The 51,620-nt window shown below is 53.6% G+C and carries 78 protein-coding genes, 5 pseudogenes and 1 riboswitch (1 of these 84 only partly in view); of the genes and pseudogenes, 38 read left to right on the top strand and 45 right to left on the bottom strand.

The window, feature by feature from the left end; translation table 11 throughout:
- Positions 1-111 precede the first annotated feature (111 nt).
- The 27 genes and pseudogenes from HA41_RS00625 to HA41_RS00505 form a co-directional block, all read right to left on the bottom strand.
- Entirely contained in the window at positions 112-690 is a 579-nt protein-coding gene (locus HA41_RS00625) for an HNH endonuclease signature motif containing protein (RefSeq protein ID WP_094119120.1), read from the bottom strand.
- 93 nt (positions 691-783) lie between these two features.
- Positions 784-1,212, bottom strand: a complete 429-nt coding sequence (locus HA41_RS00620) for a hypothetical protein (protein ID WP_094119119.1) — start codon at positions 1,210-1,212, stop codon at positions 784-786.
- Positions 1,213-1,351: 139 nt separating this feature from the next.
- A complete protein-coding gene (locus HA41_RS00615; RefSeq protein WP_094119118.1) occupies positions 1,352-1,873 on the bottom strand; it encodes a KilA-N domain-containing protein in 522 nt (173 codons plus the stop codon).
- Positions 1,874-2,083: 210 nt separating this feature from the next.
- Positions 2,084-2,281, bottom strand: a complete 198-nt coding sequence (locus HA41_RS00610) for a hypothetical protein (RefSeq protein ID WP_094119117.1) — start codon at positions 2,279-2,281, stop codon at positions 2,084-2,086.
- A gap of 144 nt (positions 2,282-2,425) precedes the next feature.
- Positions 2,426-2,530: pseudogene (locus HA41_RS20620) on the bottom strand (lysis system i-spanin subunit Rz); the annotation flags it as partial.
- A gap of 3 nt (positions 2,531-2,533) precedes the next feature.
- Positions 2,534-3,031 (bottom strand): HNH endonuclease signature motif containing protein, encoded by a 498-nt coding sequence (locus HA41_RS00600; protein ID WP_094119116.1) that lies wholly within the window; start codon positions 3,029-3,031, stop codon positions 2,534-2,536.
- Positions 3,006-3,476 (bottom strand): lysis protein, encoded by a 471-nt coding sequence (locus HA41_RS00595; RefSeq protein WP_094119115.1) that lies wholly within the window; start codon positions 3,474-3,476, stop codon positions 3,006-3,008. The genes HA41_RS00600 and HA41_RS00595 overlap by 26 nt, the downstream gene beginning before the upstream one ends.
- The gene (locus HA41_RS00590; RefSeq protein ID WP_094119114.1) at positions 3,457-3,969 is read right to left on the bottom strand and encodes a lysozyme; all 513 of its coding nucleotides are present in this window, start codon (positions 3,967-3,969) and stop codon (positions 3,457-3,459) included. Before HA41_RS00590 ends, HA41_RS00595 begins: the two co-directional genes overlap by 20 nt.
- Positions 3,970-3,972: 3 nt before the next feature.
- Positions 3,973-4,215 (bottom strand): phage holin, encoded by a 243-nt coding sequence (locus tag HA41_RS00585; RefSeq protein WP_094119113.1) that lies wholly within the window; start codon positions 4,213-4,215, stop codon positions 3,973-3,975.
- A 709-nt stretch (positions 4,216-4,924) separates the two neighbouring features.
- Positions 4,925-5,548, bottom strand: coding sequence for a hypothetical protein (locus HA41_RS00580; RefSeq protein ID WP_094119112.1), 624 nt, complete (start codon positions 5,546-5,548; stop codon positions 4,925-4,927).
- Entirely contained in the window at positions 5,538-5,663 is a 126-nt protein-coding gene (locus HA41_RS20615) for a YlcG family protein (RefSeq protein WP_122983614.1), read from the bottom strand. The genes HA41_RS00580 and HA41_RS20615 overlap by 11 nt, the downstream gene beginning before the upstream one ends.
- Positions 5,660-6,022 (bottom strand): RusA family crossover junction endodeoxyribonuclease, encoded by a 363-nt coding sequence (locus HA41_RS00575; protein ID WP_094119111.1) that lies wholly within the window; start codon positions 6,020-6,022, stop codon positions 5,660-5,662. The genes HA41_RS20615 and HA41_RS00575 overlap by 4 nt, the downstream gene beginning before the upstream one ends.
- Entirely contained in the window at positions 6,019-6,309 is a 291-nt protein-coding gene (locus tag HA41_RS00570) for a DUF1364 domain-containing protein (RefSeq protein WP_094119110.1), read from the bottom strand. The genes HA41_RS00575 and HA41_RS00570 overlap by 4 nt, the downstream gene beginning before the upstream one ends.
- A complete protein-coding gene (locus HA41_RS20610; RefSeq protein ID WP_143807215.1) occupies positions 6,302-6,478 on the bottom strand; it encodes a protein NinF in 177 nt (58 codons plus the stop codon). Before HA41_RS20610 ends, HA41_RS00570 begins: the two co-directional genes overlap by 8 nt.
- A 98-nt stretch (positions 6,479-6,576) precedes the next feature.
- On the bottom strand, positions 6,577-6,888 hold the full coding sequence (locus tag HA41_RS00565) for a phage protein NinX family protein (RefSeq protein ID WP_094119109.1): 312 nt from the start codon (positions 6,886-6,888) through the stop codon (positions 6,577-6,579).
- 2 nt (positions 6,889-6,890) lie between these two features.
- Positions 6,891-7,094 (bottom strand): hypothetical protein, encoded by a 204-nt coding sequence (locus tag HA41_RS00560; RefSeq protein ID WP_094119108.1) that lies wholly within the window; start codon positions 7,092-7,094, stop codon positions 6,891-6,893.
- Entirely contained in the window at positions 7,087-7,293 is a 207-nt protein-coding gene (locus HA41_RS00555; RefSeq protein WP_094119107.1) for a hypothetical protein, read from the bottom strand. The genes HA41_RS00560 and HA41_RS00555 overlap by 8 nt, the downstream gene beginning before the upstream one ends.
- Before the next feature lie 192 nt (positions 7,294-7,485).
- Positions 7,486-7,917, bottom strand: coding sequence for a recombination protein NinB (locus HA41_RS00545; protein WP_094119105.1), 432 nt, complete (start codon positions 7,915-7,917; stop codon positions 7,486-7,488).
- Positions 7,918-8,368: 451 nt separating this feature from the next.
- Entirely contained in the window at positions 8,369-8,713 is a 345-nt protein-coding gene (locus HA41_RS00540) for a hypothetical protein (protein ID WP_094119104.1), read from the bottom strand.
- Entirely contained in the window at positions 8,694-8,903 is a 210-nt protein-coding gene (locus tag HA41_RS00535) for a hypothetical protein (RefSeq protein WP_094119103.1), read from the bottom strand. Before HA41_RS00535 ends, HA41_RS00540 begins: the two co-directional genes overlap by 20 nt.
- A gap of 1 nt (position 8,904) precedes the next feature.
- On the bottom strand, positions 8,905-9,135 hold the full coding sequence (locus tag HA41_RS00530) for a CHC2 zinc finger domain-containing protein (protein WP_094119102.1): 231 nt from the start codon (positions 9,133-9,135) through the stop codon (positions 8,905-8,907).
- Entirely contained in the window at positions 9,136-9,390 is a 255-nt protein-coding gene (locus HA41_RS00525; RefSeq protein WP_094119101.1) for a hypothetical protein, read from the bottom strand.
- Positions 9,390-10,817: a replicative DNA helicase gene (locus HA41_RS00520; RefSeq protein ID WP_094119100.1), complete on the bottom strand. Its 1,428-nt coding sequence runs from the start codon at positions 10,815-10,817 to the stop codon at positions 9,390-9,392. The genes HA41_RS00525 and HA41_RS00520 overlap by 1 nt, the downstream gene beginning before the upstream one ends.
- Positions 10,804-11,754 carry a hypothetical protein gene (locus tag HA41_RS00515; RefSeq protein ID WP_094119099.1) on the bottom strand — a complete coding sequence of 317 codons (951 nt, stop codon included), beginning with the start codon at positions 11,752-11,754 and terminating at the stop codon, positions 10,804-10,806. Before HA41_RS00515 ends, HA41_RS00520 begins: the two co-directional genes overlap by 14 nt.
- On the bottom strand, positions 11,751-11,894 hold the full coding sequence (locus tag HA41_RS21055) for a hypothetical protein (RefSeq protein ID WP_167373367.1): 144 nt from the start codon (positions 11,892-11,894) through the stop codon (positions 11,751-11,753). Before HA41_RS21055 ends, HA41_RS00515 begins: the two co-directional genes overlap by 4 nt.
- Positions 11,895-11,928: 34 nt before the next feature.
- On the bottom strand, positions 11,929-12,207 hold the full coding sequence (locus HA41_RS00510; protein ID WP_094119098.1) for a CII family transcriptional regulator: 279 nt from the start codon (positions 12,205-12,207) through the stop codon (positions 11,929-11,931).
- Positions 12,208-12,351: 144 nt separating this feature from the next.
- A complete protein-coding gene (locus tag HA41_RS00505; RefSeq protein ID WP_094119097.1) occupies positions 12,352-12,570 on the bottom strand; it encodes a helix-turn-helix transcriptional regulator in 219 nt (72 codons plus the stop codon).
- Between the two features lie 107 nt (positions 12,571-12,677).
- On the opposite strand from HA41_RS00505, the gene HA41_RS00500 reads away from it, so the two are divergent.
- From HA41_RS00500 to HA41_RS00390, 25 genes and pseudogenes are all read left to right on the top strand, one after another.
- The gene (locus HA41_RS00500; protein ID WP_094119096.1) at positions 12,678-13,325 is read left to right on the top strand and encodes a LexA family protein; all 648 of its coding nucleotides are present in this window, start codon (positions 12,678-12,680) and stop codon (positions 13,323-13,325) included.
- Between the two features lie 94 nt (positions 13,326-13,419).
- Complete coding sequence (locus HA41_RS00495) at positions 13,420-14,442, top strand: hypothetical protein (protein ID WP_094119095.1); 1,023 nt, start codon at positions 13,420-13,422, stop codon at positions 14,440-14,442.
- A 502-nt stretch (positions 14,443-14,944) separates the two neighbouring features.
- Positions 14,945-15,271 carry a transcriptional antitermination N peptide gene (locus tag HA41_RS00490; RefSeq protein ID WP_094119094.1) on the top strand — a complete coding sequence of 109 codons (327 nt, stop codon included), beginning with the start codon at positions 14,945-14,947 and terminating at the stop codon, positions 15,269-15,271.
- A 132-nt stretch (positions 15,272-15,403) separates the two neighbouring features.
- A complete protein-coding gene (locus HA41_RS00485; RefSeq protein WP_094119093.1) occupies positions 15,404-16,165 on the top strand; it encodes a methyltransferase in 762 nt (253 codons plus the stop codon).
- A gap of 110 nt (positions 16,166-16,275) precedes the next feature.
- Complete coding sequence (locus HA41_RS00480) at positions 16,276-16,473, top strand: hypothetical protein (RefSeq protein WP_094119092.1); 198 nt, start codon at positions 16,276-16,278, stop codon at positions 16,471-16,473.
- Between the two features lie 19 nt (positions 16,474-16,492).
- Positions 16,493-16,672: a DUF551 domain-containing protein gene (locus HA41_RS00475; RefSeq protein ID WP_094119091.1), complete on the top strand. Its 180-nt coding sequence runs from the start codon at positions 16,493-16,495 to the stop codon at positions 16,670-16,672.
- Positions 16,673-16,740: 68 nt separating this feature from the next.
- Positions 16,741-16,911 carry a hypothetical protein gene (locus tag HA41_RS20930; protein WP_158086608.1) on the top strand — a complete coding sequence of 57 codons (171 nt, stop codon included), beginning with the start codon at positions 16,741-16,743 and terminating at the stop codon, positions 16,909-16,911.
- 141 nt (positions 16,912-17,052) lie between these two features.
- The gene (locus HA41_RS00470; RefSeq protein ID WP_143807216.1) at positions 17,053-17,193 is read left to right on the top strand and encodes a protease FtsH-inhibitory lysogeny factor CIII; all 141 of its coding nucleotides are present in this window, start codon (positions 17,053-17,055) and stop codon (positions 17,191-17,193) included.
- Positions 17,190-17,387, top strand: a complete 198-nt coding sequence (locus HA41_RS00465) for a DUF5444 family protein (RefSeq protein ID WP_094119090.1) — start codon at positions 17,190-17,192, stop codon at positions 17,385-17,387. The genes HA41_RS00470 and HA41_RS00465 overlap by 4 nt, the downstream gene beginning before the upstream one ends.
- The gene (locus tag HA41_RS20925; RefSeq protein WP_158086607.1) at positions 17,377-17,523 is read left to right on the top strand and encodes a hypothetical protein; all 147 of its coding nucleotides are present in this window, start codon (positions 17,377-17,379) and stop codon (positions 17,521-17,523) included. The genes HA41_RS00465 and HA41_RS20925 overlap by 11 nt, the downstream gene beginning before the upstream one ends.
- On the top strand, positions 17,523-18,203 hold the full coding sequence (locus HA41_RS00460; protein WP_094119089.1) for a DEAD/DEAH box helicase family protein: 681 nt from the start codon (positions 17,523-17,525) through the stop codon (positions 18,201-18,203). The genes HA41_RS20925 and HA41_RS00460 overlap by 1 nt, the downstream gene beginning before the upstream one ends.
- Complete coding sequence (locus HA41_RS00455) at positions 18,200-18,793, top strand: DUF669 domain-containing protein (RefSeq protein ID WP_094119088.1); 594 nt, start codon at positions 18,200-18,202, stop codon at positions 18,791-18,793. The genes HA41_RS00460 and HA41_RS00455 overlap by 4 nt, the downstream gene beginning before the upstream one ends.
- Before the next feature lie 8 nt (positions 18,794-18,801).
- Positions 18,802-19,349 (top strand): annotated as a pseudogene (locus HA41_RS00450) (3'-5' exonuclease).
- Positions 19,350-19,372: 23 nt separating this feature from the next.
- Entirely contained in the window at positions 19,373-19,684 is a 312-nt protein-coding gene (locus HA41_RS00445) for a hypothetical protein (RefSeq protein WP_094119086.1), read from the top strand.
- A 49-nt stretch (positions 19,685-19,733) separates the two neighbouring features.
- Entirely contained in the window at positions 19,734-20,081 is a 348-nt protein-coding gene (locus HA41_RS00440; protein ID WP_094119085.1) for a hypothetical protein, read from the top strand.
- Positions 20,081-20,314: a hypothetical protein gene (locus tag HA41_RS00435; RefSeq protein ID WP_094119084.1), complete on the top strand. Its 234-nt coding sequence runs from the start codon at positions 20,081-20,083 to the stop codon at positions 20,312-20,314. The genes HA41_RS00440 and HA41_RS00435 overlap by 1 nt, the downstream gene beginning before the upstream one ends.
- Positions 20,311-20,772, top strand: coding sequence for a hypothetical protein (locus tag HA41_RS00430; protein ID WP_094119083.1), 462 nt, complete (start codon positions 20,311-20,313; stop codon positions 20,770-20,772). The genes HA41_RS00435 and HA41_RS00430 overlap by 4 nt, the downstream gene beginning before the upstream one ends.
- Positions 20,773-20,803: 31 nt before the next feature.
- Positions 20,804-21,046 (top strand): DNA polymerase III subunit theta, encoded by a 243-nt coding sequence (locus tag HA41_RS00425; protein ID WP_094119082.1) that lies wholly within the window; start codon positions 20,804-20,806, stop codon positions 21,044-21,046.
- 217 nt (positions 21,047-21,263) lie between these two features.
- The gene (locus HA41_RS00420; protein WP_143807214.1) at positions 21,264-21,581 is read left to right on the top strand and encodes a hypothetical protein; all 318 of its coding nucleotides are present in this window, start codon (positions 21,264-21,266) and stop codon (positions 21,579-21,581) included.
- A 9-nt stretch (positions 21,582-21,590) separates the two neighbouring features.
- Positions 21,591-21,809, top strand: coding sequence for a hypothetical protein (locus HA41_RS00415; protein WP_094119080.1), 219 nt, complete (start codon positions 21,591-21,593; stop codon positions 21,807-21,809).
- Complete coding sequence (locus tag HA41_RS00410) at positions 21,806-22,159, top strand: hypothetical protein (protein WP_094119079.1); 354 nt, start codon at positions 21,806-21,808, stop codon at positions 22,157-22,159. Before HA41_RS00415 ends, HA41_RS00410 begins: the two co-directional genes overlap by 4 nt.
- Positions 22,160-22,205: 46 nt before the next feature.
- Complete coding sequence (locus tag HA41_RS00405; protein ID WP_094119078.1) at positions 22,206-22,517, top strand: hypothetical protein; 312 nt, start codon at positions 22,206-22,208, stop codon at positions 22,515-22,517.
- A 106-nt stretch (positions 22,518-22,623) separates the two neighbouring features.
- Positions 22,624-22,872 carry an excisionase family protein gene (xisR, locus tag HA41_RS00400; protein ID WP_094119077.1) on the top strand — a complete coding sequence of 83 codons (249 nt, stop codon included), beginning with the start codon at positions 22,624-22,626 and terminating at the stop codon, positions 22,870-22,872.
- A gap of 31 nt (positions 22,873-22,903) precedes the next feature.
- Entirely contained in the window at positions 22,904-24,184 is a 1,281-nt protein-coding gene (locus HA41_RS00395) for a site-specific integrase (RefSeq protein ID WP_094119076.1), read from the top strand.
- 38 nt (positions 24,185-24,222) lie between these two features.
- A pseudogene (locus tag HA41_RS00390) lies at positions 24,223-24,564 on the top strand (glutaminase); the annotation flags it as partial.
- A gap of 1 nt (position 24,565) precedes the next feature.
- Here HA41_RS00390 and HA41_RS00385 read toward each other — a convergent pair.
- Entirely contained in the window at positions 24,566-25,507 is a 942-nt protein-coding gene (locus tag HA41_RS00385) for a D-2-hydroxyacid dehydrogenase (RefSeq protein WP_094119075.1), read from the bottom strand.
- Between the two features lie 232 nt (positions 25,508-25,739).
- Here HA41_RS00385 and HA41_RS00380 point away from each other — a divergent pair, with 232 nt between their 5' ends.
- From HA41_RS00380 to HA41_RS00370, 3 genes are all read left to right on the top strand, one after another.
- Positions 25,740-26,174, top strand: coding sequence for a DUF2946 domain-containing protein (locus HA41_RS00380; RefSeq protein WP_094119074.1), 435 nt, complete (start codon positions 25,740-25,742; stop codon positions 26,172-26,174).
- 64 nt (positions 26,175-26,238) lie between these two features.
- A complete protein-coding gene (locus tag HA41_RS00375) occupies positions 26,239-27,969 on the top strand; it encodes a DUF2534 family protein (RefSeq protein ID WP_094119073.1) in 1,731 nt (576 codons plus the stop codon).
- A 134-nt stretch (positions 27,970-28,103) separates the two neighbouring features.
- A complete protein-coding gene (locus HA41_RS00370; RefSeq protein ID WP_094119072.1) occupies positions 28,104-28,781 on the top strand; it encodes a pirin family protein in 678 nt (225 codons plus the stop codon).
- Positions 28,782-28,833: 52 nt separating this feature from the next.
- Here HA41_RS00370 and HA41_RS00365 read toward each other — a convergent pair whose 3' ends face one another.
- A complete protein-coding gene (locus HA41_RS00365) occupies positions 28,834-29,061 on the bottom strand; it encodes a hypothetical protein (RefSeq protein WP_094119071.1) in 228 nt (75 codons plus the stop codon).
- A gap of 167 nt (positions 29,062-29,228) precedes the next feature.
- Between HA41_RS00365 and HA41_RS00360 the strand changes: the two genes are divergently transcribed.
- From HA41_RS00360 to crtB, 6 genes and pseudogenes are all read left to right on the top strand, one after another.
- Complete coding sequence (locus HA41_RS00360; protein ID WP_094119183.1) at positions 29,229-29,762, top strand: YtfJ family protein; 534 nt, start codon at positions 29,229-29,231, stop codon at positions 29,760-29,762.
- 219 nt (positions 29,763-29,981) lie between these two features.
- Positions 29,982-30,890, top strand: coding sequence for a polyprenyl synthetase family protein (locus HA41_RS00355; protein WP_094119070.1), 909 nt, complete (start codon positions 29,982-29,984; stop codon positions 30,888-30,890).
- A 9-nt stretch (positions 30,891-30,899) separates the two neighbouring features.
- A complete protein-coding gene (locus tag HA41_RS00350; protein ID WP_094119069.1) occupies positions 30,900-32,192 on the top strand; it encodes a glycosyltransferase in 1,293 nt (430 codons plus the stop codon).
- Positions 32,179-33,339 carry a lycopene beta-cyclase CrtY gene (crtY, locus tag HA41_RS00345; protein ID WP_094119068.1) on the top strand — a complete coding sequence of 387 codons (1,161 nt, stop codon included), beginning with the start codon at positions 32,179-32,181 and terminating at the stop codon, positions 33,337-33,339. The genes HA41_RS00350 and crtY overlap by 14 nt, the downstream gene beginning before the upstream one ends.
- Positions 33,336-34,813 (top strand): annotated as a pseudogene (locus tag HA41_RS00340) (phytoene desaturase). Before crtY ends, HA41_RS00340 begins: the two are co-directional and overlap by 4 nt.
- A complete protein-coding gene (gene crtB, locus HA41_RS00335; RefSeq protein WP_094119067.1) occupies positions 34,810-35,739 on the top strand; it encodes a 15-cis-phytoene synthase CrtB in 930 nt (309 codons plus the stop codon). Before HA41_RS00340 ends, crtB begins: the two are co-directional and overlap by 4 nt.
- On the opposite strand, the gene HA41_RS00330 is transcribed toward crtB, so the two are convergent.
- The 3 genes from HA41_RS00330 to HA41_RS00320 all read right to left on the bottom strand — a co-directional run bounded on the left by HA41_RS00330 (position 35,678) and on the right by HA41_RS00320 (position 37,765).
- A complete protein-coding gene (locus tag HA41_RS00330) occupies positions 35,678-36,205 on the bottom strand; it encodes a sterol desaturase family protein (protein WP_094119066.1) in 528 nt (175 codons plus the stop codon). The genes crtB and HA41_RS00330 overlap by 62 nt on opposite strands.
- 109 nt (positions 36,206-36,314) lie before the next feature.
- Complete coding sequence (gene ahr, locus HA41_RS00325; protein WP_094119065.1) at positions 36,315-37,331, bottom strand: NADPH-dependent aldehyde reductase Ahr; 1,017 nt, start codon at positions 37,329-37,331, stop codon at positions 36,315-36,317.
- Between the two features lie 164 nt (positions 37,332-37,495).
- Complete coding sequence (locus HA41_RS00320) at positions 37,496-37,765, bottom strand: hypothetical protein (RefSeq protein WP_094119064.1); 270 nt, start codon at positions 37,763-37,765, stop codon at positions 37,496-37,498.
- 575 nt (positions 37,766-38,340) lie between these two features.
- Between HA41_RS00320 and HA41_RS00315 the strand changes: the two genes are divergently transcribed.
- From HA41_RS00315 to HA41_RS20600, 3 genes are read left to right on the top strand one after another with little or no spacing between them, the layout of a single operon-like run.
- The gene (locus HA41_RS00315; RefSeq protein WP_425270634.1) at positions 38,341-39,222 is read left to right on the top strand and encodes an extracellular solute-binding protein; all 882 of its coding nucleotides are present in this window, start codon (positions 38,341-38,343) and stop codon (positions 39,220-39,222) included.
- Complete coding sequence (locus HA41_RS20605) at positions 39,219-40,001, top strand: molybdate ABC transporter permease subunit (RefSeq protein ID WP_143807212.1); 783 nt, start codon at positions 39,219-39,221, stop codon at positions 39,999-40,001. The genes HA41_RS00315 and HA41_RS20605 overlap by 4 nt, the downstream gene beginning before the upstream one ends.
- Before the next feature lie 15 nt (positions 40,002-40,016).
- Complete coding sequence (locus HA41_RS20600) at positions 40,017-40,430, top strand: ASCH domain-containing protein (RefSeq protein ID WP_143807210.1); 414 nt, start codon at positions 40,017-40,019, stop codon at positions 40,428-40,430.
- Positions 40,431-40,450: 20 nt separating this feature from the next.
- Here the strand turns inward: HA41_RS20600 and HA41_RS00305 are convergent, their stop codons facing one another.
- The 13 genes and pseudogenes from HA41_RS00305 to HA41_RS00245 form a co-directional block, all read right to left on the bottom strand.
- Positions 40,451-41,419, bottom strand: coding sequence for a HesA/MoeB/ThiF family protein (locus HA41_RS00305; protein WP_094119062.1), 969 nt, complete (start codon positions 41,417-41,419; stop codon positions 40,451-40,453).
- A 9-nt stretch (positions 41,420-41,428) separates the two neighbouring features.
- Positions 41,429-42,187: a thiazole synthase gene (locus HA41_RS00300; protein ID WP_094119061.1), complete on the bottom strand. Its 759-nt coding sequence runs from the start codon at positions 42,185-42,187 to the stop codon at positions 41,429-41,431.
- 2 nt (positions 42,188-42,189) lie between these two features.
- Entirely contained in the window at positions 42,190-42,387 is a 198-nt protein-coding gene (gene thiS, locus HA41_RS00295) for a sulfur carrier protein ThiS (RefSeq protein WP_094119060.1), read from the bottom strand.
- Complete coding sequence (locus HA41_RS00290) at positions 42,377-43,315, bottom strand: FAD-dependent oxidoreductase (RefSeq protein WP_094119059.1); 939 nt, start codon at positions 43,313-43,315, stop codon at positions 42,377-42,379. Before HA41_RS00290 ends, thiS begins: the two co-directional genes overlap by 11 nt.
- Before the next feature lie 138 nt (positions 43,316-43,453).
- A riboswitch (TPP riboswitch) is annotated at positions 43,454-43,573 on the bottom strand.
- Between the two features lie 154 nt (positions 43,574-43,727).
- On the bottom strand, positions 43,728-44,030 hold the full coding sequence (locus HA41_RS00285) for a HigA family addiction module antitoxin (protein ID WP_094119058.1): 303 nt from the start codon (positions 44,028-44,030) through the stop codon (positions 43,728-43,730).
- A complete protein-coding gene (locus HA41_RS00280) occupies positions 44,030-44,305 on the bottom strand; it encodes a type II toxin-antitoxin system RelE/ParE family toxin (RefSeq protein ID WP_094119057.1) in 276 nt (91 codons plus the stop codon). The genes HA41_RS00285 and HA41_RS00280 overlap by 1 nt, the downstream gene beginning before the upstream one ends.
- Before the next feature lie 224 nt (positions 44,306-44,529).
- Positions 44,530-45,308, bottom strand: a pseudogene (locus HA41_RS00275) (ATP-binding cassette domain-containing protein).
- The gene (locus tag HA41_RS00270; RefSeq protein ID WP_094119056.1) at positions 45,305-45,991 is read right to left on the bottom strand and encodes an ABC transporter permease; all 687 of its coding nucleotides are present in this window, start codon (positions 45,989-45,991) and stop codon (positions 45,305-45,307) included. Before HA41_RS00270 ends, HA41_RS00275 begins: the two are co-directional and overlap by 4 nt.
- Positions 45,992-46,000: 9 nt before the next feature.
- Positions 46,001-46,726 carry an ABC transporter permease gene (locus HA41_RS00265; protein ID WP_208612727.1) on the bottom strand — a complete coding sequence of 242 codons (726 nt, stop codon included), beginning with the start codon at positions 46,724-46,726 and terminating at the stop codon, positions 46,001-46,003.
- A gap of 6 nt (positions 46,727-46,732) precedes the next feature.
- Positions 46,733-47,581, bottom strand: coding sequence for a transporter substrate-binding domain-containing protein (locus HA41_RS00260; RefSeq protein WP_208612726.1), 849 nt, complete (start codon positions 47,579-47,581; stop codon positions 46,733-46,735).
- Positions 47,582-47,599: 18 nt separating this feature from the next.
- Complete coding sequence (locus HA41_RS00255; protein ID WP_094119055.1) at positions 47,600-48,787, bottom strand: M20 metallopeptidase family protein; 1,188 nt, start codon at positions 48,785-48,787, stop codon at positions 47,600-47,602.
- 240 nt (positions 48,788-49,027) lie between these two features.
- Complete coding sequence (locus HA41_RS00250; RefSeq protein WP_094119054.1) at positions 49,028-49,927, bottom strand: alpha/beta fold hydrolase; 900 nt, start codon at positions 49,925-49,927, stop codon at positions 49,028-49,030.
- Positions 49,928-49,978: 51 nt separating this feature from the next.
- Positions 49,979-50,584, bottom strand: coding sequence for a TetR/AcrR family transcriptional regulator (locus HA41_RS00245; protein WP_094119053.1), 606 nt, complete (start codon positions 50,582-50,584; stop codon positions 49,979-49,981).
- Between the two features lie 202 nt (positions 50,585-50,786).
- On the opposite strand from HA41_RS00245, the gene HA41_RS00240 reads away from it, so the two are divergent.
- A protein-coding gene (locus HA41_RS00240) for an AI-2E family transporter (protein WP_094119052.1) crosses the window boundary here: on the top strand, positions 50,787-51,620 show its 5' portion. The gene runs 201 nt beyond the window's last position; only the first 834 of its 1,035 coding nucleotides appear in the window; it begins with the start codon at positions 50,787-50,789; its stop codon lies off the right edge, out of view.

The raw sequence follows: 51,620 nt of genomic DNA, 5'->3' as shown, positions 1-51,620 counted from the left end.
TCTCAGGCTGCGAGCGGTTCATCAGCCTTCGTGGGTTTCACCTGACTTTGTGGTTACTGTGATGCGGTAAGTGTCAGGCATATTCACTCCAATAAAAAACCTCCCGGATCATCACTGTCCGTGGTTTTGGTGATATCCAAGTTTTTGCTCAGCAGCCCTTCTCATAGCGACTGCCTCCTGAAATGTTTCAGCGACACCTAAAACAACGCGCTTACCACAGTGGTTAATTCTTGCCCGCCATTTTTTTAATGGTTGATAGAAATCTACTCCTACCACTCCACTATTATTGTTTCGCTGCTTCGTACGGTTTTTCTGATTTTCTTCGTTCGCCACAAGCCGTAGGTTTTCAATCCTATTGTCCGCTCGATTGTGATTTAAATGGTCAATTTGCAGCGCGGGGTCGATATCGCCGTGCATGTAAATCCAAGCAAGTCGGTGAGCCCTGCACTGCACCCCATCAATATGAATAAGCCAGTAGCCATGCCCCTTATCTACCCTACCAGCCAATTTTCCCGCATAACGATTATTACAGGCTGATGCAGCTGCTTTGGTTGCAAAGTGCGACTCTGGCCTTAATTTCCAGTGAAAGAGTCCGTCATTCGGGTTGTAGCTAAGCGCCTCATGCAAATATTGCTGAGTTGGAATTTTAATTTTGCGTTTACCTTTCTTTGAGATGAACCTTTGCCGCATAGGAAATCAGCCCATCGAAGGCTCGCCAGCGCTAACTGACTTCCTCAAAGGCTCATTTCAAAGGGCTTTGTTCTCAGTTCAGTTTTGACAGGTTTACTCGTCCCTTACCCACTCGCCTTGAACAGTGCGATAAAATGAGCAAACAGATTTTTCTTGCTGTATATCGTAAATCTCTATGGTGTCGTTGTTGTTTCTAGCTTCAACACTGGATGCCGCCTTTTCTGCTTCCTCGAGCGTCGAGGTCACGCAGTGAATGCCATTACAACAACCACCGAGCTCATAATCATCGTAAGCAAAAACGATAAAGCGTTTAGTTTCTGCCATTTTTGTTCGCTTCACAAATTCACCCCAAGCCTCCCCGTTTACACAAAGACTTTCGGGAATTGCTTCTAAACGCTCAGGGCAAATAGTATCTGTAATTCGCACCTCTTCAATGCTCTTAAGGCGATCACGGTCGCCGATTCGCATTGCCTGATCCGCTGTCGTACAGCCAGATAATTGGTAATTTTCAGGCTTTTTCATAAACCCTCCAGGTAATTTCAAATTACTATACCAGATTCGCAACGCTTCACAGCGTGGCTTACCGTTATCCCTTGTCGGAGAGATTCTTTAAGAGCCGTTGTGAAAGAGGCTCTCGGGCGACGCAAGTTTGCGTTGGCTATCACACTGCGATATCCAGCGTGAGTTGTAATTGTTCGCGCCAGTATTCGACATTTGCCTCAATAGCTGGCTTGTCCCATCTCCAGCGAGCCAGCTCACTTGCCCCTGCACTCACTTTTTCCTTTCTCGCATCACGGATGCGGCATGCTTGCTCAAACTTCTGCTGCTCAGTCAACTCACCGCGAAGCAAGCTATCAATGTGCAAGTCACACCACACAGCAAAGCGGGCGTCACACCAACGTGCAAACGCAACTGAAAGCTTTGGATGGAGCCAAGTACCACCGCCTCTATCCTTACGGGCTCGACTGGTCTTTACATACCTCGATTGTGAGGGATGTAAAATCTGCGAATCTTCACCGGTTAGCGCCTCATCTAAGGCGCGAATGTATTCGAGCGTTTCTGCCAGACGCATCCAGTTATCGATACGTTTGCCAAATCTCTCTGCTACGCCAGTAACGTTGATCCAGCCTTCGGTATTGAAACGAACCGCCTCACCTTTGTAGTTCAGTGGAACAATATTCATTGCGTTTCTACCTTTTAGAAAGTGAGCCTGTTCGCACAGAAAAGCCGCCCGAGAGAGGTCGCCACCTATAACGGCAGTTCTCAGGCTCGCTTACTGAAAGGCTCTCGTTGATATGCGCATGCGACTGCGCTGAGATTTATTGCAGGTACAAAAAAGCCCGACCGAAGCCAGGCTCTATGGTGCTCGTTGTAACGTAGGTTCTGGTAACAGCTACTGGAAGGTAGCGACAGTTACGCCTTTCTCATTGCAGACGTAAGCAACCTCTCCGTCATCCAGAATCATTTCATCATCACCGCCTGACCAGCCACGGAAGAAAATCATTCTTGATTCACGAACGAAACTCACGTCGCCGGTTGCCTGTAAAACTGAAATGTCGTTGTCTTTGTTGATGGTCTTGATGGTTAGCATTTTGTTTCTCTTGGTTGTGGTAATAAAAAAGCCCCGGCAGAACATCTCTGTCAGGGCTGGCTTTCGGGCACAAAAAAAGCCGCACCCTTTCGGACGCAGCTCTTCATCTTTGGGAAATTTAGCGCACTTTCCTGTGCGCCTCAATCATTTCAGGCACTGCTCCCTGATGTACTGCTGCAATCCTGCTATTTGCTTTCCGGCTGTTTCGATTCGCTCTCTGAGGGTGAAATAATCCCGTTGAGCGGAGTTGACTCATTGATAACATCGTGTAGGAGCTGATGGGTGAAGCTTTCTTTTGGCTGACTTGTATGCCTGAGATGCTTCACTCTCACTCCTGAAGGACCCAAGCTCGATGCACTTACCAGAAACAGTTATCCTTGCGCTATACATATCGCGCCTAGGGTCATGCTTAACGCCTTTGCAGATTCGGTTATGTTGATTTTCTGAAAGGGTCACGGAGCGCAAGTTTTCTGGAGAGTTATTAGCTTGGTTGCCATCTATATGGTCAATGCACAAAGGCCAGCACCCGTTGACCAGAAACCAGATCACTCTATGGGTGCAAAGCTTCTGTCTTTTTACGGCAACCCGATAGTAACCATCTTCTGTTTCAGCGCCGGCCTGCTTGCCGAGCATATGACCATTGAATTTTGGTGCTTTCTTCCATCTCAAGCCCGAAGTCATGCTGCTATCTACTTCAAGATGCTCGTTGATGTAAGCCTCAATTTCACTGGTTACTTTCGCCCTTCTCATCAAATACCACCTTTCGGATATAATCTTGAAGACCGCGAATTTGTTTTTCAGAGGTAGCTAATTGCTCTCTGAGACGGAAATAATTTTGTCGAGCGTCTGGAGTGAGTTCGGCGCTGGCTGCATCATCCAGGCCGGAGGAGGCGGTGGGTTGCTTCGTGCAGGTTGCGTTGAGCTGCAACCGACGCTTGCCAGCAGCAACATCGTCATGCAGCTGATCGATAGTGGCTTTAGCATCCGCTAACTCCTTCGTGTACTTCTGGTCGAGGGCCGCAACGCTTTTCTGACGGCGCTGCATGTCGTTGATGGTTTCCTGCCGCTTTTCCGCCAGGCTGGCTGCTTCGGTGTATTTGCTGTGATAATGCCCGGCCACCGAACCAAAGAAGATGATGCAGGCACAGAGCAGGAACCACAAAACCGATCGCCAGTTATTTGCCAGCCAGTTCATCAGCGTTCTCCGCCAGGCACATTGACCGCTCCATATCGCGGCGATTCATCAGGCCGCGCCACTTCTGCCCGCCAGCATAAATCCAGCGGCGCAGTTCTTCGCAGGCACCGTTTACGTCACCGGCATTCAGACGTTTAAGCAGTGTCGATTTTGAGAACGCGTTTGTGCCAACGTTATAGGTGAAGCTGTAGAGCGCGGCACGCTGATATTCACCCAGTGGAACTTTGACCATCCCATCAACAGCTTCCTTTACTGGCTTCAGGTCGTTCCACATCAGGCGATCACATTCGCGGTCTGTGTACTTTTTGCCCTTGATGATGTCGGTTCCGGTATGGCCATCGCAGACAGTCCAGACGCCTGCCACATCTTTGTAAGGCTCATATACCCTTCCCTCAACACCATCCTTTCCACCGAGGAATACAGTGGCGATAAGCATGGCTCCGCCGCCCGCAGCAGCAATCAGCTTATTGCGCAGGCCGTTTGACATAGCCATGGATTAACCCTCTGTGATGTCTGGTGCGGTGGGCCAGCGTTGAAGCGCTTTGATCTGCGCCAGTGTGGCCTTGCGTTTGTAGTACCAGTTGATGCCAAGCGTGAACAGCGCCACCAGAATACCGGCCAACACGCCTACAGCACTCCACTCGTCGGGACTTAACCGGGTCAGGAGACCGTTGGCAATCGTCCCGGCAGATGCGCCATAAGCAGCGCCTGATGCCAGTTTGCTCATATCAATACTCATGTGCCCCCCGGTTACGGGGACGTGCTCAATTAGGAATTGTCTACTTTCTGAACTGAGCAAGTCCGGCTAGTCTTTTCCTTGTCGAGAGAAAAAGAACCGTACTGCCGTTGGGTAGTCAACGCTGAAGAATCCGCCATTGAGCGGATTTTTTTATGGGTAAAAAATACGCCACCCCATAACACACAGGAGGAAATCCAGAAACCCGGAGTGACGTGAAAACGACAAGGGTCTGTAGCAGCACACCCTTACAGAGACAGAACTATCTTAAAGGCAACCAAATAACATTTATTGCACAAACGTATGATCAAGAATTGTTAGGATTTTATGGTCAGTTTATGAAAGATGGCTGACATATTGTGGAACTTGAATTTTTTTGGCGCCTTTCTGGATATGGATGGCGCTTTTTTTTCGTGCCGGTTTTTCGTGCCGGGTTCACGGCAATGATAAAAAAGGCCGCTCTGATGGCGACCTTTTGAAATAGTTTAGTGGTGTTACTTATCCGCTACAGGGTATGCAGTAGGGTTTATCCCTCTCAGGGGATAGAAATAAAAAAGCCCCGCCGACTGGTGAGGTCGCGAGGCTCTTTGGCATCCACATTTATGCAACTGACCGGTAAAGCCGCGATCTGTTCGCTTCACTTCCCGATCATGCCGCTAATGTGCCAGGTTACATGCCCTTTGTCTTTGGCATTTCGTGCTATATAACATTATCACGCTGCAATTTTAAGAATCTCCTTCTCCATTTCTCGCTTAATTGCGTAAAACATTTCTCCTTCGATGATATCCATCGCCCATTCCATTCTGTTGCGGGCCTCTTTCGGTGAGATGCTGCAGTAATAAATCAGGGATGAGCCGATATTTTGCACGCTCTTGCGCTTGCAGTATCGTAATCTGGCTACGTTCCGAAGCGGGTTATCTCTTCCGAATGTCTTTACCATGACTGATTCAACAAAGGCGGCATCATCTGATTCTTTGGCGAGAGCGATGATGTTTGCCGTTGATGACTGAGGGATAAGCAGGTCGCGAGCCTTGCGGAACAGCTCTTCACCACGCAGCCCTTCACAATGCAGCTGTGACACGATTTTCTCTATCTGCTTACCCTTCTGCTCACTCCATTCACATCGCATCATCAGGCGCCCGATAATATTAACCTCTGCACGGTCGTAGTCTTCGCCACCGAGGTGATCGCCCCATACGCCCAGCAGATGCCTGACCCATGCCTGCTGCGATTTGTTGATGGTCTTCCAGCCATTGCCGAATAACCGGCGCATGTCCGCTGCTGTTCTGACGCATGACAGTCTGACGATTTGCTGATAGTCACGCTCAATGCGCATGCTTCACCCCCATCATCTTCGCCGTGTTCCGGATTATCCGGTAGTTGATCTCGTACATGCCGCGCATCTTGAGAATGCGAAGGCGGAGCCACTTCTCTCTGAGGTATTCGGTCATGATGCCTCCATCTCTGTGATGATGATTTCCAGCCTGCCGCCCTTCACCACCTCACAGCGAACCATGCGCACGTCATCAATCAGGCTGTCGTCAGCTATGACGCCTGCTTGGGTGAGTGAGTCGAGGGGTGCTTTGAATAGGTTGTCCAGGTCACGCCGGGCGCGTGTAGGTGGATATGCGAGGATTTTTACTTTGAGCCTGCCGGCCAGTTGGTATTGCTGATTTGCTTCGGTGATTTGTCTGGTTACTGCGGTGGTATATTCCCTGCCTTTCTTGCTTTTGATTTTCCTGCCGCGAAATACTGAGAAGAGGTGATTATTTCCGGGCGGCCACGGCAGCTCTATTCGGTATTCGTTCATCGTTTCACCTTACCTTCCCTAAGCAGAGCGTCCTGTGTGCGTATGACACCCTCAAGGTGGGCTATGCGCGCCTCAGTGACGTCACAACGGCGTGTGCGCCGGTCTATTTCATCATGGCAACCTGAGCAGGCCCATGCGCCAAACAGGTCATCAGGCTTCATTCCGGTTCCACAGATACCAACCATGCGGTAATGCGCGAGTACGACTGTTTCAGAATTGCCGTTACATATGCCCGGCAGCCTGACCTGGCATTCCCTGCCCCGCGCCTCTTTGCGTAAGTTAGCCATCACTTTCTCCTGTCATGGCGAAGTTCGGATCGGCCAGAAGCCACAGGTCGAGGCATGAGCCACAGGCGTAGACTTCGGTATCCAGCAATAGAGCACCACAGCCAGCGCAGGCAGAAACACACTGCTCTCCATCGCCAGTAGGCTGACTTGATTGGGTTATCTCGCTCATGGTTCTCCCATTCGATATCGCATTCGCACTGCTCGCAGCTTATGGAGTAGTGATACTTGTCTTCTGAGGTGAGTGTTATGTGACAGCGGCAGCAGCGTTCACGCGGCATTTTCTCGCTCCTTTTTCATCAGGAAGCATTCCATTGCAGCACGAAGGGGATTCTGATTTGCAGACATACAATGCCTGTTAAATATTGCGGCCCACTCATCACGACTTTGGTGGCAGGTCAGGCTAACGTTTTCTTTCTCGATAATCGGACCGGCATCAGACCATGAGTTGCATGGATTGAAAATACTGCGGTCATCGTCATCGCATTTAACTATGCATGTCCCGTTGTCATACCACTCACCCAGGCATGTCGCCGCAACTGCTTTGTTGATTTCAAAATCAGTCATTTCTGCGTAATTCATCTTCAGCTCCACATTGGGTTTTTATACTGCCTGCTCGGTATTGGCTCGTTCCGGAACTCAGGCAGCAGCGCGCTGACCAGCCAGAGGCGTGGGTCAAATGCAAGGCACTTTTTGGCCTGGATATTTCGTGATTTGTAACTGGCTATCAGCTCATCTGCTGTTTTTGTGTCTATCGGGTCGGGGTGAGTGAACCAGGTTTCACGCATGATTACGCCACCTTATCGCACCAGTTGCTGCACGAACTACTTCCAGGAATTCCGGTGATTTCTTCAGTCCAAGTTCACGTGCTTTGTTGGTTACCTGCTGACGTGGCTTGTCGAACATGATTGCCAGCAGTTCTGTTGATGCGTTTGCGTAATCGCGAGTCAGAATGTCGAGATGGTCGCGGCTCCATGTATTTCTCATGCTGCACTCCTGTATTCGGTAGTCACGACACCGGGCGCGCCGGTTGTGTACATCGGGTTTCGGTCGGGGTTCTCTGGCGTCACTTCCATCAGCCCGTCAAAGCGCTGGTATACGCAGTGAGGTTTGTTATGGACGTGAGCAAGCCACGCAGCCTCTTCGATAGCTGCGCCAATTTCAGTAAAGGGGGTCATGTTATTTTCCGAAGCGGTTAGCCCATTCAGCCGCACGCGCTGACTCGTCGCTAAATCTGACGTCGTGCTCAATGCCGAAGCTGTGGATTAGAGTGATGAGGTCACGCATCTCACTGACGCGCATTTTGCTTGTTGATTTACCGAGGACTACAAAGCCATTCCCCGCCAGATTCGGCACCGCCTCCTGTCCGTTCAGGCTCGCGCTAAACAGGTGCTTCCAGCTCTCCGGAGCCAGCTTCCGCCCATGCCAGATAACCTGCTCTGATACGTCATGCAGGCAAGCCCATAAGAGAGCGTTTTGTTCGAGGGTTCTGGTTCGTTCAGAGATGGTTACTACGAGAGGGGTCTGGTTATTCGCTGATATCTGCTGGATGGCTTCTACACAGTTTTGCCGTATTCGGTTATCCCGCAGGATGTAGGTTTGTTTCTCCATCGCGTTTATCTCGCTTTAATGCGTCGCTAAGTAATTTCCTGACACCATGACTCAGGCTAAGTGTTCCTGCGTGCTTCTGGGCGAAGCGACTGATGTCGATTGCCAGCTTATCCAGTTCAGCGTCTGATATGACGTGCTCAGAGCGCTTTAAGGGGATTACGTTGTTCATCAGCGCACCTTGTGGCTATTTGGAATACAGAAAGTGGAAGATGCCGGAGTTCCGTTTGGCGATGTGTAGAAATAAAGTGGCCACCATCGGCCAAAGCAACGCACGGGCAACCGGAAGCAAATATATCCCCATCTTTTGGTTCGGATATTTACCGCCCAATGCATAGCGTTTTCGCCATAGATGGTCAGAGGACCAATACTAATATGACCCGCCATAAAGCTTTCCCACCATGTGAATGACTGGTATTCCTTTTGATTCAATATCGCTCGCTTTAACCACATATCACTGCTCTCCGTTCTGATTGGTGGGCTGATCCGGGATGATGCGGTAGGCGCAAACAAGCTTACCGCTGCCATTTCCCCAGTTGAGGAATCCGCTATATTCAGTTTCTATCTCGCCAGTTGCATAACGAACCTGGACGACTCGGCCTTTTACGGCTCCAGGAATTTCTCTTCCTTCCCACTCAATCCACTCACCCTCCCCCCGCTCCTGCTGCTCCAGTATGGGGAGTGCAATCTCAAGGGCGTCCAGATAGTCATACATCTGATTGCTCATGCCTTGGTTGTCACGCTTAAACTGCAAATCAATGATGCGTTGTTTGCAGCGTTCAGCTGTTAGCTTTTTCATTGCCCTGCTCCTGAAATAATGACTCTGCTTCAAGGCTGCTGAGGTCTATACCCAGCCATTCACAAGCCCGCTTCATGTCTTCCTCGGGTATGATTCGCTGCCCGTTACTAAGCACAACAACTTTGATCGTTAGTTCTGGAGCGATGGTCATGAAATTCTCGGCCACAACTGTCGGTAATTCTTTGCTCATATCAAAATCCCCCACCCTTTTTGCCGCCTTTGTCGGAACGCGAATCGCGCTCGAATTGTGCCAGTTCGATTTCACCGCCTGACTTGCCGCATCCAAAGCAGATAAAGTCGTTGTTCTGTGGGCGCACCACGAAAGACGGGGTGCTTTCGTCATGGAATGGGCATAACCCGCGATAATTCGCGCCTTGCTTCGTGAGTTCGGTCAGCTTCATTGCGCTATCGATGATGGACATTTACACGCCCTCCAGTGGAAGGTTTGCAGCCACGCTGGCCACGCGCAAAAACTCGCGCATCATGTCCATATCCATCCATGTCTTTTCGGTCAGGTGAAATGCCCAGTTAGCAAGGCTTTCATGGCTGTGCAGCCTGTTTACTGCGATTTCATAGGTGGTGTTGCCTGTGTTGAGCACAACGAATCCGTCTTCCAGATAAACCTTTTTGGCCAGCTCCGCGCGGTGCGCCATGTACTGCTCGAGATGTGTTTTCATCAGAAACCCTCTACCTGTTTTAGTTGCTTGGTCACTTTGCGGGATTTGCGCTCTGCTCGCTCTTCCACTGCCTGTTTTTGGTCGCATGGGAAAAGAGCTACGTCTTTTTGGTCAACGTAAACCGTTCCGGTTTTGCCGTGGCGGTTCAGCCGGAGGATAAGCTCAGTTAGCGTCGGATCCGCGTTCTCGTCGTAAACGTTTTCCTTGTAGATGGCCATCCAGTAATCACAGTCCTGTTCAATCTGACCGGTATCGCGCGAATCGCTGGCCATAGGGCGCTTATTGGCTCGCTCTTCCAGATTACGGTTTAACTGGGTCAGGAGGATGATTACCGTGTCCAGCTCCTTGGCCAGGTTCTTCAGTGCCTTGGTAATCTTGCCGAATGCCAGAGCGTTGGTTTCTGAAGCTTCAGTGCTCATCAGTGTCAGGTAGTCGATGCCAATCATGCCGATACGCTTGTTATTTCGCTTCAGCTTGCGGCACTCTGCCTGAATGTGGGCCAGCGTCATGCCGGGGTTATCGTCAATCCAGATGTTTGGCCGGTCGCTCATTCTGGCCATCGCTGCGTAAACCCTATTCCAGTCTTCATCCTCGCTCGGGCCCGATTTTTCTTGTGCATAGAACATATCGGTATTGACGTGTGATGACTGGCCAAGCATGCGCTCGAAGATTTGCTCTTCAGGCATCTCAAGGCTGAACATGGCCACAGGCAGGTTTTCAACGTCTGCGACATGCAAAGCGATTTCGGTCAGCACCGTGGTTTTACCCATTTTTGGCCTTGCGCCAATAACGAACAGGGATCCGCGCATGACATGCTTCGGTGCCAGTAGCTTGTCGAGGTCACGAATGCCAGTAGTCAGGCCGCGATGCGCATCCGGATCGTTAAACCGGTTTTCGACCATTGCTGTCCATTTAGCTGCAATGTCGTCTATGCGACGAAGTCCCTTTTTGTTGCCGGTAGCAGTGCTGTCTACAGCCTCTGCCAGCAAAGCCTGAGCGGCTTCAACCTTCTGCTCAGTGGTCATGCCGTTGCGGGAGCTGAACAGGCTGGCCACCTCGTTTGACTGGCGGATCCACATGCGGTCAGAAGCCCGGTCTTTCACGACTGAGGCGTAGTTCACGACGTTTGCGGAGCTGGGTGTGTTTTTAACCATCTCAGCCAGATAGCCGAAACCACCTAGCTGCTCCAGCTTCCCGCCTTGCTCCAGCGCCTGTGACAGCGTCAGGATGTCCACGGTAATTTTGCGTCGGTTAAGCGTCACAGCTTCAGACCAGATTTCCTGATGTGAGCGGCTGTAGAACGCATCTGGCTTCAGCGTGGCCAGCACCATCTGGCATTTGTCGCTCTGGCTGTCATTCAGGATGCTGCCGATTACACACTGCTCCGCATCGATGCTGTTTGGAGGTACGAAGTTATTTCCTGTCATTTGCGCGCTGCTCCTTCACCTTCGTGTAGCACTCATCCGTCACTAGATAGTCCAGATTCTTGGCTGCCCAAAATCCACCCTTGCCGTTTGGCCTTTCCTGCATCATCCAGGTGCAGTTCGAAGCGATGTATTCGAGATAGTTCCGCCAGTTCTCAATCGTGAACGGAACACCTTTGGCCTTCTGGTACTCGCGGTTGCACTGCTGCCAGAAGTTGCGCATCGCAGATTTACGTTTTCCACGAATAATTTCGACTGCCGACATTTCCGGCAGGATTTCATGGTAGGCATTCACCATGTCTTCGTATGGGGTGCGAACTGCTTTTGGCTTATCAGGATTGGCTGGCTGTCTCGGGATTCTGATTTCTTCATCATCGTCCTGATCGGCGGTTTGAGATGGACACTCAATATCTTTAGATATTGAGTTATTAGTTATTAATTCATTGTTTGTGGCACTTTGATGGCACTCTGTTGGCACAACCTCCTCGACAGCCCTTGGTGCTAGCGGCATTGCGTTGGCACTCTGTTGGCATTCTGTTGGCACAATATTTGGCTGATAATCGTCGTATTTTGTGACCGAAATTCGGGTGAATTTCTTATTGGAAATGCGGCTAATCATGCTCAGCTTTTCGAACTTGTTGAGCAGATACTTAATGCGGTCACCGGTGATTCCTGTTTCGGCTGCCAGAGTATTTCGCCCGGTGATGAACTCACCACGCCTAACCAGCATTTCACCGAACTCGGTATTAACTGGTGCAGGCGCATGGTTGGCTGACAGGATGATGTGGATCCACAGGTGAACAGCTTCAGAATCCGTTCTGTAGAAGGGAAGCTCCTTGATTTTACGATGCAGCAAGGCATACCCCTTAACGCCCTGTTGCGGCGTCTCCTGGAACCTTTTAGCCTCTCTGGCTCTGGCTAAACTTGATACGTTGCTCATTGCCGCTTCTCCTTAGCTTTGTGTTCATCCAGAATCTGCCTCAACTTCTCAGCAACCTTCGGATTGAACGCTTTGCAGAATTCGACTCGGGCAAGGTTTTTGTGCAATTCCGCCTGGTACATAACGTGTTTCTTTGGCATAATTACTCCTGTGAATTGATCCAGTCATTTCGCGTTACGCCTCAAAGAATTCGCAGTTCTTTGGGGCGTTTTCTTTTGTCAGTAATCTGGCTACCTGTTTGGCAAGGCTTGCCAGCTCATCGTCATCAACACCCCACTCCAGAATCGCCAGTAGCATGGACATCTTCGGGATCATGCTGCTCTTCCAGCGTGTTATTTGGGACTCATCAACACCCAACTCATCAGCAATCTTCCGCTGACCTCGCATCGCTATGCGGTTGAAAATGTTGCTGGTAATTGCGTTGGCCTTCTTGCGTGTGCTTGTAAGTTCCATGTGACATCATTCCTTTGTTGGTTAAGTAGTTAGACGTGACAAAGCCGCAGCTATTGCCACGAACGTTTTTTTTGTTTCGTTTGGATTTCGCTTTTCAGCGACGTAGGACTTCATGTCCGTTGTGTAAGAGCGGTGGATTACTGCTTAAGCTGCTTTATCTTTGGACGGTGGGAAGACTTCATCCAACGAGCATTTACAGCCCAATTTTTTTAAGCCATCAATGATTGCTCGGCAGTCATTTAAGCTTGGAGTACGGATGTTCAGTTCATAGTTGGCGATACGGGATTGACCCCAACCAATAGCTGAAGCCAAGACAGCTTGCGAAACTCCGATTTTCTTTCGCTGCTGAGCAATGTTGTTCATTGCAGCCTCCTAACATTAAACACAGCACTATTACACACAAAATGTGATTAACAGTCAACCTCAATTCGTGTACGGAGTGCAATCACGAACTGTGGTAAATTTACTGGATGAAAACAATGCATGAATTAATCGGGGAAAGGATCAAGTCCCTGCGTGAAGCAAAAGGACTTAGCCAAGTACAGCTAGCCAAACTTTGCGGTTGGGCTGCTCCGTCTCGCCTGGGTAATTATGAGTTAGGCACACGTAAGGTAAGTGCTGACGACGCGGTAATCCTTGGTTCTGCCCTTGGGGTATCACCAGCTATGATCATGTTTGGTGATGAGGCCGACTCTGTTTTCAAGCAGTATGAATACCCATTGTTCGCCTCTGTCCAAGCAGGGCCTTTTTCAGAAGTTGGAAGCTATACCGCGAGCGATGCAAAGTCATGGGTGGCGACAACCAAGAAAGCAAGCGAGAACGCCTTCTGGCTTGAGGTAAAGGGTCATTCTATGACAGCCCCTCAGGGTGTTCGCCCGAGCTTCCCGGAGGGTATGCTCATATTGGTTGATCCGGCTGAGGATGTTGAGACAGGTGATTTCTGCGTTGCCTCAGCAAATGGCGATTCTGAGGTGACCTTCAAGAAGTATGAGAAAGATGGCGGCGTTAGCTATCTGGTGCCTCTTAACCCGGCTTATAGGGTGCTGGATTGCGATCACAGCTGCCGCATCATTGGGAAGGTGGTGAAGGCTCAGTGGCCGGAAGAGACGTTTGGGTAAAGATTTTGCGTCACTTGCCGAAATTACACACAGCGCGTATCCGACTTAAGATTGGAACGATTCACTTTTACCAGGGATAAAATCCAAGGGCAAAATGGAAAATCAAATTGAGGTTTCAAACCTAAGCGACGTTGAATCTTTGCTACATCGCCTTAGGAAGGGTGAAGAGTTTACGGTAGAAAACTTAAACATAAATTTCGTAAATGTCGTAAATTTCAAGATTTACGGGGATCCTGAGCGCTATAATGGAACCATTCCGGCATCGCTAGCTCAAGGGATGTGCGAGTTTCAGACTGAACTCTATAAAGCATATACGCTTGTTAAGCACGGAACTGACAACCTTAAGCACCTCACTAAGAAGGATCGTGAAGAGCTTGAAATCATATTTAAGGTCGAGCCAGGATGTACTGACCTTATCGTTGCCATTAAGGATGTCATAGATTCTTTTGGCATAGCATTTGAGAGATCAACCCAAGGTATGACTGGAACAGAAAAGGCAATCTGCTTAGTTCTCATATCTCTACTCCTTACTGGGGCGTGGCTCGTAAAGTCGCACCTAAAAAACAAGCATGAAAAAGACATGAAACAGCTTGAGCTTGACGAAGCTAAGGAAGATAACAATTCTGAAAATGAGAGAATGAGAATTCTCAAGGATGGAATTGTTGAAGCTCTTAGCGCATCAAGTGCTACTCCAGCAGCAAGGGATGTTTCAGAAGGAATTCAAAACCATGCAGCTAATGCCGTTGTTGGTGTGTTAAAAGGGGTTTCTGACGCCGATAAAGTCGAATTCAATGGTCTTGCTAAAATTGAGTTAGACCAAAAAGATATCAAAGAGATGATCCAGAACCCGCGTGAAAAAATGACTAACAGCGAACTTACCGTAGAGGTTGAGATTGAGGGGATTAAGAAAACTCCAGAAAAGCTGACAGTTACATGCAGAAAGGTTGGAGAGGACTACTCCTTCCCAGCTTATGTGCTGACGGAATTCTTTGATAAAGAAGAAACTGATTTGCTGTACGATGCAATGAAAGAATCTGATACGACGAAACTTTTCGGAGACTACAAAATCCGAAGCGGAATTATCGAACTTGCCATGATATCAAGGATTTCAAAGTGATACCTTCAAACCCGGCCACCGCGCCGGGTTTTTTGTGTCCGCTTTATCGAGATCCAAAAATTTTACCGCCAGCGCTAAAATCAATAACTTACAGATAGCGCAAGAAGCGCGATACTATATATTTCATATAGTTACTGCGTGATCCAAAACAGCCAATCAACCATGCTCCGCCAGGCACTCCTGCACTTTGCTGACAGACCTATAGATAGCCCGCCACTGAGCGGGCTTTTTTGTGCCTGCAAATCACCCATAAAAATAAATTCACACCAAAATCATACACATAACGTGTAAGGGGGAATTTATACACAAATCGTGATTGACCAATAAATCACAATATGTGAATATCATTCCATCAGCAGGAAGCTGGCGCAGTACGAAACGGACAGCAGGCTCTTTTAACAACGGTGACGGATCACCTACGTGGCTGAAAAGCCAGTTAGTACCAAAGCGTGAGTTTTGGGATGGATAAGTACCATCGCCAAAATTTACTCAGGAGGTATCTATGACACGCAGAACTCAATTCTCCGGTTCAGCTTCAGGTCGTCGTCGTGAACGTCGTGCTCACCTTCAGAGTGAAGCCAGCGTTAGCGCTGAAGTGTTGCATCGACCTACTCCAAGCCGCGTTGTGTTGCAGTGCAAACGCCCAGCAGCTGACCGCGTAGTCAAGGCTGTTGAGACCGAGACGGAATATCACAAGCAGATTCTGGCCGGTGCCTCGATGTATGTAGAGCACCGCATCAGCACCAAATACCAGAAGGTCAGCAATGAAGCTGGTCGTCAGATTCACGCAGTGCAGAAGATGCGCGGAAAGAGCATTCCACTCATTTGATCCGTCATCTCCCCTTCTCTGCGTGACAGGCATGAGAGCACATCAGTGTGCTTACCGGAGATAGCTATTTTTGCAGCGCGCTATCGCAACTCAAAAGACATCGTAACGGCTCGTTGAAAAACAGGAAAACAAATGCGTGTAGATAACGAAGTATTGAACGTACTCAGCGCCAGTCAGTGTGAAGGCAATAATTTAATTCTCACCGGACAGCTTGACCGAAACCTCTACACCCGAACCAATAAGGTGATTGAGGCAGCAGGAGGAAAGTGGAATCGAAAAGCGAAGGCGCACGTTTTCGATATCGACGCATCCGATCGCATTGAGCAAATCATTCTTACCGGCGATGTAGTGGTGCCGAAGGATGATTTTGAGTTCTTCCCGACCCCGCCAGATGTTGCGAAGCACGTAATTCGCCTGGCAGACGTTCGGGATGGAATGAAAGTACTTGAGCCCAGCGCAGGTCAAGGTGCCCTGGCTAAGGCTGCTCACGACGCCGCAGCAAATGTGATGATTGATATGTATGAGCTGATGCCAGCCAATAATGAGGCATTGCATGCTCTGAACCTTCGGTTATCAGGCATTGGTGACCCTGTCGATTTCCTTAGGGTTGAGCCAGCGCCTATTTATGACCGCGTAGTAATGAACCCGCCGTTTGGTCGTCAGGCTGATATCAAGCACGTAACTCATGCCCTGAAATTTTTGAAGCCGGGCGGCCTGTTGGTATCAGTCATGGCTTCATCGGTGACGTTCCGCAGCAACAAACTAACTACTGATTTTCGCCAACTGATTGAAGAGCGCGGCGGCCACATTGAAGAGCTGCCAGAAGGCGCATTTAAGTCATCAGGGACGATGGTTAATACGGTCATTGTGAGCATACCCGCACAGGTCGCTTAGGCGGCCTTTTTCACATCTGGAGGCACCATGATAAGCACTGGTAATTATATTTTCGGTTGGCTGGTGATTGGTGTGTTGATGGGGCTGGGGTTTATAGCAGGAGGGGGTGTATGAGTAAAGAGACAGGTGGAGCAGCATTTCCGCTGCCGATGGGAAGTGAAACGGTAGAAGGCTGCGAGGGAATGCAGTTGCGTGACTATTTCGCAGCTAAGGCTTTGCCACTAATCAATGGTAATGGAAGTGTGGATGAGTATGCAAAGGCAGCTTATGACATGGCCGACGCAATGCTCCGCGCCCGGGGCCAGTAACCACTAACAGGAGAAGAGGATGGAATGGATTAAATCTAAAGATAAGCTGCCTGATGATAGCCGTTATGTTCTTGGGTTCAGCGGCCCATCAAAACGTCCATTCGTAGTATGGCATGACGGGCAGCAGTGGGTTGGTTTAAGCAATTACACACCGCAGGTAAGCTTTTGGTGTGAGATACCTGAATTACCCGATGAGTGACACCGTAAAGCTGTCTGCTTAGACGGCTTTGAGGTGCTACGCATGGATATTTAACAGGAGATATGAGAATGGCAACGATTAAAGAGGCGAGTAAGTATCACAGTAAAGAGGTCGTTATTGATAGTGATGGCGACCTGGTTATCTGGCATGGCGATGAAAATGTAGTTTTAGATAAAGAGCAGGTGATTCACTTAAAGAAGCTTATTGATAAGTATTTAGAAGCTGGAGATGTTGATTAGCAGCGCAATGGCTTGTCACGACAGGCCATGACGGTGCTACGCACCATACGCTTTAGAGAGAGAATCGTTTCATCCTTCTGGCCTGCGCAATGCGGGCCATTTTTTTGACACCAACCTAACCAATTCAAGGAACCCACGATGATGAACTATGCCATCGCGGGCGGCGCCATCGTGGGCGCTGCTCAGCTAAACGAATCACTGCTCGACACCATTACACGCCGTCTTCGTGCGAGCTTACGCAGCCTGATCGACACACTTAACCAGAAAGGATATCCGCTATGACCATTATCCCAGTGAACGGAACCATTCTGGTTCAGCAGGGCTGCAGCCACTTCAACAAGCTCTATGAAGAGGCCTTCCCGGACACAAAGGAAGGTATGCACAAAGCCTGTGAGTGGGCTTCTGAAATTGCCCTGGGCTGGCACAACTGTCAGGACGAAGACTGGAACAAGAGGTTCAACAACCATGCAGCATGATGATGATGATTTTGTCGCACTGATGCGCGGCATGCTTGGCGAGTTAGCTGAGCCAATGACATATGAGCAGGCTGCAATGGATGCGGCGGCTGATTACCGTACGGAGCGACAGGCAGAGAGAATGGGGATTAACTGATGGGTACAGCAACGCTAATTCTCGGTGAGTCAGGCACTGGTAAATCTACCAGCCTGCGCAACATCGATCCCAATGTGGCAATGCTGGTTAAGCCGGTTGGTAAGCCGCTGCCATTCAAATCAAAGGACTGGCTCCCGTGGGATAAAGATAAAAAGACAGGGACTGTCGTAGCCACCGATAAATCAGATGCCATCGTGAACGTCATTAAATGGGCGCATCACCTTGGCAAGCGGATCGTAATCATCGACGACTTCCAGTATGTGATGAGCAATGAATTCATGCGCCGTTCCGAAGAGAAATCCTTCGATAAATTTACCGAAATTGGCCGGCACGCATGGGACATCATCAAAGCTGCTCAGGATGCGCCGGATGACCTTCGCGTTTACTTCATGGCTCACACAGAAGAGACGCAGATGGGCCGCGTGAAGATGAAGACGATCGGAAAGATGCTGGACGAAAAAATCACCGTCGAAGGCATGTTCACTATCGTTCTGCGAACGCTAACACGTGATGAGCAATTCTTCTTCACCACCAAAAATAACGGTGCCGATACGGTCAAGTCACCGATGGGCATGTTTGAAACAAACGAAATCGACAATGACCTGGCTTTCGTGGATGCGACTATCTGCGATTACTGGGGATTATCAAATGTTCACAACCTGAAGGAATCAGCCGCATGAGTAATGTGATTTTCACCTACAACCAAGAAGCAGCATTAACCGCCGGTCAGGGCGGTTTCATCAACGAGTCTGGCGCATACGTCCTGACTATCACGGAGGCCGCCCTGACGACCTCTCAGGGCGGCGCTAAGGCTATCGAGTTCTCTGGTGAGTCAGATGACGGGCGCAAGGTGCAGTACCTCAGCGTCTACGTGTTCAAAAAAGACGGCAGTGACAACACCTTCGGCGTGAACATGATACACGCCATCATGGGTTGCGCCGGCGTGAGTCATCTAACCAATCAGATGAAGGATGCGAAGACATTCGTGGCGCCTGAGTTTGCAGGCAAGAAAGTTGGCCTGGTGCTCCAGAAAGTCCTTCGCAGCAAAAATGACGGCTCAGATACTTACGGTCTGGAGATTCGCCTGCCATTCATCGCACAGACCCGCCAGACGCTTCTGGAGAAGGCCGAAGGCAAGAACGCTGAGGCGGTCGATCGCATGGTTGCCGGACTGAAAGACAAGGATGAGCGCAAGAAGGGTGCGAGCGGAAACAGCCCTGCCAGCTACGGCGACTACCATCAGCATGATGATGGATTTACTCCATTTTAAGGAAGAATATGAACCACTTAATGTTAGACCTCGAAACGATGGGTAATGGCACCTACGCCCCTGTCGTTTCAATCGGAGCAGTATTCTTTGAGCCAGCATCGGGCGAGACCGGAGATAAGTTTCAGGTAAACATCTCTCTGGAGTCGTCAATGCGTCATCGCGCGAGGCCCGATGCATCAACAATCATGTGGTGGATGAGCCAAAGCGAAGAGGCGCGCAGTTCGCTACTCGAAAGCCCTCAAGAGCTTTCTACGGCACTTTCGCGCTTCAATGATTTCATCTTCGAAAACACGAACAGTAGGTTTGTTCAGGTATGGGGAAATGGAGCGTCGTTTGATTGCGTCATCCTTCGCAGCGCCTATCAGATGACAGGGCAGAATCCGCCATGGAATTGGTGGAACGATCGGGATGTGAGAACGATGGTTGAAATGGGTAAAGCAATTGGCTTCGACCCAAAGCGAGACATGCCATTCGAAGGCACACGTCACAACGCGCTTGCCGACGCCATCCATCAGGCACAATACGTATCAGCATCTGGCAACGCCTCATTAAATAACACCCACCAATAAGGCACCGACCATGAACCTCACCGAACCTTCGGCGGACTCTGCACGACCTGATGAAACGCAATCACAGCGCCTACATCGGCTGGCTATGCAGGACGCACAGCAGCAGATTGCCGCCCGGTACGGTGAGCGGTGCCGGATTGAATCACGCACGAAGGAACAGACGCGAAAGTTAATCCAGAGCACTACTGAAAGGCGGCTGACCAAATACGTCGAGCATCAGGAAGCAATTGAGAGAAACCGACTCCAGCCCGCTGATGTTGCTGCAAGCGATGTAAACAACGTCTATCCGGAATGGACTGCTCGCCGCTACCACGGCGACTAACTATTTTCGCCGCGGCATTGAGCCTGACAGCGGCATAAGGGGTAAGAGAATGAGTAATTACTACGTATCAGGATGCGTTGCCGATGGTGACGATGTGTCAACGTGCGATGACAGTGTCGCGCAGTTCTGGACGCTGTATCACCGCAATGAAGAAGGATTGAGCGAGGGCATTATCGACTGCATGTTTCGTGAGGATGCTGAGGCGGCGATGCGCGTTTATAAGGAGCGTGACGCGCTGGCCGCGCTGACTGCGCCGCCGGTTAAGTTGCCGAACAAGGAGCATATCTTTCCAGGATGCGACACGCAGCAAATGACCATTTTATTGACGCACAATGCCGCTATAGATGGATGTGCAGAAGCCATCCGCGCAGCCGGTTATAAGGTGGAGGGTGGGTGATGGAAAAGCAAAACCGCTATATCTACCACTACTGCGCTGCTCAGGATAACGCAACTGTTTCGGGCATTGCACAAATGACATTCAGGATCGTTTCTCAAGATGATTTGAATAAGTTGAAGGAAGTAGTCAGGCAAGACCTGTCATTTAAGGCTGTAGCAATAACATCACTTTCTTACTTAGGTAGAGAGCATGAGGATTTCGCCGCTCAACTCCGCGCAGGAGAGCCATCATGACCGCAGAGCAGAAGCAGGCAATGATTGACTGGCTTGAGGAAGGCGTTGCGTGCAGCGATGAATATGGCTTCAGCGGCAACATCCTTAAATCTATGAAAGTCGCACTCTCCACCCTGACGGCGCAGCCTGTAGCGTGGATTTCTTCGGGAGAGTACGCGATTTTGAGTCGGCTAAAGAAGCACGCAGCCGTCGAAGTTGGATTATTTAATGTGCAGCGATTCAGTGATGACAAACCTCTTTTTGCCTCAGCGCCCATTCCAACCGGGTGGAAACTCGTACCTATTGAGCCGACAGAGAGAATGGTGACTGCTGGATTTGAGTCCGAGCCGGTTGAGGAGTTCAGCGAACCAGAGGTGTGGGAAGCATTCCAAATGATGAGCGGATGCCAGCAGGCAGCCTATAAAGCTCGCCTTTGCTGGTCAGCAATGCTCGCCGCAGCACCCTCCCCGCACGAATAAGCGATATACTCCCCCACAGGAGGACATCGCCATGTCACACAACTTAGCAGCACGCAGCAGAGAAGAGCGCGACAGGATTAACGTTGATTTAGCCGCATCAGGAGTAGCGTACAAGGAACGTATGAACCAGCCTGTAATTCCGCATGAGGTTGAGATGCAGCAGCCTGAGAGCCAGCGTGAGTATTTCAGGGAGAGGTTGCAGCATTACAGGAACGTTGCGCTGAAGTACCCGCGCGGCACTGACCCGGTTTATCAGAAGGAGGAGAATAAATAATGCCAGCAGGAATGCCAGATAAGTGTCCTAAATGCGGTAATACTTATTTAGAAAGGCAAAAAGATAGGGGCATGGATACAGGTGACTGGTTTTGCTACCAGTGCGAATCTGTTGGGGAGATTGTAAGGCCGCCATTAAGCACACCCAAAAAAGAACCTAATTAACATCTATAACCTGCTCCGGCAGGTTTTTTTACGCCCAAATTTCGGAGATGAGTATGGCTATTCAAGTGCCTAAATTCGGTTTTCAGGAGTACGTGCCAGACAAAAAAGACCTGTGCTCTTTATGCGGCTCAAATGTAGGCGAGCACCTGTTAGTGCAATGTAAAGACGATATTCTCATTTGCCCTGACTGCATTGATTTGCTGGCCTTCCTAAGGAGGCAGAAGCAAGCTGAACGCGATGAAAATACGATTCAGGCAATGCTAGTTATTGAGTCATCTATGCCAGACGCATACCAGCCACGCGAGCTATTTGAAGCTCTAATTAAGGCTGTTAGGGATAACAAGATACCCCGCATTCACGTTGATTTTTGAGGTGATGATATGAGTTTCGCAGATATTTTAGACGAGGCCGCAGAACGCGAGCAGCAGATGATTGAGATTGCCCTGGCTAACCGGCCTAAGCCCACGATGGAGTTTACCGGCACCTGTCAGAATGGTGATTGCGGCGAGAAAGTTGATAAAGGCTTCTTCTGCTGCCCGGAGTGCAGAACCGATTACGAGCGTATTGAGCGCGCTAAGCAGCACAGGAGAGTGGCATGAGCATTGAGTGGAATGGAGAGGGCCTGCCGCCGGTTGGATGTGAGTGTGAGGTAAAAGCCGAGGATTTTTACGAATGGACAAAAATCAAGGTAGTTTATGTCCATAACGGAGAGATTGCTGCTGTTACTTCCTCGCCCAATACATATTTAAACGATCGCATAGAAAAATTCTCTGCTGGATATAACGCGGCTGAATTTCGACCACTCCGCACCGAAGCAGAGCGCAAGCGTGAGGAGGCAAAGCATGCCATCGCTGAACTATGCAGGTCATCTGCAAGTAACGGACACAGCGCCGACCTGATTTACGACGCCATCGCCGCTGGCAAAATCCCCCACATCACCCTGAAGTAACCCCCACCCACCCTATTCACTATCGCGCTCTGCGTGAGGAGTTGTTATGTCTGAAGAAGAGCTACTGGAGAACGCCGCCAGAGCTGCCGACATGCGCACTTTTGGATTCGATGCGCTTGGCAACATACTTATCGACCCTGTCGTTTACTCGCCATGGAATCCACTAACAAGGACCAGCGATGCGCTGCAATTAGCCCGCGAGATGGATATGAATATCCACTATGGCGAGAAAGTGATTCTCATCTCTGAACCGGCGGGAGCATGCAGCCAGGTAGTTGAGGTTGACTGTAGCGACCTTGAGCTCCTAACCAGAAAGGCGATCACCCATCTTGCCGCTCATGTTGGTAAAAACATGTGACCACCACCTGCGACGACATCACCCCGGCAGACATCATCACTGATATCTGCCTTTTTATTGCCCTAATCATCGCATTTATCCGCGGTAAGCCGCCAAAGGAGTAGATATGGAAAATGTTGTTCAGCTAATGCCCAATAAATGGGTGTCCGAGGCCGTTCTTACCACAGTAACCGGCATGACCAAGCACATGATTCAGCACGCGCGCCGGTCAACTTGGCTTGAGGGGAAGGAGTATCGCCATGTGGCTCCCGACCTCGCGCCAAAAGAAAACAGCCCGATCATGTACTGCCTGCCAGAAATAAATAAATGGATTGAGAAACAGCGCCCGGCGATCCGCCGCCGCATTTCTGCTTAAATGGACTCCCTTTCAACAACGAGGAGCAGTGATGGCTAAATACCCCACAGGCGTAGAAAACCACGGAGGGTTTCTGCGCATATGGTTCATTTATAAAGGTAAGAGAGTGAGGGAAGGTCTGGGATTGCCAGATACACCGAAAAACAGGAAGGCAGCAGGAGAGCTGAGGGCTTCTGTTTGCTATCAGGTAAAAACCGGCACCTTCAGTTATCCAGATCAGTTTCCAGGCTCTCCGAACGCCGGTAAATATGGCGTACAGAGAAGGCTGGTGACACTGGCTGAGCTGGCAAACAAATGGCTTTCAGTTAAGGAAATGGACCTTACCGCAAACGCACTGAGGCATTACAGGTCATACGTTGGATCATGCCTGGATGTAATCGGCCATGAAAAGATGGCTGACTCAGTGACGCAGGAAGACATCCTGATTGCAAGGAAGGAGATGCTGACGGGAATACAGCGGCCGCGAGGAAGGAACCCGGCACCTACCGGAAGAGGCAGAACGGTGCCAACGGTGAATTCATACTTCGCCTGTCTGAAAGGGATGTTTTCGTTCGCCGCCGCCAATGGCTATGTGCAGAGAAACCCGATGGAGACTTTTTCTCCTCTGAAAAAATCCAGACCAGCCCCTGACCCGCTGACCCGTGAGGAGTACGCAAGGGTGATCGCCGCCTCTCCCACCGAGCAGATGACAAATCTCATCATCCTGGCCGTAAATACCGGTATGCGGCATGGAGAGATTATCTCTCTGGCGTGGGAAGATATTGATACTGTGGACTGGACGGTGAAGATAGTGCGCGGGCAGTCGATGACGAATTACTTCAACCCGCCGAAAACAGACTCCGGCATCAGGACCATTCAGCTGACCGCCCCTGCCATTGAGGCGCTGAAGTCACAGATGGTGCTGACGAGAATGGGACAGCAGCATGAGGTAACGATTCATCTGCGGCAGAAGGAGGCGACGCGAACAGACCTGTGTACTTTCGTGTTTTCACCGAGGATCACAACCCGTAATGGTGGGACGGCAGACTGGTATACATCAGGGACAATCAACGCCGCCTGGAGAACGATGCTGAGGAAGGCTGGTGTCAGAATGAGGAAGTCATATGAAACGCGGCATACTTTTGCATGCTGGGCACTTGCGGCCGGAGCCAACCCTAACTTTGTTGCTCACCAGATGGGGCACTCTTCGGCGCAGATGCTTTACAACGTTTACGGTAAATGGATGACCGAGAATAATCACGATCAGGTCGCTCTCCTGAACGCTGATTTTTCACAAAATGCCCCACCCATGCCCCACAAGAAAACCGCTTAATCATAACCTTCTGTATTTATTGAAACTTTCCACATCAATACTACTTGCTATCGATGAACTGTATCGAACTGGCGCGCAGTTTTGTCTATCTGGCAAATCAGGGAGTGACACTGGATGGCAGCCGGATGATTACCCCTCGCCAGGCGCGGCAGATTAACGCCCTGATGATCACCAGCGGCATGTATGATGGCGCGGGCGAGTTTGCCTGGCGCGTCGGCATGCCCGCCAAGTCAGGCGTTGGTGGCGGGATCATTGCGGTCATTCCGGGAGAGATGAGCATCGCGGTCTGGTCACCAGGGCTCGATAGCGCGGGCAATTCGCTGGCCGGAACCGCCGCGCTGGAGTGTCTGACCGATAAACTGGGCCGTTCGATTTTCTGAATCAGCTCACCACATTGATCGGCTGACCCTGACTAAAGGCGATAAGATTGGCGGTGATACCCTGCAGCAGATTATGTACCCCGCTCTGACTGGCCCAGGCGATGTGCGGCGTAAGCAGCAGATTAGCCAAACCAGGTTGCAGCAGCGGATTATCGGTGTCAGGCGGTTCGCTGCTCAGCACATCGAGCGCTGCCCCCCCAATCCGGCCCTGTTGCAGCGCCTCAGCCAGATCCCCCTCGTTGATCAGCCCGCCGCGCGCGGTGTTGATCAACAGCGCCTGCGGCTTCATTTTACTCAGCGCCTCGCGGTCAATCAGCTGTCGGGTCTGTTCGCTCAGGGGGCAATGCAGCGAGAGGATATCGCTGGTCGCCAGCACCTGTTCAAAACTGACATAGCCGTCACGCAGTGACCTGCTGCCTTTGCGATCGGCGTACTGAACCTTCATGCCCAACGCCTGCGCCAGTTTACCGGTGGCCTGACCAATCTCGCCTTTGCCGATAATACCCAGCGTCGCACCGCCTATATCCTGAATCGGCTGGCGGTGCAGACAAAAATGCTGCGCATCAGGCCACGCCGTGCGCGTGCTGGTAGCGTAATCCAGTAACTGACGACGCAGGGCAAAAATAGCGGCAATCACCCCTTCCGACACGCTCTGTGTCGAGTAGCCCGGCACATTGCTTACCACGATGCCACGCGCGCGACAGGCATCAATGTCGATACAGTCATAGCCGGTCGCGGCAACGCAGATAAACCGCAGCGACGGGAGTTGCTCTAGCGTGGCGGCACGCAGCGGCACTTTATTGGTGATCGCCACCGTGGCATCCTGCAGTGCCGTTACGATGGCGTCTTCTGCGGTATGACCCTGTACCTGCCAGTCACTGCAGCCTGGCGGTGCGGTTAAAGGCAGCGGTAATGTTTCCCCATCCAGCATCACGATTTTCATATTTCATCCTTTGTTGACAACAATAAGCGCGTCCGACCATCGTCTGGTTGCGCAGCAATGTTAGTCTTATGTATTTCATGAGTAACGAACAAGTTAAATGACGGCAGAATTAAAGTGAATATGTTCAAACTGTGCGGATTTTTTCAGGATTATCGCCACTTTATTTAACCCTTTTTCCCCCTTCGCGTTACACTGCCGCCCTCAATTGTGACCCATGACCCTGATGTAAATCATGCATACAACTGCCTTCAGACAACGACTCACAGCCGGTATTGCGATCCTGGCCGTGTTGCTGTTGTTTGTTGCGCCGATGGTGTCTGAAAATCTGGCAGAGCATCGCGCCAGTCAGCCGCGCCTGTCAGTCATGAGCGACGAGATGCCGATGGAGCATCATCACAGTGATATAGCGATGATGGCGCATCACAGCGACATGTCGATGCCAGGTCACGACATGATGATGGAGCCGGGTTTCGCCTGTGGCTACTGCGATTTACTGATTCATGTCCCGCTGATGCTGTGGGTGTTTACCCCGCTTATCTGGTGGATGTGTCTGATCTGCCGGACGCCACCGCCGCCTGCTATCAACCCACCGCGGCGGCGACGGTTTCTGCGCACCCATCGTCCCCGGGCGCCTCCGTTGGTGACGCTGAACCTCACTGTTTTTTGACCCCGACTTCTTACGCGTTACGGCGTCAGAAGCTCTGTTCTGTCTTTTGAAAAGTGTGGAATCTATGTCCTCAACTCAGGAAGTAACACCTGCACCGCACGGTACGGTGTTGAATCTGTTTCGCCGCCTGCATTTCTATATTGGCCTGTTCATTGCGCCCTTCATTTTTGTCGCCGCGCTGACCGGCACGCTTTACGTTCTGACGCCGCAGCTTGAGCAGGCGATCTATCATGACGCCTTAACCACGGATGCGCAGGGCGTGGCAAAACCGCTGTCGGCACAAATCGCCGCTGCCCGCCAGCGCGCCGGTGAAATGACGCGCATTTACGCCGTTCGTCCGGCACCGGGTCCGCAGGATACCACCCGGGTACAGTTCTCCGGACGCGACCTCGGCCCGTCGGAATCCCGCTCGCTGTTTATCGACCCCTATACGTTGCAGGTTAAGGGTGACATGACGGTGTATGGTACCAGCGGTGTGTTGCCGCTGCGCATGTGGCTCGATCAGCTGCATCGCGGGTTACTGCTGGGCGACGCAGGCCGCAACTACAGCGAACTGGCCGCCTCCTGGCTGTGGGTCGCGGCTCTCGGGGGTATCGTGCTGTGGCTGGGAACCCGGCCACGTCGTGCCGCCAGAAAACCCCGTCGCGGTTTCGCCGCCACCCGTCACTGGCACGTTACGCTGGGACTGGTGCTGGCGGTCGGACTGGTGTTCTTCTCTGTCACCGGACTGACCTGGTCACAGTGGGCGGGCAACAATATTGAAAAAATGCGTAGCGATCTGGGCTGGATGACCCCGCAGGTCACCACCGCGCTGAACGGTGCTGCGCCTGCGACCGCTGCCGATCCCCATGCTGACCACCGCGGAAACATGGAAGGCATGACAATGGCGGATATGGCGATGCCGGCCAGAAAAGCCGCGCCCGTGGTGGCAAATCAGCCGGATGGCAACTGGGATCGCGCTCTGGACGCCGCGCGGGACGCCGGTCTGCACGCCAGCAAGCTGGAGTTACGTCAGCCGAAAGCGCCTGATCAGGCGTGGACCGTCTCTGAGATTGATCGCAGCTGGCCGAGCCAGGTCGATGCGGTCTCGATCAATCCCAATGATTTTAGTCTGGTCGATCGGGTGGAGTTTGCTCACTTCCCGCTGGTGGCAAAACTGACCCGCTGGGGCGTGGATGCGCACATGGGCGTGCTGTTTGGCCTGCCCAACCAGCTGATTCTGGCGCTGTTCGGTTTCGGACTCTGTGCGATGATTGTGCTGGGCTACCGTATGTGGTGGATACGTCGTCCGGCCGTGCCGCAGATCAGCCCGTCGCAGACACTCCTGTCAGCCTGGCTGTCGCTGCCGCGCTACGCTCAGGGTGCCAGCCTGATCCTGGTACTGGCACTGGGCTACGCGCTGCCGCTGATGGGGATCAGCCTGCTGGTCATGATGCTGATCGATATTCAGCGCTGGCGTCGTGCGCAGCGCGCAACGGAACAACGTATCGATACCGCGCCGGATAAGCAGTCACCGCTGGCAATTATTCAGGCGCGCTTTGCGAATAAACGCAAGGAGATGCGCTATTTTCTGCGCAGCGTGACGGTACTGGCGTTGATTGTCATTACCGTGATGGCGAACGCAATGATTGGCGGTGTGATCGATCAGTATCAGATCCCGTTCAGCAGCTGGTCGCTGACCATGTACATCACCCAGGCGATGATGATCCTGCTTTATTCCACGGTTTTCACCGGCCTGTTATCGATTCCGCTGTGGTATTTCTTTTTGGGCGAAAGCGACGAGCAAGGCAAATAGACGATCTGCCCGCCTCTACGGCGGGCAGATCGTTATTCAAATTAACTGACGAGGCCCGGCAAATCTGCCGGCTTCTCATTCCCTGCGTAACCGCTATCATCATTGTCATTGACCCCATTATAAAAGAGCCAATCATGAACATCGTGCGAGCTAATCCTGAACAACTGTTTGAGTACGGACCTTTTACCGTACGCCGCCAGCGATCCGGCGAGGCGTTAAGCCCACTGGTCAGCGTTGACCTGATGACGCTAAAACTCGATGCCCGTATTCCGATGCAGCTGCATCGCGATGAAGAGGTGTTTACCTATCTGTGGCGCGGATCGATGCGCCATCAGGACAGTAACGGTGAAAGCACCTCGCTCTCTGCAAAGCGGGTGATGCTGGTCAACGCCGGTGATGGCGTACAGTATGAAGAGTCAGTTCCACTGTATGAGGCGGAACTGTTACAGGCGGTGATCCGACCGGCTGAGCGCGGCGGCGAAGGCATGACGCAGGTGCTGGAGCGTGATCAGGGCATTATGGCCAACGGCTGGACCGAACTGGCAGGGCCGGAAACCTCTGACGCCCCGCTGGAACTTCGGCAGGATGCGTACATCTACGATGCGCTGCTGGAGCGTGGTCATACGCTTGAGGTGCCGTCGCTGCCTGGTTTCGTCGCTTACATAACGGTGCTGGAAGGCGTGATTCGGATCGGTGAAGAGCGGCTGTCTCGCGGTGATGCCATCAGCGGAGTCGATGACTCGCTGGAAATTGTCGGTGACCGTGACGCCAATCTGATCTGCTTTCTGGTTAAACCTGATAGCGCGGCATAACACTGCGCGGGAAACTTTCCCGCGCGAATGACGTTTGATTCTGATCGCTGCGTTACTGCGGCCGTTGCTGCTGCATCGCCTGAACCCGCCTGAACATGTGGTTGAACTGCCGCACATCGTCACGCAGCCAGTGACGCTGGGTCAGGGGCGCGTCATCCATCGCCTGTGGCAGCGGCACGCCGGCCAGCGATCCGCGACAACAAAACGCACGCGCCAGCGTCGGTGTTTCGATGCCAATATAACGGGCAAATTCAGGTAATGTCATTAATGCTGTACTCATCTCTCACCTCCTGAACAGATTATCAGCCTGCATTTTCGATCCATGTCTTAAATGCTTTTATTGATCTGAAACAGAGATGTGTTACTAATCTTCAGCCTGTTACTGAAATTTCCAGCCAGCCGACCGCAAAACGACGAAGAAGTGAGGATACCGTGCGCCGTTATGGATTGATAAGTCTGCTATTTGTTTCAGCTTTGAGTTGCGCACATACTCTGGTTCCCGGTCAGCCGGTGCCCCCGGTTTACATTGCCGATAAAGGCGAGATGGTGATCGAGCATGACGAGGTTAATTACCAGCGCTGGAATAGCCAGACCCTGACCGGTAAAGTCAGATTACTTATTCATGTCGCGGGTCGCCTGTCGGCAAAAGAGCAGAGCGCAGGGTTAATTGAGGCGATTCAGCAGGCGAATTTGCCGCGTCAGGGTTTCCAGACCACCACCATTGTGAATACCGACGATGCCCTGCCCGGCAGCGGTCTGTTTGTGGTACGCAGTATCGCCTCAAGCAAGAAAGCCGCACCGTGGCAGCAGTTTATTATTGATAATAGCGGCGTGACAGCGCACAGCTGGCAACTCAAACCAGGCAACGCAGCGGTAGCGGTGATTGACCGTCAGGGCAAAGTTCGCTTCGCTAAAGATGGCGCATTAAGCGCTGAAGAAGTCGCTGGAATAATCAGCCAGCTGCGTCGTTTACTCGGATAATCCGGCTCCGGCTCACGGTAAAATTCAGGTAAAGAAACGCTGAATGCCGCTGAATTTCCCAACTTTTTCGTGATCCTCTACTACTATTGTTTGGATGGATTTACCCGCCGTTCTTTGAAAACCTGCCAACTATGCTATGGCAGCCGGGGACGATTATTAAAGATGGCATCGAATCATTTCGACCTGCTGTGAATTCCTCTGTAGATAAGGACAGCCTTAATGACGGTCTGCGCAGAAAAACACGTCAATTCCACACACAGCGATGCAGCAAATCTGTTGAACGATATTGAGCAACGGCTCGACACCTTGTTGCCGGTCGAAGGTGAACGTGATTTTGTCGGTGCGGCAATGCGCGAAGGCGCACTGGCACCGGGTAAACGTATTCGTCCGATGCTGCTGCTGCTGGCGGCACGCGATCTCGGCTGTAAAGCCAGCCCGACCGGCCTGCTGGATCTCGCCTGTGCGGTTGAGATGGTCCATGCCGCTTCGCTTATTCTGGATGACATGCCCTGTATGGATGACGCGCAGATGCGGCGTGGACGCCCTACCATTCATTGCCAGTATGGTGAACATGTGGCGATTCTGGCGGCGGTCGCCTTGCTGAGCAAAGCCTTTGGCGTGATTGCGACGGCAGAAAGTCTCTCGGCCAGCGCCAGAACGCAGGCGGTCAGCGAACTCTCCCATGCAATCGGGATGCAGGGGCTGGTGCAGGGGCAGTTTAAAGACCTCTCCGAAGGGGATAAACCGCGCAGCGCTGATGCCATTCTGATGACCAATCATTTTAAAACCAGCACCCTGTTTTGCGCCTCCATGCAGATGGCCTCGATTGCCGCCGGTGCGTCAGATGACGTACGCGAGCAGCTTCATCGGTTCTCACTCAATCTTGGACAGGCATTTCAACTGCTGGATGACTTGACCGATGGTATGAGCGATACCGGTAAAGATATTAATCAGGATGCGGGCAAGTCGACGCTGGTCAACCTGCTGGGCACCCAGGCGGTCGAAAACCGCCTGCGCGATCATTTGCGTTGCGCCAGCGAACATCTTCTGCTGGCCTGCCATGACGGTTACGCCACAGAACATTTCATTCAGGCCTGGTTTGAGAAAAAACTCGCTGCCGTCAGTTAAGGATGCTGCATGAGCCACTTTGCGGTGATTGCGCCGCCTTTCTTCAGCCACGTTCGGGCGCTTCAGCATCTCAGCCAGGCCCTGATTGCACGCGGTCATCGCGTGACGTTCATCCAGCAAATCGATGTTAAGGCGTTACTCAATGACAGTAATATCGCTTTTTTCCCGCTGGGATTATCCACTCATCCTGCGGGCAGCCTGACGCATACGTTGCAACTGGCGGCGCATCCGCTGGGCCCGTCTATGCTGAAACTGATCAACGAGATGGCCCGCACCAGCGATATGCTTTGTCGTGAGCTGCCGGTGGTGCTGAATACGCTGGCCGTCGACGGGGTGATTGTCGATCAGATGGAGCCTGCCGGCGCGCTGGCGGCGGAAGCGCTGGATCTGCCTTATGTGTCGGTGGCCTGCGCGCTGCCGCTCAACCGTGAAGCTGACTTTCCGCTGGCGGTGATGCCGTTTGACTATGGCACCAGCGATGCGGCACGTGAACGTTATCGCACCAGTGAAAAAATTTATGACTGGCTGATGCGCCGTCACGATCGGGTTATCGCCCGCAATGCCCATGCGCTGGGATTAGCGCCGCGGGAAAAACTGCACCACTGTTTTTCACCGCTGGCCCAGATCAGCCAGCTGATTCCGGAATTTGATTTTCCGCGCCAGGCGCTGCCGGACCATTTTCATGCGGTCGGACCGCTGCGCGCCACTATGCCATCTTCATCACCTGCCCCACGCTACTTTCCGCATGGCGACAAACCCCGGATTTTCGCCTCACTCGGCACGCTGCAGGGACACCGTTACGGCTTATTCAAAACCATCGTCCGGGCCTGCCAGGAGCTGGATGCGCAGTTGCTGCTGGCGCACTGCGGTCGCCTGACACCGTTTCAGGCCGAGAAACTGGCGCGTAGCAGTCAGACAGAGGTGGTGGATTTTGCCGACCAGGCTGCCGCCCTATCCCAGGCGGATCTGGCAATTACCCACGGCGGTATGAATACCGTACTCGATGCTATTCATCATCTGACGCCGTTGCTGGCGATCCCACTGGCTTTTGATCAGCCGGGCGTTGCCGCGCGCATTGTTTATCATGGCGTCGGACGTCGCGTTTCCCGTTTTGCCACCAGCCATGCACTGGCCCGGCAACTGCAGGCGCTGCTCGACGACGACAGTTACCGGCAGCAGATGACCCGGATGCGCAACGCTGTCACCGCGGCGGGCGGCACTGCGCTGGCGGCAGACATTGTCGAGCAGGCGATGCGCACCCGACGGCCCGTTGTGACCAGGAGGGACTATGCCGTCGTATGATCTGATTCTGGTCGGCGGCGGGCTGGCCAATGGCTTAATCGCATTACGCCTGCGCCAGCAACATCCGTCACTGCGTATTCTGCTGATTGAGGCTGAGAGTCAGCCCGGTGCTAATCATACCTGGTCGTTTCACGCCGAGGATCTCAGCGAAACCCAGCACCGCTGGGTCGCCCCGCTGGTGGTTCATCACTGGCCTGGCTATCAGGTGCGTTTCCCCCAGCGTCACCGCAACCTTAACAGCGGTTATTTTTGCGTGACGGCTGAACGTTTCGCGGAGGTGATGCATGATCGTTTTGAACAGCATCTGTTGCTGAACACCGCGGTTGAAAGCGTGGCTTCACGCTCGGTAACCCTGGCCGATGGCCGTGTGCTGGAGGCCAGCGCCGTGATTGATGGCCGGGGTTATCAGCCGGATAGGGCGTTACGCATGGGGTTTCAGGCGTTTGTCGGGCAGGAGTGGCAACTGAGCCAGCCGCACGGTCTGACCACACCGATCATTATGGATGCGACGGTCGATCAACAGGCAGGTTACCGCTTTGTCTACAGTCTGCCCTTCTCAGCCGACACCCTGTTAATTGAAGATACTCACTACATTGATGACGCTACGCTGAGCGCCGATCGCGCCCGGCAGAATATTCGCGACTATGCCGCTCGCCAGGGCTGGCAGTTAACGCGGCTGTTGCGTGAAGAACAGGGTGCGCTGCCGATTACCCTGACCGGCGACATTGACGTCTTCTGGCAGACCCGCGATCTGCCGTGCAGCGGATTGCGCGCCGGGCTGTTTCATCCCACCACCGGCTACTCTCTGCCGCTGGCGGTGGCGCTGGCCGATCGGCTGGCGCAGATGACTACCTTTAATTCGGATACGCTGCACGCCACTATTCAGCACTTCGCCAGCGAGGCCTGGCAGCAGCAGCGATTTTTTCGCATGCTGAACCGGATGCTGTTTCTGGCCGGTCCAGCCGACCAGCGCTGGCAGGTGATGCAGCGTTTTTACGGCCTGCCGGAAGGCCTGATTGCCCGCTTTTATGCGGGAAAACTTACTTTGCCTGATCGGCTGCGCATTTTAAGCGGCAAGCCGCCGGTTCCCGTACTGGCAGCGCTACAGGCTGTTATGACTCCTCACCGTCAACAGGCGATGCAATGAAAAGAACCACAGTAATTGGTGCAGGCTTTGGTGGCCTGGCGCTGGCGATCCGCCTTCAGGCTGCCGGTATCCCTACCCGACTGCTGGAGCAGCGCGATAAGCCGGGCGGTCGGGCTTATGTTTATCAGGATCAGGGTTATACCTTTGATGCTGGCCCAACGGTCATTACCGATCCCAGCGCCATCGAAGAGCTGTTCGTGCTGGCCGGTAAGCAGCTGTCCGATTATGTCGAATTGCTGCCGGTAAAACCGTTTTATCGCCTGTGCTGGGAGTCTGGCAAAGTGTTCAGCTACGACAATGACCAGCCGGCACTGGAGACACAAATTGCCGCTTTCAATCCGCGTGACGTAGAAGCTATCGCCGTTTCCTCGCCTATTCGCGTGCGGTGTTTGCCGAGGGCTATCTGAAGCTCGGTACCGTGCCGTTTTTATCCTTCCGCGATATGCTGCGCGCTGCCCCACAGCTGGCTAAACTGCAGGCGTGGCGCAGTGTTTATAGCAAGGTGGCGAGCTACATCGAAGATGAGCACCTGCGCCAGGCGTTCTCCTTCCACTCGCTACTGGTGGGCGGTAATCCGTTTGCCACTTCGTCGATTTATACCCTGATTCATGCGCTGGAGCGCGAATGGGGTGTCTGGTTCCCGCGCGGTGGCACCGGCGCACTGGTGCAGGGTATGGTGAAACTGTTTGAAGATCTGGGTGGTGAAGTTGAACTGAATGCCAAAGTCGCCCGGCTGGAAACCGCGGGAGACAAGATCACTGCCGTTCATCTTCAGGACGGACGGGTGTTGCCGACCACCGCTGTTGCCTCGAATGCCGACGTGGTCCATACCTACCGCGATCTGCTGAGTCAGCATCCGGCATCGGTCGCGCAGGGACAAACCCTGCAGGGCAAGCGGATGAGTAACTCACTGTTTGTGCTCTATTTTGGTCTTAATCATCATCACGATCAACTCGCGCACCATACCGTTTGCTTCGGACCGCGCTATCGCGAATTAATCGATGAAATTTTTAATCGCGATGGACTGGCGGAGGACTTTTCACTCTACCTTCATGCCCCGTGCGTCACCGATCCGTCGCTTGCTCCGCCGGGATGCGGCAGCTATTACGTTCTGGCACCGGTGCCTCATCTCGGTACCGCCGATCTTGACTGGTCCGTCGAAGGCCCACGACTGCGCGATCGTATCTTTGACTATCTTGAGCAGCACTACATGCCAGGCCTGCGCAGCCAGCTGGTAACGCATCGGATGTTCACGCCGTTTGATTTCCGCGATGAACTGAATGCATATCAGGGATCCGCCTTCTCGGTGGAACCTATTCTGACGCAGAGTGCCTGGTTCCGGCCGCACAACCGCGATAAGCATATCAATAATCTCTATCTGGTTGGCGCAGGTACCCATCCTGGTGCGGGCATTCCCGGCGTGATTGGATCAGCGAAAGCGACGGCAGGATTAATGCTGGAGGATCTGGCTTGAATAATGCGTCATTACTCGATCATGCCGTTGAAACCATGGAGGTGGGATCGAAAAGTTTTGCCACCGCCTCGAAGTTGTTTGATGCCAAAACCCGACGCAGCGTGCTGATGCTCTACGCCTGGTGCCGCCACTGTGATGACGTGATCGACGATCAGGTACTGGGTTTCAGCAATGATGCGCCTTCACTGCAATCACCTGAACAGCGGCTGGCGCAGCTGGAGATGAAAACGCGCCAGGCCTACGCCGGTTCGCAGATGCATGAACCGGCATTTGCCGCGTTTCAGGAAGTGGCAATGGCACACGACATCCTGCCCGCCTACGCCTTTGATCATCTGGCCGGTTTTGCGATGGACGTGCGCGGTGCTCGTTATCAGACGCTGGATGACACCCTGCGTTACTGCTATCACGTAGCGGGCGTGGTGGGTCTGATGATGGCGCAGATCATGGGCGTGCGCGATAACGCGACTTTAGATCGTGCCTGCGATTTGGGTCTCGCCTTTCAGCTGACCAATATTGCGCGCGACATCGTCGACGATGCGCAAGCGGGCCGCTGCTATCTGCCTGCGGCATGGCTGGCTGAAGAAGGATTAACCACCGAAAACCTGGCTGCGCCTGAACATCGTCAGGCACTGAGCCGGATTGCGCGGCGGCTGGTGCAGCACGCGGAACCCTATTATCACTCGGCCACCGCGGGTTTAGCTGGCTTACCGTTGCGCTCGGCATGGGCGATCGCTACGGCGAAGCAGGTGTATCGTAAGATTGGGACGAAGGTCGATGAGGCGGGTCAGCAGGCGTGGGATCAACGCCAGTCCACCAGCACACCCGAGAAACTGGTGCTGCTGGTGACGGCTTCAGGCCAGGCGATTACTTCCCGGCTGGCGCGTCATGCTCCTCGTCCGGCATATCTCTGGCAGCGCCCGCTTTAGCGCCGTGACGTTCCCGTAGCGTCGCCTGCAGCTTTGACAGCGGCGGCGCGTACAGGAAGCCAAACGACACGCAGCCTTCTTTACCGCGCACAGCATGATGCATCCGATGCGCCATATAGAGACGGCGGAAATAACCGCGACGCGGAATGTAGCGGAACGGCCAGCGCTGATGCACCAGCCCGTCATGCACCATGAAATAGAGCAGGCCATAAACCGTCATTCCTGCACCAATCCACTGCAGTGGCCAGACGCCGGTGCTACCGAGATAAATCAGCAGAATCGCCAGTCCGGCGAATAAGACCGCGTACATATCGTTGAGTTCAAACCAGCCTTTGTGCGGCTCGTGATGTGAAAGATGCCAGCCCCAACCCCAGCCATGCATAATATATCTGTGTGCCAGCGCAGCCGTTATCTCCATGCCAATAACGGTGGCCAGAACAATCAGGGCATTCCAAATCCACAACATAGTTTCTCCCGAGCATGCATCCTGCAAAGTGGCATAAAGGTCAATTTTAACAGAGTTCAGGAAAAACAGCGGTGCCTGAACGAAGCAGCCACTAATTCAGGCGTCAGAATCAAAAATCCGCCTTCATGACGATGCGATAATGGGCTTTCCCCGCGCGTAAATGGTCGAGCGCCTGATTGATCTGCGACATCGGAAAATATTCCACTATCGGCGCGATATTGGCGCGGGTCGCCAGTTTTAACAGCGCCCGGAGCTGAACCGGTGATCCGGTCGAGGAACCGCTCAGGCTGCGATCGCCGACAATCAGGTTAAAGGCTGGCACGCTGAACGGTGTCATCACCGCACCCAGCGTATGAAAATTTCCATGCGGCGCCAGGGCGGTGAAATAAGGCTGCCAGTCAAGATCGACCGCAACGGTGTTAATAATTAAATCAAACTGCCCCGCCAGTGCAGTAAGCGCCTGAAGATCGCGACTGTCGACAACCTGATTTGCCCCCAGCGCCAGTAAGGAGGGTGTCTTTTCGCTTGTCGAGGTGAATGCGGTGACGTCGGCCCCCAGCGCGCGCAGAATTTTGATCGCCATGTGACCCAACCCGCCGATACCAATTACCCCGACATGGCTAAGGGCTGAGATGTTGTGCATCAGCAACGGTTTGAACACCGTCATGCCGCCGCACAACAGCGGGCCTGCGGTGGCGGCATCCAGCCCGTCAGGTAGCGGAATCACCCATTGCCAGTCCGCCCGCAATCGCTCGGCAAATCCGCCGTGATTATTAATGGTGGAGACTTTGCCCCGACGACAATTAACCTGATCGCCGCTCAGGCAGGCATCGCAATAGTGGCAACTTTTAGCCGTCCAGCCGATGCCGACTCGCTGACCAATATGCAGCCCTTTGTACTGCGCACCGTCGCCCAATGCCGCGATGCGGCCAATCACCTCATGTCCCGCCACCAGCGGATAGGTCGATCCACCCCAGGCATTATCAATCATTGAGAGATCGGAGTGACAGATGCCACAGTATTCTACAGCGACTTCAACCTCTTCTGACTGCAGCGGTCCGGGATGGTATTCATAGGGCTGTAGCGCTTCGCCGGGATGAAGAGCGGCATAACTTTTGATACTCATTCTCTTTCCTCAATCAACGGATAAATGCATCGCCGGGTGATAACGGTGGCAACTCAATGGTCAGCATAGCAACAGGCAGCCGTCATAAGCTGCTGATAATGCGGATTTTTCATCGGTTAAATGCGGAATTTTACTGCCGCACAGCTAATGCTGCGCGAGAGCAATCAGAGTGGGTCGTGATTGAGGGGAGTGCGGAAAGCATGACGCGCCGCGGACATTAGCTGGCTGGCCGTCACGGTGGCCGGTAAACGCATCAGAATTTTGCTCGCCTGCCAGTAACACAATACCATCATCTCATCTTCTTCCTTTTCAGCCAGTTCGCGTAACCTGGCACGCAGCGACAAGACGTTAATCGACTGATGTTCATCCAGCATGTCAGAGATAGTCTGATTGATGATGTGGTGAAGAGTTTTCCAGGAGAGATCTGTCTGCAAAATTAACCTCTTTTAACGCTTATTGGCTCCGGGCAAATGAACAGCGGAATGTATCGCAGCATCGGGTCTGCAAGTTATTGGCTCTGAAGTCTGGTGATAACTATAGCTGTTTCTTAACGCTTGCGCCGGACCAGGTCGTCAGAATTCCAAAAGCTGATGAGTTTAAATCTTTTTGTCGAAGATTGTCTCGTTTTCCGCCACCAGTCTGGTTCAAGCGGTGATTTTTTTAACAATCCTGGAGACCACGTAACTTAATGATGTATCGGGTATTTTGCCTCATTCTCTACTTAAGATGACAGGTTCGCGTCAGATCGCAGCCAGATGGTGCATCAGACGGAAAATTCAGTGTTTTCTGACCGCCAGCACGCGTGCGTATCTCATTAATCCCGGCGGGCGTCATGATCTGAAAAGCATCCCTTTCCCTGCCTCAAATTCAGACCACCTGACGCCGGGCTATATTTCGCAATAATTTCCCGCTTGCCTGTCGATGTTTCAGTTCCGATAATCGCTATCTACTTTTTTATATAACGAGAAACGACATGGCTTTTTTACGCTATTCGGCGCTGATACTGGGAATGGGTTTAACCGCATCGGCCAGCGCCGGTAACGATATTCACGTTACCTATGCGGGCTCAATGGGCAAAGTAATGGATGAAGGTCTTGGGCCAGCCTTCGCCCATCAGCAGAACAGTAATTATCAGGGTCAGGGACAGGGCGCTTACGGGATGGCACATCTGCTGGCCAGTAAGAAACTGACCGCCGATGTGTTTGTCTCGATTACGCCGGGTCCGATGCGCATTCTGAAACAGGCCGGACTGATCGATAACGCGGTGCCGGTTGCCAGCACCAGCATGGTGATTGCCTATAACCCGAAAGGAAAATATGCCCAACAGTTTGCCGCGTTAAACGGCAGCGATAGCCGCTGGCTGGATCTGCTGGCGACGCCGGGGCTTAAATTTGGACGCACCGATCCGGTCAACGATCCTAAAGGTCAGAATATTGTTTTTACCCTGCTGCTGGCAGAGAAGTTTTATCAGAAGCCGGGTATGGCAGAGAAGATTATGGGCGGGGTGCAAAACCCGGCGCAGGTTAACCTTGAAGGCTGCTTGCTGACGCGGCTGGAAAGCGGTCAGGTGGATGCGGCAGCGGGTTATGAAAGTGAAGTGCGTTCCGCACAGCTGCCTTATCTGGCACTGCCGGACGCCATCAACCTCAGTGATCCGGCCAGGGCGAAACAGGGATACGACACCGTGAGTTTCACGCTGAAAGACAGTCAGGGCCATGACAAAACGCTGCATACCCAACCGCTGGTCTATTACGCAGCGGTGCTGAAGAACGCACCACACGGCGAACAGGCCGGTCAGGCTTTTATCGATTTTATGCGCAGCCCACAGGGTCAGCAGCTGTTTCAGCAATATGGTTACGCCACCGCGAAAGGTGATGCGATCTGGCCATGAGACGCCCGCCTGCCACTGCACTGTGGCTCTCTCTGCCCGCATTGCTGATACTGGCCGTCCCGTTTGTCACGCTGTTCGGCCTGACCCCCTGGACTCACTTCCGTCTGGCGTGGGGTGACAGCAATGCCATTGCCACTTCGCTGGGTCTCGGTGCCCTTTCCCTGATGCTGGTGATCTTCAGTGGTCTGCCGCTGGCCTGGTGGCTGGCGCAGGCGCGCGGTAAACTCCGGCTGGTGGCTGAAATACTGGTGCTGATCCCGCTGCTGACGCCACCGCTGGCGATGGGCATCTTACTGGTCAGCGCCTGGGGACCTTACAGCCCGGCCGGGTCACTGCTGGCGCGGGCCGGTATTGCGCTGACCAACAATCCTGCCGCCTTTGTGCTGGCACAGTGGTACGGCGCCCTGCCCTATTTTGTGATGGCGGCACGCGCCGCCTTTGCCGACGTGCCGGTGGTGATTCTGGAGGCAGGCCGGACGCTGGGCGCCTCGCCGTGGCAACGCTTCTGGCGGTTATCCTTACCGCTGGCATCGTCAGGCTTAGCCACCGCAGTGGCGCTGGCCTGGGTTCGGGCAATGGGTGAATTTGGTATCGTGATGATTTTTGCCTATTTTCCGCAGGGAATGCCGGTTAAGCTGTACAACAATTTGCAGAATGATGGTGTGGACGCGGTTTATGTCCTGCTGTGGTTACTGCTGCTGTTTACTTTACCGGTGCCGCTGGCCTGCTTCGCGCTTACCCGTCGTAATGCGCAAAACCGTCGCCAGATGCTGCCCTGAATCGAGAATTTCCTGATGGCAATGACGCTGGAACAACTGCAAGACAAATATCCGGATGCAAACGCGGCATCGTTCGGCGACTCGCCTGAACTTGCCAGCCAGCTGGCAACGCTGGTAATTGCCGGTAAAAAAGTGGCCAGCTGTGGCTCATTGCACAGCTGGCAGGATAATGAAGATAAACCTGAACCAGGCCGTCACAGCATCATTCTCAATGGTGAGCAGCGGCCAGTCTGTGTGATTCGCACTACCGGTCTGTTCCTGACCCGCTTTGACCGCGTCACGCCTGAGATGGCGATGCTGGAAGGCGAAGGCGATCTCAGCCTGGAATACTGGCAGCAGGAGCATCAGCGCTTTTTCCAGCAGGAAGGCTATTTCCATCCCGAAATGGAACTGGTGTTTGAAACCTTCCAGCTGGTTGAAGTGCTCTGATTCACTTCGGCTAATATGCGCTACAGGCTGTTGGCCGCCATCAGTGCCAGGCGCGGGAAACCGCGTTTTTGTAATCGCTCCGCCGCCTGTGCCGCACGCATCCCGCTGGCGCACACCAGCACGATGCGTTGATCCGCGGGCGGCTGCCAGTCCGCAATCTGCTGCGGCAGAATTCGCTGCACCCCTTCTGCCACACTCACCGGCGCTTCCTCCCGGCTGCGCAATTCGACAATACAGTCATCGGCGGTCAGCATTGGCAGATCGATAAAAGGTATGCCAGGCACTTCTGGTTCCGGCGCATCATCAAAACGAAACTGCCGCAGATGCCAGTTGATGAAATCACAGTGGATCATGCAACCCAGCGGAGACGGCGTCAGCTTCAGCAACAGGCTCAGCGCAATCTGGGCCTGCAAGGCGCCCAGCATCGCCACCGCCGGTCCCATTACGCCCGCCGTGCTGCAGTTACCTGCCGTTGTCGGCAGTTGCGGAAACAACGCACGATAGCCTGGCGCACCGCCGCAGAAACCGCCGACGTACCCTTTACGGCCCAGCACCGACGCACAGACCAGCGGCAGGCTTCGCAGCAGACAGGCATCCGACAGCTGATAGGTAATAGCAAAGTTGTCAGCCGCATCAATGACCAGATCGATCGAATCGAGCGCCTCCGGCAGCAGACTGGCACTTAACACCTGCGCACGTGCGTCTATCTCACAGTCAGGATTGCGCTGAATCAGCGCCCGCCGGGCAGCTGATACTTTTGGTTCACCGATATCCGCCATGTCAAACAGCGTCTGGCGATGCAGATTATGCAGTTCAACCCGATCGCCATCGTAGAGACGGATAAATCCCACGCCCGCACCGACCAGCAGCGGCAGCACGGTTGAACCGAGTCCGCCCGCGCCGACCACCAGCACCCGTGCCGCGCGTAAATCCTGCTGCCCCGCTTCGCCGATCTCCGGCAACATCGTTTGTCGCTGATAACGATCCATCACGGCTCCTTAGCTGAACTGTGCCAGCCCGAAAATCGGGGTTGATGCAGCGGCCATATCCCGCTGCTCCATCAATCCGGCCTGATATGCCTGATGCCCGGCCGCGATGGCGGCGGAGAAAGCGGCCGCCATCCGCACCGGATCGCGCGCTTTCGCCACCGCAGTGTTCAGCAGTACGCCATCGAAACCCATCTCCATCGCCTGCGCCGCCTGCGAAGGCGCACCGATGCCCGCATCAATAATCAGCGGCACATCCTTAAACCAGGCGCGCATCGTTTTCAGCCCTTCGATATTACGCAGCCCCTGCCCCGAGCCAATCGGCGCGCCCCACGGCATCAGTATTTCACAGCCCGCTTCAAGCAGTTTTTCGCCAACAATCAGATCTTCAGTGGTGTAGGGAAAGACCTGAAAACCCTCGGCACAGAGAATGCGTGCCGCCTCAACCAGCGCAAAGGGATCGGGTTGCAACGTGTCGGCGTGGCCAATCACTTCCAGCTTAATCCACGACGTGCCAAACAGTTCACGCGCCATCCGCGCAGTGGTCACCGCCTCTTTAACGGTGTGGCAACCGGCGGTATTGGGCAGAATGCGGGTGTTGAGCTGTTGCAACAACTCACGGAAAGCGCCGCCCGCACTGCCTTCGCGCCGTAAACTCACAGTGATGATCTCTGTGCCGGAGGTCTCAATCGCCTGTTGCAGAATAGCGGGCGAGGGATAGCCTGCCGTGCCCAGTAAAAACCGCGATGATGGCGTATGTTGATAAAACATGATTACCCTCCCTGCATCGGTGACAGCACTTCCAGCTGGTTACCGGCTTCAAGACGCTGGCTGGCGTAACGGGCGCGCGGCACAAATTCACCGTTCAGCGCCGTGGCGACCGTGGCGGGATCGATCTGCTGCTCCTGCAACAGTTCGGCTAATGTGCGCGCCGCGGTTTCGATGCCGCGTCCATTAAGTTCAATTCGCATGAGTCATCTCCTGAGTCAGTTGCTGGATGAGTTGTTCAGCCATCATCGGCGCCAGCAGGAAGCCGTGGCGATAAAGGCCGTTGATCGAGAAAACACCGTTTTCATAGCGGACTTCGGGCAGGTTGTGGCAGTAAGCGGGACGCAGGCCGGTGCCGCTCTCCAGCACGCGCGCTTCGGCCAGGGCCGGATGCAGGGTATAGGCGGCGCTGAGCAGCTCCATCATGGCACGCGCACTGATTGGACTGCTGTCATGGCTCTCCACCATGGTTGCGCCCAGCATAAAGATCCCACCGGCACGCGGCACCAGATAACAGGGAAAGCGCGGGTGCAACAGGCGAACGGGTCGGGAAAGAGAAAGGTCAGGCGCATGCAGGATCAGCATTTCGCCGCGCACCGCACGCAGCGCGGGTTGCGTCCCGCCGGCGTGGATGCCCCGACAGTCAATAATCTGACCACCGGGCGCGCCGGAATGAAATGGCACGTTGGCCGCCAGCAAACGCTGCTGCAGTTGCTGCAACGCACTGCGCGGATCGAGATGGGCTTCGGCAGAAAAAAATAGCCCGCGGGCAAAACGATTTTCCAGCGCCGGCTCAATCTCACCGGGCGCGACCCATTGGTGCTGCTGAGTCAGGCTGGCGAAGCGGGTCAGTTCGCGGCTGTCGCGCGGCGGCGCAACCACCAGCGTGCCGTGCTGCTCAACGCCCTCAATCCGCTTCGCCCACCAGGCCGCGGCGTGCTGGCCCCACTCAATCACCTGCGGCGGTGCACTCTCCGCTTCGCACCAGGGCGCCAGCATTCCACCGGCCCAGTATGAGGCCGCACGACGTTCAGGGCGGGTAATGACTTCAACCGTTTCGCCGCGCTCCGCCAGCAGCGTGGCGATGCACAACCCGGCCACACCACTGCCGAGTACCGACCAACGGCTCATGCTGTCCGCCCAGGGGACGTCACGTTATTCAGGATAAAATGATTCATAGTGGCCTCGTCGTAACTACGCGAAGACCCGGGATACCAGAAGGGAAAAAAGCGAGAGCAGTGCTGAAAGCTCTTGCGGCAAGCATCTGCGGCGATCAGATGCCCGTCTTCCTACGCCAGTATCAACTGGGTCAGGTTCGAAGGGTCGCTAAGCCGCGCGGTGCGCTATTAGCCTCTCAGTCTCTCTGGCGAGACTCCCCTGACGGGTTCTAGTTTTAAGTTAAGCGGGCAGGTTCGTCAAGTGAAGGGCCGATGATCGATCACAACCGCTGCAAGTATGGCAGCAGTCGGCGGTCAGCCCGATAACGCCGGGTAGAAATAACGATCGTTTCTGAGTCAAACCATTACGCAGCCAGCTGGCAGGCTCACTGCGCCAGTTGTTTATCAGCAGGGGATAAGAGTTTGACGCCAGAGAGATCAACCCACTCGCGCGCCCGGTTAAGATCGTAGGATGCCTGCATCGCCAGCCAGAGCCGGGCCGCAATGCCCAAACCAGCTTCAAGCCGGAGCGCCATTTCGGGGCTGATCGCGGTTTTACCGGCTGCCACCTTACTCAGCGCCGATGGTGAGACGCCAATATGGCGGGCCAGACTGCGCAGACTCATCTGATGATCGTCGAGGTATTCCGTAATCAATCCTCCCGGATGGGGTGGGTTAATCATTGTCATTAGTGATAATCCTCAAGGTTCAGAATATAGACATCACCGTCGAAAAATTCGAAAGTGATGCGCCTGTTAGCACGCACGGTTATCGCGTAAAGATGGCATTTGTCACCTTTCAGTGTATGAAAGTTGAACCCCTGAAAGTGCCTGAATTCATTAATTGTCACGGCATTATCCAGCACCATCAGCATGATCCGATCAATATCCTTTGCCTGCAGATCGCTCGTGTCACCTTTTTCGTATAGCCTTTGCAATCCCTTATGCTTCCAGCTTTTGATCACGTTGATCACTCCTGTTTCTCAACGAGAAACAATATAGCAAGGTGTTTCCCTTCAGGAAACAAAATTTCCCGACCAGCCCAGCGATGAGCGGTCCGAAAAGAGTATCAATAGCTGAAACGGTAAACGGTGTCGTCCAGATAGGTTTGTGATGGCCTGCAGGAATTCAGAGCGGCCTCTGAAAGAGGCCTGACGCAATGTCTGCTACTTGATGTAGTCCTGCAGGTTTAACCCGCATTACGCTCAAAGTGGCTGTTAACAAACGCGCGACAGCGCGGCGAGATGGGATCGAGGAACACCTGCTCCGGCGCGCCGGACTCTTCAATCATGCCCTGATGCAGGAAAATAGCTTTGTTGGACACTTCCCGCGCAAAGCCCATCTCATGAGTGACGATAATCATGGTGCGTCCCTCTTCCGCCAGGCTACGGATCACCCGCAGCACTTCGCCTACCAGCTCCGGATCAAGTGCCGACGTAGGCTCATCAAACAGGATCGCTTTTGGCTGCTGCGCCAGCGCACGGGCAATCGCCACTCGCTGCTGTTGCCCACCGGAAAGCTGCGAAGGCCAGGCGTCGCGCTTCGCATACAACCCCACTTTATGCAGCAATGCCTCTGCTTCTTCCAGCGCCTCTTTATGGCTGCGCTTCTGGACGTGAATCGGCGCTTCGATGATGTTCTGCATCACCGTTTTGTGCGGCCACAGATTGAAACTCTGGAAGACAAAACCGAGCTGCATCCGCATCAGTTTGATGCGACGACGCTGCTCACGGTTCAGTTTTTCATCAGCATTATCCAGCGTGACCGTCACCTCACCCACTGCGATCTCGCCGCCTGCGGCACTTCAAGGAACGGGATGCAGCGTAACAGGGTGCTTTTGCCGGAGCCGCTGGCGCCGATCAGCGAAATCACATCGCCATCCTGCGCCGTCAGGCTGATGTCGTGCAGCACTTCATGTCCCGCATAACTCTTTCTGAGATGACTCAGCATGATAGTCGGTGCCGTCATGAACGCGCTCCAAAATAGTAAGGTGATAAACGACGTTCCAGCATCGATACGCCTTTGCTGACCAGCATGGTCAGTATCAGGTAGATAACCGCAGCACTGAGGAACACTTCCAGCGCCCGAAAGGTTGAAGAGACAATCGAATCGGCAATCCCGGTCATCTCCATCAGGCTGATGGTGCTGACCAGCGAAGTGGCTTTGATCATCGAGATTATTTCATTGCTATAAGCCGGTAATGCCTGGCGAATGGCGATCGGTAAGGTAATCCGGGTGAAGATTTTGTATGACCCCATACCCGAAACCTTTGCCGCTTCCAGCGACTGCTGGCTGACGGCGCGCAGTCCACCGCGCAGAATTTCAGAGGTGTAGGCCGCATCGTTGAGGATCAGCGCCAGCAACCCGCACCAGTAGGGATCGCGCAGCAGCGGCCAGAACAGGCTTTCCCGCACCGCCGGTAAGCTGCCGAGTCCGTAATAGACCATGAAAATCTGAATCAACAGGGGCGTACCGCGAAACAGCCAGACATAGAAACGGCAGAACAGACTGCCGACCCGCGTCATGCGCAACAGGTTGAGCAGCAGCGCCAGCAGGCCGCCGCCCAGCAGCGACAACAGGGCGAGGTTAATCGTCAGCGGTAGCCCTTTCAGCAGTGCCAGCAGCGTTTGCTGTAAAAAAGTGATATCCACGTGGACTCCTTATTCCTTTACGCGCTGTTGACCGCGCATCGCAAATTTTTCCACGTAGCGGAAAACCATGTCAGAACAGGTGGTGATGATCAGGTAGATCACCGCGCCGACGCTGTAGAAGAAAAACGACATCTGCGTGGAGTTGGCCGCGGTTGACACCTGATTCATGGTTTCAACCAGTCCGGTTACCGATACCAGCGCCGACTCTTTGATCACCGATTGCCACTGATTGCCCATTCCCGGCAGTGCGGTACGCAACGCCTGCGGGACGATAATGCGGCGGAACATCATCAGGCGGCCCATCCCGGTGACCGTCGCTGCTTCCAGTGTGCCTTTCGGGATGGCGTAAAATGCGCCACGAAAGACACCGCTCTGATAGGCACCGGAGATCAGCCCGATGGCAATCGCCCCTGCAACAAAGCCGTTCACGTCAAAGGGTCCCTGGAAGCCCAGTGCGGTGCCGACGGTCGATACCACCTGTCGTCCGCCAAAATAGAACAGGTAGATCACCAGCAATTCAGGCACGCCACGAAACAGGGTGATGTAGCTGGCCGCCAGCCGTTGCTGCCAGCGCGAGCCGGCAATCTGCATCCAGCACAGTATGCTGCCAAGCACCGCACCCAGCAGCCAGGCACAGAGCGAAACGCTGACCGTGACGGTGGCGGCATTAAGCAACACGCCGCCCCACCCTTCGTCGCCAAAACCCAGTATCTGCCAGTCAATATTCATTAACATCAGCGGTTACGCTTTGGGTGCGACGTCTTCGCCGAACCACTTAATCGACAGTTTGCTCAGCGTGCCGTCTTTAATCATTGATTGCAGCGCCTGGTTCAGCACCTGCTGCAGTTCAGTGTTGCCTTTGCGCAGGCCAATCGCTGAGCCGGCACCCAGCACGCCGCCAGAGAAGCCATAGCCGCTGTTGCTGATCGCCTCAGCGTGTTTTTTCACAAAGGCGTTGAGGTTAGTCCGTGAGGCCATCACCGCATCAACCCGACCATTCATCAGGTCTGCAAAGGTCTCCGGGCCCGCCTGATAGGTACGGATAGTGGCAACATCGCCGAGATATTTTTGCAGGAAGTCGGCCTGAATGGTGGCGACCTGCACCGCGATAGTTTTACCCTTGAAGCTGGTTTTCAGATCCTCAATCGCTTTTTTCATGCCGGCTTCATCATCGGCAGAAACCACCGTGCCGCTGCCTGGCAGGGTTGCCAGCGGTGAGGTTTTAGAGGTGACAAAGCTGGAGACGCTGACGGTGTACTGATGGGTAAAATCGATCGCTTCGGCGCGCTTGGGTGTGACGGTAACGGCATCAATCACCGCATCATATTTACCGTCGATCAGGCCAGGGATCATGCCAGACCATTTCTGGGCAATGATTTCATATTTGAAACCGGCACGCTTAGCCAGCTCCGCCACCATGTCCGGCTCATAACCAACGATTTTACCGCTCGGCGTGGTCTGGTTAAACGGCGGGTAAGCCGCCTCAGTGGCGAATTTCAGGGTGCCAAAATCTTTTGCCTGACTGACAGCGGACGTCGCCAGTAATGCCACGGTCAGGGAAGCCGCAAACAGGCGGTTGTGCATCATCATAGGAACCTCATTTTATTATTAAGAGAGCAGATCGATTGCAAGGCGGCTCAGCGCCTGCGTCCCGGCGGCAATGCTGCGTTCGTCCGGCTGATAATCAGAGTTATGCAGATGATCGTCGCGGCCCGGCGTGGCAGACCCGATGTGGATCTGACATCCTGGCGCCAGCTCGGTAAACAGCGAAAAATCTTCGGCCCCAAAGCTGTCGCTGGGCTGCGCAATAATTGGCTTATCAAACTGATGCGACAGAATCTGTTCAAGCGCATCGATCAGCCGATCGTCATTCATCAGCGGCGGTACGCCACGCTGGAAGTTAACTTCCACGCGCACATTTTGCGCCAGCGCCACGCCATCACACATCCGCCTGAAGGCCGCTTCCATGTCGGCACGCACCGCAGGCGATTTGGTGCGGATAGTGCCCTGAAACAGGCAGCTGTCGGGGATAATATTATGGGTGGTGCCGCCCTGAATATGGCCGATGGTTAATACCGCCGAGTGGGCCGGATCGCGTTCGCGCGAGATGATCGTCTGTAGCTGACTGATGAGATGCACAGTGGCAATAATCGGATCACTGCCCATGTGCGGGCGCGCGGCATGGGTCGAAATGCCATGCACCGTTACGTCGAATTCATCACTGGAAGCGGTACTGGCGCCGCGGGTTAACGCCACTTCACCGGCAGCCAGTTCAGGCTTATTGTGCAGGGTAATCGCCCAGTCGATGCCATCCGCCGCACCGTCGGCGATCATCGCCTGCGCGCCACTGTCAGGGGTCTCTTCAGCGGGCTGGAAAATCAGCCTGACTTTCCCTTTCAGCTGCTGACGATAATGCGGCAGGATAGCTGCCACGCCCAGCAGAATGGCGGTGTGAATGTCATGCCCGCAGGCGTGCATTTTGCCGGGCCAGACGCTGGCAAAAGGCAGCCCGGTCTGTTCGTGGATCGGTAACGCGTCCATATCGGCGCGGAGCAGCAGGGTTTTTCCCGGCTCAGCGCCATCGATATCCACCATCACGCCGCTGCGGCCGATGCCGGTTTGTGGCGTCAGCCCCAGCGCCTGCAACTGCTGTGTCACCAGGCTGGCGGTACGTAGCGTATCGAAACCTAATTCCGGGTGGGCATGAATATCGCGTCGAATCGCCACTAAATGCGATTCCAGTTGTTCCGTTCTGGCTTTTATTTCTCTGGCCAGCAGTGCTTTATCCTGATTCATAGCAGCCCCGGCAATATTGGGTCGGCATCGTAATGCAGACTCTTTTTTATGTGATCATGATTTCTGGTGTTTGCGACCGTTTATTTATCCACAGCATGGCGCAGAAAGCAACGCGCAAAAGCCGGTCGTAGTCGCTTTAAAATCAATGAGATAGAAATAACCCTAGAAAGATTGAATGAGAATCGGGCGGATCAGCAATAATATTAATAATCCGCCAGATGAAATTACTTTCACTACTTATTAAGAGGCCAATACAGCCGATGACTGGCCTGACGATTGAAAAAAATCCGTTAATATTTCAGCCAGTTTTTCCGGCTGTTCGTCAGGAATAAAATGCCCGCATTCCCCGATAATCGCACCGCTGACCTGCTCAGCCACTGCACGCAGCGGTGTCGCCATATCCGGGATCGAGCCCTGATCGGCACTCACCGCCAGCAGCGGCAGCGCCAGCTTTCCAGCCTGGGCGCGCTGGCGGTTCTGACGGGCTGACTGATCGACTGCGCGGTAATAGGCCAGAGCGGCACGCAACGCACCCGGCTGCTGGTAAAGTCGCAGGTATTCCGCCCGCGCAGCCGCGTCGATCTGGCGGGGATTGGCCGCTTTACGATTAAAGAACCAATCCAGGTAAATCCCTTCCCGGCCGGCAATCAGTGCTTCCGGCAGATCGCTGACGCAGTGAAAGGCGAAATGCCAGGTTTTCCAGGCGTTATCGTCTGCTAACGGCAGCGACTCAGGCAGCGTAATGCCCGGAATGCCACCGTCCAGCAACGCCAGCTGGCTGACGTGATGCGGAAACTGCGACGCCAGCGACCAGGCGACCCAGGCACCGATATCGTGCCCTACCAGATGAAAGCGGGTGATGCCGAGCTGCTGCAACAGCGCCATCACCCGCTGCGCTATGCTGTCAGTATCGTATCCATCTGCCGGAAAGTCAGAGTCCCCCTGTCCTGGCAGGTCAGGCGCAATGATATGAAAGTGGTTAGCCAGCCCAGGAATCACCTCTCGCCATGCATAGCTGCTTTGCGGAAAACCGGCGAGCAGCACCACAACATTCGCGTTTTCGCACCCGGCACTCAGATAGTGAAAACGGAAGTCATCCACGCTGGCAAAGTGATGCTGATAAAGTTGAGGATATTGCATTGTGACGCTCCATAATTTAGGAAACGTTCGTTTCCATATTAGCTAAAAAATTTAGTCGAGGATTTTCAGGGCCAGCGGGATAACGCTCTCATCGGGTCGGGTGGCAGCCACTTTACCGGCCACCCGCATCCCCAGCACAATGCATAACAGCAGCGAGGCGGTAGGTTCAGCACTCAGCGCCGGATTGATCGAGCCATCCTGCTGTCCCTGCAGGATGAGCTGACGCAGATTTTGCTGATTGCGCATCAGGGCGTGACTGACCGCGTCGGCCAACTCTTCATCCAGCGTCTGCAGTTCAACGGCACTGCCAGCAACCAGACAACCTCGCTCGCCTTCAATATCACGCACTGACTCCACATAAAATTGCAGCAGTGCCGCCAGCTTTGCGCGTCCGTTTTCACGCTGCGCCAGTCGATCGCCCAGCGCGGCATTGCGTAACGCGAGGTAACGTGCAAACACCTGCGTAAACAGCGAGCGTTTATCGGTGAACGCTTTATAGATACTGCCGGTGGTGAGCTGCATCGCGCGGCTGAGATCGCCTATCGAGGTGGCGTGATACCCTTTTTCGCGAAAGATCTGCATCGCGCTGTCCAGCACGGCGTCAGTCTGAAATTCTCGCGGCCGGCCCCGCTCTTTCACCGGATGATGATGGCCCATCGCCCCACCTTTAGGAAACGTTCATTTCCTTAATGATAAACCGATATCACCGGGAAAAAAAGAGGCTGACTTCAGGAACTTATCAACCATCAGAACGAAACCCGTAACGCTTGCCGGATACCCTGCCATCTGACCTGACGCAAAGAACCCTCTTCTGTCGCTCATCTATACTGCAAACTATCCTCAATCATGGAGCGCCCTCATGGAACTGAGCTGGTTCACTCTCTGGCCGCCTCTGGCACGTGTGCTGTTTATTCTCACCTCACTAACCATTATTCTGTGCGGCTTGTATCTGGCCGCGCCGTGGATCAATCAGGTGCTGCTGGCGATGCTGTTATCGATCATGCTCGATCCGCTGATTAGCTGGCTGGAGAAGAAACGTATACCGCGTATTCTGTCGACTTTGCTGGTGATTATTCTGATGCTGATGGTGGTGATCTTTACCATCATTAAACTCACGGTGCTGACCCCCGATTTGATGCAGCTCAGTCGTCAGGCACCGCTTCTGCTGGCAGCCCGGCTGGAGCAACTCACGCTGGCGTTTGCCCGGCTGGATATCGGCATCACTCCCGACCAGCTATTGGCCTTTATTGATGCCGGGGCCGTGGTGCGGCTTGTCACCACCTTCCTGACGCAGATCCCCGGCGTGATCTCCTGGTGGATCATGGTCTTCCTGATGCTGCTATTTATGTTGTATGAATTACCGCTGCTGAAACGTACGCTGCAGCAGCGTGTTGCCGGTAAACATCAGGCCTTTTATCTGGCGCTGCAGGAAGGGATTCAGAGTGTGATTGTTTATGCCCGCGTCAAAACCCTGACCAGCCTGCTGGGGGCGCTTATCGTCGGAACCGGCGCGCAGTTGATGGGTCTCAAATTTGCCTTTTTCTGGGGCGTACTGATGTTTGTCTTTAACTATGTGCCGGTGCTGGGCTCGTTTCTGGCGGCGATTCCCCCGGTGATACAGAGTTATATTTTGTTTGACCTGCAGATAGCGCTGGCGGTTGCCGGCTTCTTTATGGTGCTGAATCTCTGTCTG

It is taken from the genome of Pantoea conspicua, from assembly GCF_002095315.1.
Taxonomy (GTDB): Bacteria; Pseudomonadota; Gammaproteobacteria; order Enterobacterales; family Enterobacteriaceae; genus Pantoea; species Pantoea conspicua.
Note: the sequence above shows the minus strand (reverse complement) of the source record. Positions and strands in the feature narration are given on the sequence as shown.

Coding starts and splice junctions, on each gene's coding strand:
- HA41_RS00625 (WP_094119120.1), bottom strand. CDS start 690: ATGCGGCAAAGGTTCATCTCAAAGAAAGGTAAACGCAAAATTAAAATT.
- HA41_RS00620 (WP_094119119.1), bottom strand. CDS start 1,212: ATGAAAAAGCCTGAAAATTACCAATTATCTGGCTGTACGACAGCGGAT.
- HA41_RS00615 (WP_094119118.1), bottom strand. CDS start 1,873: ATGAATATTGTTCCACTGAACTACAAAGGTGAGGCGGTTCGTTTCAAT.
- HA41_RS00610 (WP_094119117.1), bottom strand. CDS start 2,281: ATGCTAACCATCAAGACCATCAACAAAGACAACGACATTTCAGTTTTA.
- HA41_RS00600 (WP_094119116.1), bottom strand. CDS start 3,031: ATGAGAAGGGCGAAAGTAACCAGTGAAATTGAGGCTTACATCAACGAG.
- HA41_RS00595 (WP_094119115.1), bottom strand. CDS start 3,476: ATGAACTGGCTGGCAAATAACTGGCGATCGGTTTTGTGGTTCCTGCTC.
- HA41_RS00590 (WP_094119114.1), bottom strand. CDS start 3,969: ATGGCTATGTCAAACGGCCTGCGCAATAAGCTGATTGCTGCTGCGGGC.
- HA41_RS00585 (WP_094119113.1), bottom strand. CDS start 4,215: ATGAGTATTGATATGAGCAAACTGGCATCAGGCGCTGCTTATGGCGCA.
- HA41_RS00580 (WP_094119112.1), bottom strand. CDS start 5,548: ATGCGCATTGAGCGTGACTATCAGCAAATCGTCAGACTGTCATGCGTC.
- HA41_RS20615 (WP_122983614.1), bottom strand. CDS start 5,663: ATGACCGAATACCTCAGAGAGAAGTGGCTCCGCCTTCGCATTCTCAAG.
- HA41_RS00575 (WP_094119111.1), bottom strand. CDS start 6,022: ATGAACGAATACCGAATAGAGCTGCCGTGGCCGCCCGGAAATAATCAC.
- HA41_RS00570 (WP_094119110.1), bottom strand. CDS start 6,309: ATGGCTAACTTACGCAAAGAGGCGCGGGGCAGGGAATGCCAGGTCAGG.
- HA41_RS20610 (WP_143807215.1), bottom strand. CDS start 6,478: ATGAGCGAGATAACCCAATCAAGTCAGCCTACTGGCGATGGAGAGCAG.
- HA41_RS00565 (WP_094119109.1), bottom strand. CDS start 6,888: ATGAATTACGCAGAAATGACTGATTTTGAAATCAACAAAGCAGTTGCG.
- HA41_RS00560 (WP_094119108.1), bottom strand. CDS start 7,094: ATGCGTGAAACCTGGTTCACTCACCCCGACCCGATAGACACAAAAACA.
- HA41_RS00555 (WP_094119107.1), bottom strand. CDS start 7,293: ATGAGAAATACATGGAGCCGCGACCATCTCGACATTCTGACTCGCGAT.
- HA41_RS00545 (WP_094119105.1), bottom strand. CDS start 7,917: ATGGAGAAACAAACCTACATCCTGCGGGATAACCGAATACGGCAAAAC.
- HA41_RS00540 (WP_094119104.1), bottom strand. CDS start 8,713: ATGAAAAAGCTAACAGCTGAACGCTGCAAACAACGCATCATTGATTTG.
- HA41_RS00535 (WP_094119103.1), bottom strand. CDS start 8,903: ATGAGCAAAGAATTACCGACAGTTGTGGCCGAGAATTTCATGACCATC.
- HA41_RS00530 (WP_094119102.1), bottom strand. CDS start 9,135: ATGTCCATCATCGATAGCGCAATGAAGCTGACCGAACTCACGAAGCAA.
- HA41_RS00525 (WP_094119101.1), bottom strand. CDS start 9,390: ATGAAAACACATCTCGAGCAGTACATGGCGCACCGCGCGGAGCTGGCC.
- HA41_RS00520 (WP_094119100.1), bottom strand. CDS start 10,817: ATGACAGGAAATAACTTCGTACCTCCAAACAGCATCGATGCGGAGCAG.
- HA41_RS00515 (WP_094119099.1), bottom strand. CDS start 11,754: ATGAGCAACGTATCAAGTTTAGCCAGAGCCAGAGAGGCTAAAAGGTTC.
- HA41_RS21055 (WP_167373367.1), bottom strand. CDS start 11,894: ATGCCAAAGAAACACGTTATGTACCAGGCGGAATTGCACAAAAACCTT.
- HA41_RS00510 (WP_094119098.1), bottom strand. CDS start 12,207: ATGGAACTTACAAGCACACGCAAGAAGGCCAACGCAATTACCAGCAAC.
- HA41_RS00505 (WP_094119097.1), bottom strand. CDS start 12,570: ATGAACAACATTGCTCAGCAGCGAAAGAAAATCGGAGTTTCGCAAGCT.
- HA41_RS00500 (WP_094119096.1), top strand. CDS start 12,678: ATGAAAACAATGCATGAATTAATCGGGGAAAGGATCAAGTCCCTGCGT.
- HA41_RS00495 (WP_094119095.1), top strand. CDS start 13,420: ATGGAAAATCAAATTGAGGTTTCAAACCTAAGCGACGTTGAATCTTTG.
- HA41_RS00490 (WP_094119094.1), top strand. CDS start 14,945: ATGACACGCAGAACTCAATTCTCCGGTTCAGCTTCAGGTCGTCGTCGT.
- HA41_RS00485 (WP_094119093.1), top strand. CDS start 15,404: ATGCGTGTAGATAACGAAGTATTGAACGTACTCAGCGCCAGTCAGTGT.
- HA41_RS00480 (WP_094119092.1), top strand. CDS start 16,276: ATGAGTAAAGAGACAGGTGGAGCAGCATTTCCGCTGCCGATGGGAAGT.
- HA41_RS00475 (WP_094119091.1), top strand. CDS start 16,493: ATGGAATGGATTAAATCTAAAGATAAGCTGCCTGATGATAGCCGTTAT.
- HA41_RS20930 (WP_158086608.1), top strand. CDS start 16,741: ATGGCAACGATTAAAGAGGCGAGTAAGTATCACAGTAAAGAGGTCGTT.
- HA41_RS00470 (WP_143807216.1), top strand. CDS start 17,053: ATGAACTATGCCATCGCGGGCGGCGCCATCGTGGGCGCTGCTCAGCTA.
- HA41_RS00465 (WP_094119090.1), top strand. CDS start 17,190: ATGACCATTATCCCAGTGAACGGAACCATTCTGGTTCAGCAGGGCTGC.
- HA41_RS20925 (WP_158086607.1), top strand. CDS start 17,377: ATGCAGCATGATGATGATGATTTTGTCGCACTGATGCGCGGCATGCTT.
- HA41_RS00460 (WP_094119089.1), top strand. CDS start 17,523: ATGGGTACAGCAACGCTAATTCTCGGTGAGTCAGGCACTGGTAAATCT.
- HA41_RS00455 (WP_094119088.1), top strand. CDS start 18,200: ATGAGTAATGTGATTTTCACCTACAACCAAGAAGCAGCATTAACCGCC.
- HA41_RS00445 (WP_094119086.1), top strand. CDS start 19,373: ATGAACCTCACCGAACCTTCGGCGGACTCTGCACGACCTGATGAAACG.
- HA41_RS00440 (WP_094119085.1), top strand. CDS start 19,734: ATGAGTAATTACTACGTATCAGGATGCGTTGCCGATGGTGACGATGTG.
- HA41_RS00435 (WP_094119084.1), top strand. CDS start 20,081: ATGGAAAAGCAAAACCGCTATATCTACCACTACTGCGCTGCTCAGGAT.
- HA41_RS00430 (WP_094119083.1), top strand. CDS start 20,311: ATGACCGCAGAGCAGAAGCAGGCAATGATTGACTGGCTTGAGGAAGGC.
- HA41_RS00425 (WP_094119082.1), top strand. CDS start 20,804: ATGTCACACAACTTAGCAGCACGCAGCAGAGAAGAGCGCGACAGGATT.
- HA41_RS00420 (WP_143807214.1), top strand. CDS start 21,264: ATGGCTATTCAAGTGCCTAAATTCGGTTTTCAGGAGTACGTGCCAGAC.
- HA41_RS00415 (WP_094119080.1), top strand. CDS start 21,591: ATGAGTTTCGCAGATATTTTAGACGAGGCCGCAGAACGCGAGCAGCAG.
- HA41_RS00410 (WP_094119079.1), top strand. CDS start 21,806: ATGAGCATTGAGTGGAATGGAGAGGGCCTGCCGCCGGTTGGATGTGAG.
- HA41_RS00405 (WP_094119078.1), top strand. CDS start 22,206: ATGTCTGAAGAAGAGCTACTGGAGAACGCCGCCAGAGCTGCCGACATG.
- xisR (WP_094119077.1), top strand. CDS start 22,624: ATGGAAAATGTTGTTCAGCTAATGCCCAATAAATGGGTGTCCGAGGCC.
- HA41_RS00395 (WP_094119076.1), top strand. CDS start 22,904: ATGGCTAAATACCCCACAGGCGTAGAAAACCACGGAGGGTTTCTGCGC.
- HA41_RS00385 (WP_094119075.1), bottom strand. CDS start 25,507: ATGAAAATCGTGATGCTGGATGGGGAAACATTACCGCTGCCTTTAACC.
- HA41_RS00380 (WP_094119074.1), top strand. CDS start 25,740: ATGCATACAACTGCCTTCAGACAACGACTCACAGCCGGTATTGCGATC.
- HA41_RS00375 (WP_094119073.1), top strand. CDS start 26,239: ATGTCCTCAACTCAGGAAGTAACACCTGCACCGCACGGTACGGTGTTG.
- HA41_RS00370 (WP_094119072.1), top strand. CDS start 28,104: ATGAACATCGTGCGAGCTAATCCTGAACAACTGTTTGAGTACGGACCT.
- HA41_RS00365 (WP_094119071.1), bottom strand. CDS start 29,061: ATGAGTACAGCATTAATGACATTACCTGAATTTGCCCGTTATATTGGC.
- HA41_RS00355 (WP_094119070.1), top strand. CDS start 29,982: ATGACGGTCTGCGCAGAAAAACACGTCAATTCCACACACAGCGATGCA.
- HA41_RS00350 (WP_094119069.1), top strand. CDS start 30,900: ATGAGCCACTTTGCGGTGATTGCGCCGCCTTTCTTCAGCCACGTTCGG.
- crtY (WP_094119068.1), top strand. CDS start 32,179: ATGCCGTCGTATGATCTGATTCTGGTCGGCGGCGGGCTGGCCAATGGC.
- HA41_RS00330 (WP_094119066.1), bottom strand. CDS start 36,205: ATGTTGTGGATTTGGAATGCCCTGATTGTTCTGGCCACCGTTATTGGC.
- ahr (WP_094119065.1), bottom strand. CDS start 37,331: ATGAGTATCAAAAGTTATGCCGCTCTTCATCCCGGCGAAGCGCTACAG.
- HA41_RS00315 (WP_425270634.1), top strand. CDS start 38,341: ATGGGTTTAACCGCATCGGCCAGCGCCGGTAACGATATTCACGTTACC.
- HA41_RS20605 (WP_143807212.1), top strand. CDS start 39,219: ATGAGACGCCCGCCTGCCACTGCACTGTGGCTCTCTCTGCCCGCATTG.
- HA41_RS20600 (WP_143807210.1), top strand. CDS start 40,017: ATGGCAATGACGCTGGAACAACTGCAAGACAAATATCCGGATGCAAAC.
- HA41_RS00305 (WP_094119062.1), bottom strand. CDS start 41,419: ATGGATCGTTATCAGCGACAAACGATGTTGCCGGAGATCGGCGAAGCG.
- HA41_RS00300 (WP_094119061.1), bottom strand. CDS start 42,187: ATGTTTTATCAACATACGCCATCATCGCGGTTTTTACTGGGCACGGCA.
- thiS (WP_094119060.1), bottom strand. CDS start 42,387: ATGCGAATTGAACTTAATGGACGCGGCATCGAAACCGCGGCGCGCACA.
- HA41_RS00290 (WP_094119059.1), bottom strand. CDS start 43,315: ATGAGCCGTTGGTCGGTACTCGGCAGTGGTGTGGCCGGGTTGTGCATC.
- HA41_RS00285 (WP_094119058.1), bottom strand. CDS start 44,030: ATGACAATGATTAACCCACCCCATCCGGGAGGATTGATTACGGAATAC.
- HA41_RS00265 (WP_208612727.1), bottom strand. CDS start 46,726: ATGTTAATGAATATTGACTGGCAGATACTGGGTTTTGGCGACGAAGGG.
- HA41_RS00260 (WP_208612726.1), bottom strand. CDS start 47,581: ATGATGATGCACAACCGCCTGTTTGCGGCTTCCCTGACCGTGGCATTA.
- HA41_RS00255 (WP_094119055.1), bottom strand. CDS start 48,787: ATGAATCAGGATAAAGCACTGCTGGCCAGAGAAATAAAAGCCAGAACG.
- HA41_RS00250 (WP_094119054.1), bottom strand. CDS start 49,927: ATGCAATATCCTCAACTTTATCAGCATCACTTTGCCAGCGTGGATGAC.
- HA41_RS00245 (WP_094119053.1), bottom strand. CDS start 50,584: ATGGGCCATCATCATCCGGTGAAAGAGCGGGGCCGGCCGCGAGAATTT.